Annotated in this window: 51 protein-coding genes and 1 pseudogene (2 of these 52 cut by a window edge); 29 read left to right on the top strand and 23 right to left on the bottom strand. The window is 72.1% G+C overall.

The features are described 5' to 3' along the window. A protein-coding gene (locus ACFFXY_RS22895; RefSeq protein WP_382356183.1) for a phytanoyl-CoA dioxygenase family protein crosses the window boundary here: on the bottom strand, positions 1–559 show its 5' portion. 254 nt of this gene lie to the left of the window's left edge; only the first 559 of its 813 coding nucleotides appear in the window; its start codon is at positions 557–559; its stop codon lies off the left edge, out of view. A gap of 367 nt (positions 560–926) precedes the next feature. Between ACFFXY_RS22895 and ACFFXY_RS22900 the strand changes: the two are divergent. From ACFFXY_RS22900 to ACFFXY_RS22910, 3 genes and pseudogenes are all read left to right on the top strand, one after another. Beyond that, positions 927–1,319 (top strand): annotated as a pseudogene (locus tag ACFFXY_RS22900) (helix-turn-helix domain-containing protein); the annotation flags it as partial. Positions 1,320–1,464: 145 nt separating this feature from the next. Further along, positions 1,465–2,811 carry a GH1 family beta-glucosidase gene (locus tag ACFFXY_RS22905; RefSeq protein WP_382356185.1) on the top strand — a complete coding sequence of 449 codons (1,347 nt, stop codon included), beginning with the start codon at positions 1,465–1,467 and terminating at the stop codon, positions 2,809–2,811. After that, the gene (locus ACFFXY_RS22910; RefSeq protein ID WP_382356712.1) at positions 2,808–4,079 is read left to right on the top strand and encodes an MFS transporter; all 1,272 of its coding nucleotides are present in this window, start codon (positions 2,808–2,810) and stop codon (positions 4,077–4,079) included. The genes ACFFXY_RS22905 and ACFFXY_RS22910 overlap by 4 nt, the downstream gene beginning before the upstream one ends. Here ACFFXY_RS22910 and ACFFXY_RS22915 read toward each other — a convergent pair. After that, positions 4,076–5,041 (bottom strand): GlxA family transcriptional regulator, encoded by a 966-nt coding sequence (locus ACFFXY_RS22915; RefSeq protein ID WP_382356187.1) that lies wholly within the window; start codon positions 5,039–5,041, stop codon positions 4,076–4,078. The two genes, ACFFXY_RS22910 and ACFFXY_RS22915, sit on opposite strands and share 4 nt — an antisense overlap. 149 nt (positions 5,042–5,190) lie before the next feature. On the opposite strand from ACFFXY_RS22915, the gene ACFFXY_RS22920 reads away from it, so the two are divergent. The 4 genes from ACFFXY_RS22920 (at position 5,191) to ACFFXY_RS22935 (ending at position 10,319) form a co-directional block, all read left to right on the top strand. Further along, positions 5,191–5,757, top strand: a complete 567-nt coding sequence (locus ACFFXY_RS22920; protein WP_382356189.1) for a hypothetical protein — start codon at positions 5,191–5,193, stop codon at positions 5,755–5,757. Positions 5,758–5,964: 207 nt separating this feature from the next. Next, the gene (locus ACFFXY_RS22925) at positions 5,965–7,446 is read left to right on the top strand and encodes a pectinesterase family protein (RefSeq protein ID WP_382356191.1); all 1,482 of its coding nucleotides are present in this window, start codon (positions 5,965–5,967) and stop codon (positions 7,444–7,446) included. Between the two features lie 63 nt (positions 7,447–7,509). Beyond that, on the top strand, positions 7,510–8,121 hold the full coding sequence (locus ACFFXY_RS22930) for a LysE/ArgO family amino acid transporter (protein ID WP_382356193.1): 612 nt from the start codon (positions 7,510–7,512) through the stop codon (positions 8,119–8,121). Positions 8,122–8,273: 152 nt separating this feature from the next. Continuing rightward, positions 8,274–10,319, top strand: coding sequence for a cellulase family glycosylhydrolase (locus tag ACFFXY_RS22935; protein ID WP_382356195.1), 2,046 nt, complete (start codon positions 8,274–8,276; stop codon positions 10,317–10,319). A gap of 55 nt (positions 10,320–10,374) precedes the next feature. On the opposite strand, the gene ACFFXY_RS22940 is transcribed toward ACFFXY_RS22935, so the two are convergent. Together ACFFXY_RS22940 and ACFFXY_RS22945 are read right to left on the bottom strand one after the other, a co-directional pair. Further along, on the bottom strand, positions 10,375–11,370 hold the full coding sequence (locus ACFFXY_RS22940) for a LacI family DNA-binding transcriptional regulator (protein WP_382356197.1): 996 nt from the start codon (positions 11,368–11,370) through the stop codon (positions 10,375–10,377). Positions 11,371–11,450: 80 nt separating this feature from the next. Then, on the bottom strand, positions 11,451–12,977 hold the full coding sequence (locus ACFFXY_RS22945) for an alpha-N-arabinofuranosidase (RefSeq protein WP_382356199.1): 1,527 nt from the start codon (positions 12,975–12,977) through the stop codon (positions 11,451–11,453). A gap of 177 nt (positions 12,978–13,154) precedes the next feature. Between ACFFXY_RS22945 and ACFFXY_RS22950 the strand changes: the two genes are divergently transcribed. From ACFFXY_RS22950 to ACFFXY_RS22990, 9 genes are all read left to right on the top strand, one after another. Continuing rightward, positions 13,155–13,928 carry a DUF1684 domain-containing protein gene (locus tag ACFFXY_RS22950; protein WP_382356201.1) on the top strand — a complete coding sequence of 258 codons (774 nt, stop codon included), beginning with the start codon at positions 13,155–13,157 and terminating at the stop codon, positions 13,926–13,928. Positions 13,929–14,042: 114 nt separating this feature from the next. Further along, positions 14,043–14,678 carry a nicotinamide riboside transporter PnuC gene (gene pnuC, locus ACFFXY_RS22955; RefSeq protein WP_382356203.1) on the top strand — a complete coding sequence of 212 codons (636 nt, stop codon included), beginning with the start codon at positions 14,043–14,045 and terminating at the stop codon, positions 14,676–14,678. Continuing rightward, positions 14,675–15,754 (top strand): AAA family ATPase, encoded by a 1,080-nt coding sequence (locus tag ACFFXY_RS22960; RefSeq protein WP_382356205.1) that lies wholly within the window; start codon positions 14,675–14,677, stop codon positions 15,752–15,754. The genes pnuC and ACFFXY_RS22960 overlap by 4 nt, the downstream gene beginning before the upstream one ends. A gap of 88 nt (positions 15,755–15,842) precedes the next feature. Then, positions 15,843–16,352: a GNAT family N-acetyltransferase gene (locus ACFFXY_RS22965; RefSeq protein WP_382356207.1), complete on the top strand. Its 510-nt coding sequence runs from the start codon at positions 15,843–15,845 to the stop codon at positions 16,350–16,352. Between the two features lie 107 nt (positions 16,353–16,459). Further along, positions 16,460–17,635 carry an LLM class flavin-dependent oxidoreductase gene (locus ACFFXY_RS22970; RefSeq protein ID WP_382356714.1) on the top strand — a complete coding sequence of 392 codons (1,176 nt, stop codon included), beginning with the start codon at positions 16,460–16,462 and terminating at the stop codon, positions 17,633–17,635. Positions 17,636–17,646: 11 nt separating this feature from the next. Next, positions 17,647–18,129 carry a MarR family winged helix-turn-helix transcriptional regulator gene (locus ACFFXY_RS22975; protein ID WP_382356209.1) on the top strand — a complete coding sequence of 161 codons (483 nt, stop codon included), beginning with the start codon at positions 17,647–17,649 and terminating at the stop codon, positions 18,127–18,129. Further along, the gene (locus ACFFXY_RS22980) at positions 18,126–18,818 is read left to right on the top strand and encodes a CE1759 family FMN reductase (RefSeq protein WP_382356211.1); all 693 of its coding nucleotides are present in this window, start codon (positions 18,126–18,128) and stop codon (positions 18,816–18,818) included. The genes ACFFXY_RS22975 and ACFFXY_RS22980 overlap by 4 nt, the downstream gene beginning before the upstream one ends. Before the next feature lie 91 nt (positions 18,819–18,909). Then, the gene (locus ACFFXY_RS22985; RefSeq protein ID WP_382356213.1) at positions 18,910–19,065 is read left to right on the top strand and encodes a hypothetical protein; all 156 of its coding nucleotides are present in this window, start codon (positions 18,910–18,912) and stop codon (positions 19,063–19,065) included. A 31-nt stretch (positions 19,066–19,096) separates the two neighbouring features. Continuing rightward, complete coding sequence (locus ACFFXY_RS22990; RefSeq protein ID WP_382356215.1) at positions 19,097–19,747, top strand: DUF4241 domain-containing protein; 651 nt, start codon at positions 19,097–19,099, stop codon at positions 19,745–19,747. Between the two features lie 64 nt (positions 19,748–19,811). On the opposite strand, the gene ACFFXY_RS22995 is transcribed toward ACFFXY_RS22990, so the two are convergent. Then, positions 19,812–20,756 (bottom strand): NAD(P)/FAD-dependent oxidoreductase, encoded by a 945-nt coding sequence (locus tag ACFFXY_RS22995; RefSeq protein WP_382356217.1) that lies wholly within the window; start codon positions 20,754–20,756, stop codon positions 19,812–19,814. An 81-nt stretch (positions 20,757–20,837) separates the two neighbouring features. Between ACFFXY_RS22995 and ACFFXY_RS23000 the strand changes: the two genes are divergently transcribed. Then, complete coding sequence (locus ACFFXY_RS23000; RefSeq protein WP_382356219.1) at positions 20,838–21,428, top strand: helix-turn-helix domain-containing protein; 591 nt, start codon at positions 20,838–20,840, stop codon at positions 21,426–21,428. Positions 21,429–21,437: 9 nt separating this feature from the next. Here the strand turns inward: ACFFXY_RS23000 and ACFFXY_RS23005 are convergent, their stop codons facing one another. From ACFFXY_RS23005 to ACFFXY_RS23055, 11 genes are all read right to left on the bottom strand, one after another. Further along, positions 21,438–22,193 (bottom strand): HAD family hydrolase, encoded by a 756-nt coding sequence (locus tag ACFFXY_RS23005; protein ID WP_382356221.1) that lies wholly within the window; start codon positions 22,191–22,193, stop codon positions 21,438–21,440. A 213-nt stretch (positions 22,194–22,406) separates the two neighbouring features. Then, a complete protein-coding gene (locus ACFFXY_RS23010; RefSeq protein ID WP_382356223.1) occupies positions 22,407–23,294 on the bottom strand; it encodes an ABC transporter permease in 888 nt (295 codons plus the stop codon). Beyond that, positions 23,284–24,078, bottom strand: coding sequence for an ABC transporter ATP-binding protein (locus ACFFXY_RS23015; RefSeq protein ID WP_382356225.1), 795 nt, complete (start codon positions 24,076–24,078; stop codon positions 23,284–23,286). Before ACFFXY_RS23015 ends, ACFFXY_RS23010 begins: the two co-directional genes overlap by 11 nt. After that, entirely contained in the window at positions 24,075–25,172 is a 1,098-nt protein-coding gene (locus ACFFXY_RS23020) for an ABC transporter substrate-binding protein (protein ID WP_382356227.1), read from the bottom strand. Before ACFFXY_RS23020 ends, ACFFXY_RS23015 begins: the two co-directional genes overlap by 4 nt. Positions 25,173–25,300: 128 nt before the next feature. Further along, positions 25,301–26,665, bottom strand: a complete 1,365-nt coding sequence (locus ACFFXY_RS23025) for an LLM class flavin-dependent oxidoreductase (protein WP_382356229.1) — start codon at positions 26,663–26,665, stop codon at positions 25,301–25,303. After that, positions 26,662–27,420, bottom strand: a complete 759-nt coding sequence (locus tag ACFFXY_RS23030; protein ID WP_382356231.1) for an ABC transporter ATP-binding protein — start codon at positions 27,418–27,420, stop codon at positions 26,662–26,664. The genes ACFFXY_RS23025 and ACFFXY_RS23030 overlap by 4 nt, the downstream gene beginning before the upstream one ends. After that, complete coding sequence (locus tag ACFFXY_RS23035) at positions 27,396–28,268, bottom strand: ABC transporter permease (protein WP_382356233.1); 873 nt, start codon at positions 28,266–28,268, stop codon at positions 27,396–27,398. Before ACFFXY_RS23035 ends, ACFFXY_RS23030 begins: the two co-directional genes overlap by 25 nt. After that, the gene (locus tag ACFFXY_RS23040; RefSeq protein ID WP_382356235.1) at positions 28,268–29,329 is read right to left on the bottom strand and encodes an ABC transporter substrate-binding protein; all 1,062 of its coding nucleotides are present in this window, start codon (positions 29,327–29,329) and stop codon (positions 28,268–28,270) included. Before ACFFXY_RS23040 ends, ACFFXY_RS23035 begins: the two co-directional genes overlap by 1 nt. A gap of 27 nt (positions 29,330–29,356) precedes the next feature. After that, a complete protein-coding gene (locus ACFFXY_RS23045; protein WP_382356237.1) occupies positions 29,357–29,857 on the bottom strand; it encodes a flavin reductase family protein in 501 nt (166 codons plus the stop codon). After that, complete coding sequence (locus tag ACFFXY_RS23050) at positions 29,854–30,393, bottom strand: NADPH-dependent FMN reductase (RefSeq protein ID WP_382356239.1); 540 nt, start codon at positions 30,391–30,393, stop codon at positions 29,854–29,856. The genes ACFFXY_RS23045 and ACFFXY_RS23050 overlap by 4 nt, the downstream gene beginning before the upstream one ends. Before the next feature lie 280 nt (positions 30,394–30,673). Continuing rightward, on the bottom strand, positions 30,674–31,231 hold the full coding sequence (locus ACFFXY_RS23055; RefSeq protein ID WP_382356241.1) for a winged helix-turn-helix domain-containing protein: 558 nt from the start codon (positions 31,229–31,231) through the stop codon (positions 30,674–30,676). 265 nt (positions 31,232–31,496) lie between these two features. Here ACFFXY_RS23055 and ACFFXY_RS23060 point away from each other — a divergent pair, with 265 nt between their 5' ends. From ACFFXY_RS23060 to ACFFXY_RS23070, 3 genes are all read left to right on the top strand, one after another. Then, the gene (locus ACFFXY_RS23060; RefSeq protein WP_359951887.1) at positions 31,497–31,952 is read left to right on the top strand and encodes an RrF2 family transcriptional regulator; all 456 of its coding nucleotides are present in this window, start codon (positions 31,497–31,499) and stop codon (positions 31,950–31,952) included. A gap of 120 nt (positions 31,953–32,072) precedes the next feature. After that, entirely contained in the window at positions 32,073–33,284 is a 1,212-nt protein-coding gene (gene egtA, locus ACFFXY_RS23065; protein ID WP_382356243.1) for an ergothioneine biosynthesis glutamate--cysteine ligase EgtA, read from the top strand. Between the two features lie 121 nt (positions 33,285–33,405). Continuing rightward, positions 33,406–35,862 (top strand): polysaccharide lyase 8 family protein, encoded by a 2,457-nt coding sequence (locus ACFFXY_RS23070; protein WP_382356245.1) that lies wholly within the window; start codon positions 33,406–33,408, stop codon positions 35,860–35,862. Here ACFFXY_RS23070 and ACFFXY_RS23075 read toward each other — a convergent pair. The 4 genes from ACFFXY_RS23075 to ACFFXY_RS23090 form a co-directional block, all read right to left on the bottom strand. Further along, positions 35,856–36,398 (bottom strand): hypothetical protein, encoded by a 543-nt coding sequence (locus ACFFXY_RS23075; protein ID WP_382356247.1) that lies wholly within the window; start codon positions 36,396–36,398, stop codon positions 35,856–35,858. The two genes, ACFFXY_RS23070 and ACFFXY_RS23075, sit on opposite strands and share 7 nt — an antisense overlap. 97 nt (positions 36,399–36,495) lie before the next feature. Continuing rightward, positions 36,496–37,170, bottom strand: coding sequence for a response regulator (locus ACFFXY_RS23080; RefSeq protein WP_382356249.1), 675 nt, complete (start codon positions 37,168–37,170; stop codon positions 36,496–36,498). Further along, entirely contained in the window at positions 37,167–39,713 is a 2,547-nt protein-coding gene (locus tag ACFFXY_RS23085; protein ID WP_382356251.1) for a sensor histidine kinase, read from the bottom strand. The genes ACFFXY_RS23080 and ACFFXY_RS23085 overlap by 4 nt, the downstream gene beginning before the upstream one ends. 68 nt (positions 39,714–39,781) lie before the next feature. Further along, positions 39,782–40,957, bottom strand: a complete 1,176-nt coding sequence (locus tag ACFFXY_RS23090) for an ROK family transcriptional regulator (RefSeq protein ID WP_382356253.1) — start codon at positions 40,955–40,957, stop codon at positions 39,782–39,784. Positions 40,958–41,171: 214 nt separating this feature from the next. On the opposite strand from ACFFXY_RS23090, the gene ACFFXY_RS23095 reads away from it, so the two are divergent. From ACFFXY_RS23095 to ACFFXY_RS23110, 4 genes are all read left to right on the top strand, one after another. Further along, positions 41,172–42,584 carry an ABC transporter substrate-binding protein gene (locus tag ACFFXY_RS23095; protein ID WP_382356255.1) on the top strand — a complete coding sequence of 471 codons (1,413 nt, stop codon included), beginning with the start codon at positions 41,172–41,174 and terminating at the stop codon, positions 42,582–42,584. A gap of 116 nt (positions 42,585–42,700) precedes the next feature. After that, a complete protein-coding gene (locus ACFFXY_RS23100; protein WP_382356257.1) occupies positions 42,701–43,681 on the top strand; it encodes a carbohydrate ABC transporter permease in 981 nt (326 codons plus the stop codon). Further along, the gene (locus tag ACFFXY_RS23105) at positions 43,678–44,748 is read left to right on the top strand and encodes a carbohydrate ABC transporter permease (protein ID WP_382356259.1); all 1,071 of its coding nucleotides are present in this window, start codon (positions 43,678–43,680) and stop codon (positions 44,746–44,748) included. The genes ACFFXY_RS23100 and ACFFXY_RS23105 overlap by 4 nt, the downstream gene beginning before the upstream one ends. A 55-nt stretch (positions 44,749–44,803) precedes the next feature. After that, on the top strand, positions 44,804–46,153 hold the full coding sequence (locus ACFFXY_RS23110) for a GH1 family beta-glucosidase (RefSeq protein ID WP_382356261.1): 1,350 nt from the start codon (positions 44,804–44,806) through the stop codon (positions 46,151–46,153). A gap of 53 nt (positions 46,154–46,206) precedes the next feature. Here ACFFXY_RS23110 and ACFFXY_RS23115 read toward each other — a convergent pair whose 3' ends face one another. Beyond that, entirely contained in the window at positions 46,207–47,226 is a 1,020-nt protein-coding gene (locus tag ACFFXY_RS23115; RefSeq protein WP_382356263.1) for a LacI family DNA-binding transcriptional regulator, read from the bottom strand. 194 nt (positions 47,227–47,420) lie between these two features. Between ACFFXY_RS23115 and ACFFXY_RS23120 the strand changes: the two genes are divergently transcribed. The 5 genes from ACFFXY_RS23120 to ACFFXY_RS23140 all read left to right on the top strand — a co-directional run bounded on the left by ACFFXY_RS23120 (position 47,421) and on the right by ACFFXY_RS23140 (position 53,759). Next, entirely contained in the window at positions 47,421–49,058 is a 1,638-nt protein-coding gene (locus ACFFXY_RS23120) for a glycoside hydrolase family 13 protein (RefSeq protein WP_382356265.1), read from the top strand. A 39-nt stretch (positions 49,059–49,097) separates the two neighbouring features. Then, positions 49,098–50,447 carry an ABC transporter substrate-binding protein gene (locus tag ACFFXY_RS23125; RefSeq protein ID WP_382356716.1) on the top strand — a complete coding sequence of 450 codons (1,350 nt, stop codon included), beginning with the start codon at positions 49,098–49,100 and terminating at the stop codon, positions 50,445–50,447. 18 nt (positions 50,448–50,465) lie between these two features. Further along, positions 50,466–51,434, top strand: a complete 969-nt coding sequence (locus ACFFXY_RS23130) for a carbohydrate ABC transporter permease (RefSeq protein ID WP_382356267.1) — start codon at positions 50,466–50,468, stop codon at positions 51,432–51,434. After that, complete coding sequence (locus tag ACFFXY_RS23135) at positions 51,434–52,321, top strand: carbohydrate ABC transporter permease (RefSeq protein WP_382356269.1); 888 nt, start codon at positions 51,434–51,436, stop codon at positions 52,319–52,321. The genes ACFFXY_RS23130 and ACFFXY_RS23135 overlap by 1 nt, the downstream gene beginning before the upstream one ends. 166 nt (positions 52,322–52,487) lie before the next feature. Next, positions 52,488–53,759, top strand: coding sequence for a ricin-type beta-trefoil lectin domain protein (locus ACFFXY_RS23140; RefSeq protein WP_382356271.1), 1,272 nt, complete (start codon positions 52,488–52,490; stop codon positions 53,757–53,759). Positions 53,760–53,820: 61 nt separating this feature from the next. Here ACFFXY_RS23140 and ACFFXY_RS23145 read toward each other — a convergent pair whose 3' ends face one another. Next, positions 53,821–54,744, bottom strand: coding sequence for a potassium-transporting ATPase subunit C (locus ACFFXY_RS23145; protein ID WP_382356273.1), 924 nt, complete (start codon positions 54,742–54,744; stop codon positions 53,821–53,823). Next, positions 54,745–56,356: the 3' portion of a potassium-transporting ATPase subunit KdpB gene (gene kdpB / locus ACFFXY_RS23150; RefSeq protein ID WP_382356275.1), read on the bottom strand. 527 nt of this gene lie beyond the right edge of the window; the window shows 1,612 of its 2,139 coding nt (coding positions 528–2,139); its start codon lies off the right edge, out of view; its stop codon occupies positions 54,745–54,747.

Consider the following 56,356-nt stretch of genomic DNA (forward strand, 5'->3'; position numbering starts at 1 on the left):
CGGAGTCGTTGCGCCGCCCCCCGTGCCAGATCCCGTGGTGCAGCAGCACCACCGTCCCGGCCGGGCACGTCAGCCGCGTCTGCCCGCGCAGGTTCTGGTAGCGGCCGGTGTCGGACTCGTTGGTGCGGCGCAGGTGCGAGCCGGGCACCGACAGGGTCCCGCCCATGGTCCCGGTGACCTCGTGCGGGTAGTACATGAGCTGGACGTCGAACGCGTCCGCGCGGGTGTCGATGATCGCGTCGCCGTGGAGCGGCTGCGCCGACCCCTCGTGCGGCTCGCGGACGTGGAGTGCCTGGTGGTCCACGAGCGGGTCGGGGCCGACGAGGCTGCGCAGCGCCCCGGCGACGGCGGGCACGTCGAGGAGGCGCCGCGTGAACGAGCCCTCCGCGAACACCTTCGGGACCGGCTCGCCGAGGTACTCCACGGGGACCCCGGCGTCGAAGACGCCGACGGCCTCGTCGTTGAGCTCTGGGGGGACGACGGCGTCCATGCGGTGGAAGCCGTTCGCGACGAAGCGCGCGACCTCGACCGAGGACAGCAGATGATCAGTGGTTGCCATGCACCTAACGTAGGGGCTAATCTCGGCCCTGTCGTTGGCCGTAATCACCGACTGGTGGTCGATTCTCCCCATGCAGCACGTCCGGCTCCACCTCGCCTCCCCGCCCGCCGTCGTCCAGGCCGGCGTCGGCCTCCACGGGCGCAACATCGACGAGGAGCACTTCCGCCTGCCCGACCTGTGGCAGCTCCACCTCTACGACTACGAGGCCGACCTCGCCGTGGACGGCACGCCCCACGAGATCCGGCCCGGCCGCGTCAGCCTCATCCCGCCCGGCGCCGAGGCCCGCTTCCGCTACCGCGGCGCCTCCGAGCACCTGTACGTCCACTTCAGACTCATCGAGGCCGGTGCGGCGCACGAGGTCCCCGTCATGCGCGACGCCGGACCCGCCCGCGCCCCCGTCGCCGAGGCCCTCCGCCGCGCCGTCGCCGCCCAGCCACAGACCCCCGCCCGCGCCGCCGCCGAGGTCTGGACCGTCCTGTGGCGGCTCACCGAGCTGCCCTCCGAACCCGCCGGGCACCCCGCCGTCGCCGCCGCCCTCGCCCACATCGAGGCGAACCTCCCGCGGCCCCTCACCGTCCCCGGCATCGCCGCCGCGGTCGGCCTGTCCCACAACCACCTCACGCGCCTCTTCGGCGCCGCCACCGGCACCACCGTCGTCGCCCACATCAGGCGCCGCCGCCTCGAACGCGCCGCGCACCTCCTGCGCGAGTCCACGCTCTCCATCGCGGCCGTCGCCGCCTCCGTCGGCCTCCCCGACCTCCAGGCGTTCAACAAGGCCTGCCGCCGCGAACTCGGCGCCTCCCCGCGCGCGATCCGCGCCGCCGGGCGCCCCCAAGCGGGGTTACCGGCCGGTTCACGACCTGGTATCTTCACGAACGTAACTCACGTCACGTTCGGAGGTGCCCGTGGCCGCCATACCGCGCCTGCCCGAGGGATTCGTCTGGGGGACCGCCACCTCGGCGTTCCAGATCGAAGGGGCCGTGGACGAGGACGGGCGCGGCCCCTCCGTGTGGGACGCGTTCACCGCGACGCCCGGCAAGGTCCGCGACGGCCACACCGCCGCCACCGCCTGCGACCACTACCACCGGTACGAAGAGGACGTCGCCCTCCTGCGCCGCCTCGGCGCCGACGCCTACCGCTTCTCCGTCGCCTGGCCCCGCGTCCAGCCCGACGGGACCGGACCGGTCAACGAACCCGGCCTCGCGTTCTACGACCGCCTCGTGGACGCCCTCCTCGACGCCGGCGTCACCCCCATGCCCACCCTCTTCCACTGGGACCTCCCGCAGGCCCTCGAAGACCGCGGCGGCTGGCTCGACCGCGACACCGCCCACCGCTTCGCCGCCTACGCCGCGGCCGTCGCCGACCGCCTCGGCGACCGCGTGCGCCACTGGATCACCCTCAACGAGCCCTTCGAGCACATGGCCCTCGGCTACGCCCTCGGCCAGCACGCCCCCGGCCACACCTACCTCCTCGACGCCCTCCCCGCCGCCCACCACCAGCTCCTCGGCCACGGCCTCGCCACCGCTGCCCTCCGCGCCGCCGGAGCCCCCCACGTCATGCTCACCAACTCCTACACCCCCGCGATCCCCTACAGCGGCAGCAAGGCCGACACCGAGGCCGCCCGCGCCTACGACACCCTCCACCGCCGCCTCTTCACCGACCCCGTCCTCCTCGGCGCCTACCCCGACCTCGACGGCTTCGGCCTCGCCGGGCCCCTCCCGTTCGTCAAGGACGGCGACCTCGACCGGATCAAGGCCCCCATCGACGGCCTCGGCGTCAACTACTACAACCCCACCCGCGTCACCGCCCCCGAACCCGGCACCACCCCGCTCCCCTTCGAACTCGCCGAGTTCGAGCACGTCAACACCACCGACTTCGGCTGGCCCGTCATCCCCTCCGGCCTCACCCAGACCCTCCTGGAGCTCACCGCCGACTACGGCCCCGCCCTCCCGCCCCTGTGGGTCACCGAGAACGGCTGCTCCTACGACACCGCCCCCGACGCCGACGGCCGCATCCGCGACCAGGCCCGCATCGACTACCTCGAAGCGCACGTCAAGGCCGTCGCCGCCGCCGTCGAGCAGGGCGCCGACGTCCGCGGCTACCTCGTGTGGAGCCTCCTCGACAACTTCGAGTGGGCCGAGGGCTACCACCAGCGCTTCGGCCTCGTCCACGTCGACTTCGCGACCCTGGAGCGCACCCCCAAGGACTCCTTCGACCGCTACGCGGCCCTCATCGCCGAGCAGCGGCGATGACCACCGCCCCGCCCGCCCCCGACGCCGAGACCGCCCCCGAAGCCGCGCTGGCCGAACCCGTCCGCAACGTCGGCCGCGTCTGGATCGGCGGCATCACCACCGCCATGCTCGGCCTGTACATGGCGTTCTTCACCCCGATCCAGGTGCTCCTGCCGCTCCAGCTCGAAGCGATCGACGAGGACGGGAAGGTCGCCGCGTTCGGCCTCGTCACCGGGATCGGCGCGCTCGTCGCCGTCGTCGCCAACCCCCTCGCCGGGGCCCTCTCCGACCGCACCGCCGGCCGCTTCGGCCGCCGCCACCCCTGGACCCTCGGCGGCGTCGCCGCCGGAGCGGCCGCCCTGTGCCTCCTGGGGTTCCAGACCTCCGTCCTCGGCGTCCTGGTGTGCTGGTGCCTCGCCCAGGCCGCCCTGAACGCCGGGTACGCCAGCCTCAACGCGGGCATCCCCGACCACGTGCCGGTGCGCCAGCGGGCCGTCGTCTCCGGCTGGATCGGGTTCCCCCAGGCCCTCGGGCTCGTCGTCGGCGCCGTCATCGTCACCATGCTCGTCACCGACCTCTCGGCCGGCTACATCGTCATCGGCCTCGCCGCCGCCGCGATGGCCCTGCCCTTCGTCATCGCCACCCCCGACCCGCCCCTCCCGCGCCGCGCCCGCCCGCCGTTCTCCTGGCGGGCCGTCCTCGACACGTTCTGGGTCTCCCCGAAGGCCCACCCCGACTTCGCGTGGGCCTGGTTCACCCGGTTCCTCGTCATGCTCGGCAACGCCACCGGCACGCTCTACCTGCTGTACTTCCTCGACGACGCCGTCGGATACCCCGACCCCGAGCAGGGCGTGCTCATCCTGACGCTCCTGTACACCGGCGGCGTCATCGCCACGGCCGTCGCCGGAGGCGTCGTCTCCGACCGGATCGGGCGCCGCAAGGCCCTCGTCACCGCGTCCTCGGTGGTCATCACCGCGGCCGCGCTCATCCTCGTCTTCTGGCACACCTGGCCCGCGGCGATCGTCGCCGCCGCCGTCATGGGCGCGGGGTTCGGCGTCTACCTCTCGGTCGACCAGGCCCTCATCACGCAGGTGCTCCCCGCCGCCACCGACCGCGCCAAGGACCTCGGCATCATCAACATCGCCTCCACGGTCCCGCAGGTCCTCGGCCCGGCCCTGGCCGCGCCGATCATCGCCGGGTTCGGCGGCTACGCCGGGCTGTACGCCGTCGCCGCGGGCGTCACGCTCCTCGGCGGCATCCTGGTGTGGCCCATCAAGTCCGTGCCCTAACCGGCATTCGCTGCGACGGTCCGGTACTGCGAGGGCGCGATCCCGTACTCCTTCGCGAACGCCTGCCGCAGCGCCTCCGCCGAGGCGAACCCGCAGCGCGCCGCGACCCGCGCCACCGGCAGGTCCGTGGAGGACAGGAGCTGCGCCGCGGAGGTGACGCGGGCCTTCCTGACGTACCGGCCCGGCGTCTGGCGCAGGTGGGCGCGAAACAGCCGCGTCAGGTGCCGCGGGCTCACCCGCGCGAGCCGCGCCAGCGCCTCGGTCGACAGGTCCCCGTCGAGCGAGGCGGCGATGTGGTCGGCGACCTTGCGGACCGTGTCGTGGTCGGCGGGCGGCGCGGCGGTGAACATGCTCATCTGCGCCTGGTTCCCGGGCCGGTGCAGGTAGGTGACCATGGCGCGGGAGACCCAGCGGGCCATGTCGGCCCCGAAGTCGGCCTCGATGAACGACAGCGCGAGGTCGAGCGCGCTGGTGACCCCCGCGGCGGTGTAGACGTTCCCGTCCTGGACCCAGATCGGGCGCGGGTCCACCTCGACCTGCGGGTACCGCGCGGCGAGCTCGTCGGCGAAGCGCCAGTGGGTGGTGGCGCGCCTCCCGTCGAGGAGGCCGGCGGCGGCGAGGACGCTCGCGCCGGTGCACAGGGACGCGACGCGCTCGCTCTCGCGGGCGAGGCGGCGCACGTGGCCGGTGAGCCGCTCGTCGTCGGCGGCGCCGGTGTGGCCGAGCCCGCCGGAGACGACGAGGGTGCCGACGGGGCCGCGGACGCGTTCGAGGACGGCCTGCCCGTTGAGGACGAGGCCGCTGGAGCAGGTGACGGGCCCGCCGCCGGGGGTGGCGAGGACGAGGTCGTAGCGGCAGGCGGGGTCGATGTGCCTGACGGCGTCGAGTGTGGTGGTGACGCAGGCGATGTCGAGGAGTTCGGCGTCGTCGTAGCCGACGACGACCACGCGGTGCGGGTCCATCCCCTCACTGTAGGCGCGATCAGGGGTTGTCCGGAAGACGAGGTTCCCAAGATTTCGGACACCGGCAGGTCGCGGGCTTGACCGGTGCGCGGGAGAGGCGGATCGTTGGGGGAGTCCGATACCCCCACCTGGTATACGAGGAGCCTCCAATGTCGACCGCCACCCCTGAGCTCGCCGGGAACCGCCTCCTGCGGCTGTGGCCCGCCGCCGCGGGCATCGCCTTCGGCGCGTTCATCGCGTACGACCTCGCCTCCGGCGCCGACCTGGCGCCCGTGCTGACCGCCTCCGGGCTGGTCTACCTCGGCGCGGCCGCGCTCAAGCGGCCCCGCGCCGCCTGGCCGGTGTTCTGGGTGGCCTTCGTGGTCATCGGCGCGGCCGGGTTCACGCCCTGGGAGGACGCCACCACCTGGGTCCTCCTCGGCTTCGCGGCCGCCTTCGCGCTGTACGGCCTGGTCCGCGGCGCGACCCGCCCGTTCGAGGAGTTCCCGCTCCAGTCCCTCGCCATGGTCGGGTTCGGCGCGGCCTCCGTCGCGGTGCTCCTGATCGGCGGCGCGGCGGCCGCCTACATCGTGGCCGCGGGCCTCCTGGCCCACGCCGCATGGGACCTCTGGCATCGGCGGAGCGGCCGCGTCGTGGTCCGCTCGATGACCGAGTTCTGCCTGTTCCTCGACGTGATCGCCGCGGTGGCGATGGTCGTGGTGGCCGTGAACGGCTGAATCCCGTCCGCCCGGGCTCTGCGGGCCCGGGCGGAGCCCGGCGGGGGCGCGGCGCGGTAGCGCCCTGAGACCGTTTGCCCTACAATCTGGATCGACAACTGTAAATGCCTGGATTGCTGAGGAGATTCTCCTCCCGGCATGCTCAGCGACCGGGCGCGTCCCAATGGAGTCGACATGCAATCGATTGCCCCAGCGCGCCTAGGAAGCGTGCGCCCGCGGCGCGTGCTCACCGCGGCGCTCGCGCTCCTCCTCGGCGCCGTCCTGGCCGCCACGACCGCCCTGTTCACCGCCTCCAGCGCGCAGGCCTTCGAGACCGGCGTCTGGTACAACGTCCAGTCCCGCCACTCCGGCCTCGTCCTCGGCATCCGCGCGGCCTCCACCGCCGCGGGCGCCGAACTCGTCCAGTGGTCCGGCAACGGATCGCAGGACCAGCAGTTCCGCTTCACCGACGTGGGCGGCGGCTACTACAAGATCCAGGTCCGCCACTCCGGGCAGGTCCTCGACGTCGAGTCGGGCTCCACCGCCGACGGCGCGAAGGTCCAGCAGTGGGGCGACGCGGGCTCGGCCAACCAGCAGTGGCGGATCACCGAGAGCGGCGGCTACGCCACCTTCGTCAACCGGGCCTCGGGCAAGGCCCTCGACGTGTGGGAGTGGTCGACCGCAAACGGCGGCAGGATCTCCCAGTACACGGCCACCGGCGGCGCCAACCAGCAGTGGCGGCTGATCCCCGCCGAAGGCGACATCGACGCCGACATCGTCGTGGCCGCCGACGGCTCGGGCGACTACACCGGCGTCCAGGCCGCCGTCAACGCCGCCGCCTCCGGCGCGACGATCCTCATCAAGGCCGGGAACTACAAGGGCGCGGTCACCGTGCCCTCCTCCAAGACCGGCCTGACCCTCATCGGCGCCACCGGGAACGCCGCCGACGTCGTCATCCACGAGAACCGCTGCGCCAGTTGCGACAACGGCTCGGGCGGCACGTGGGGGACCAGCGGCAGCGCCTCGGTCCTCCTCCAGGGCGCGAACTTCACCGCCGAGGACCTCACGTTCGCCAACACCTACGACGAGGCCGCGAACGGCAGCAGCCAGGCCGTGGCCGTCAAGGTCCAGGGCGACCGCATGGTCTTCGACAACGTGCGCTTCCTCGGCAACCAGGACACGCTCCTGACCGACTCGGCCAGCGCGACCACCGTGTCGCGCCAGTACTACCACGACTGCTACGTCGAAGGGGACGTGGACTTCATCTTCGGGCGCGGCACCGCCGTGTTCGACGGGTGCACCGTCAAGTCGCTCACCCGCGGCTCCACCACCAACAACGGGTACATTGTCGCGCCCAGCACCGAGATCGCCAACCCGTACGGGATGCTCTTCTACCGGTGCACCCTGACCGCCAACGCCCCCGACAACTCCGTGTACCTGGGCCGCCCGTGGCCCGCCGGGGGCTCCACCACCGCGCGCGGCCAGGTCCTCTACCGCGAGACCTACATCGGCGCGCACATCCGCACCAACGAGCCGTGGTCGGACATGTCCGGCCTGGCCTGGGAGGACGCGCGCCTGCGCGAGTACCAGAACACCGGGCCCGGCGCGACGGTGAACGCCAACCGGCCGCAGATGTCCGCCAGCGAGGCCGCGAACTACGAGATGGTCGACTACCTGCGCGGCTCCGACGGCTGGAACCCCATCCGCTGACCGCCGGTGCGCATCACCGGGCCACTACGATCCGGTGATGCGCACCGACCCCCGCCTCCTCCCGTGACCGCGCTCCTCGCCGGGCTCGCCCTCGGCCTCGCGCTCATCGTCCCGATCGGGGCCCAGAACGTCTTCGTGTTCGGCCAGGGCGTGTCCCTGGGGATGCCGCGGGCGCTGTGGGCCGTGGCCGGGGCGGGCCTGTGCGACACGCTCCTCATCGTCCTCGGCGCGACCGGGGCCTCCGCGCTCCTGGACTCCGTCCCGGGCCTGCGCCCGGCGATGCTCGCGGCCGGGGCCCTGTTCCTGACCTACCTCGGCGTGAAGTCCCTGCGCGCCAAGCCCGCCGAGATCGCCGACGAGACCGGGTCGTGGTCCCCGGCCCGCACGCTGCGCCGCACGGCCGCGGTGTCGCTGCTCAACCCGCACGCCGTCCTCGACACCGTCGGCGTCCTCGGCGCGGCCATCGCCGCGCAGGCCGCCGCCTCCCGCGCGGTCTTCGCGACCGGGGCCGTGGCCGCCTCCTGGGTCTGGTTCCTGCTCCTGGCCGGGGCCGCGACCGGCCTGCGGGGGTTCATGACCAAGGAGCGGCGCGTCTGGTTCGACCGGGCCTCGGGCGCGATCCTGCTCGTCTTCGCGGCCTGGCTCGCGTACGAGTTCGTCGTCGTCCTCAAGTGAGGCTTGGGAGCGATTGACAAAGTTTAGTCTCACAACTTAGTCTTGCATCGAGGACTCTCTATGGGTTCCCGCGGCCCCGCGCGTCCTCCCCGGCACACGACGCGGACAGAAGGAGCGCCATGCAAGGCTTGAAGCGACGAACCCGGACATGGATGGCCCTGGCAGTAGCCGCACTCGCCGTCTTCGCGGCGGGCCTGGGCATCCTCGCCCCCACCGCCGCCTACGCGGCCGAGGGCTGCAAGGTCGACTACAAGGTCAGCGCCCAGTGGGGCGGCGGCTTCACCGGCGACGTGAAGATCACCAACCTCGGCACCGCGGTCAGCTCGTGGAGCCTGGTGTGGACCTTCCCCAACGGGCAGCGCGTCACCAACGCCTGGAACGCCACCACCACCAACTCCGGCGACACCGTCACCGCCAAGAACATGAGCTACAACGGGTCCATCCCCACCAACGGCTCGGTCTCCTTCGGCTTCAACGGCTCCTGGTCCGGCGCCAACGGCGTCCCCGCCTCGTTCAGCCTCAACGGCGCCGTCTGCACCGGCGTCCCGACCAACCCCACCACCTCGCCCACCGACGGCCCCACCACCACCCCGCCGCCCACCGGCGGCGTCAGCGCCATGGAGACCGTCGCCGCCATGCAGCCGGGCTGGAACCTCGGCAACTCCCTCGACGCCGTCGGCGCCGACGAGACCGCCTGGGGCAACCCCCGCATCACCCAGTCGCTCATCCAGAACGTCGCCGCCCAGGGCTACAACAGCATCCGCATCCCCGTCACCTGGGACAACCACCAGTCCAAGTCCGCGCCCTACACCGTGGACACCGCCTACCTCGACCGCGTCGAAGAGGTCGTGGACTGGGCACTCGACGCCGACCTGTACGTCCTCATCAACATCCACCACGACTCGTGGATCTGGATGGCGGACATGAACACCAACCGCACCGTGGTCGAGGCCCGCTACGAGTCCATCTGGACCGCGCTGGCCGCCCGCTTCCGCGACGCCCCGCCCGAGCTGCTGTTCGAGAGCGTCAACGAGCCCCAGTTCAACAACGTGGACGACGCCACCGCCTACGCGCTCCTGGACGACCTGAACACCTCGTTCCACGAGATCGTCCGCGCCTCCGGCGGCGGCAACGCCGACCGCGTCCTGGTCCTGCCGACCCTCCACACCAACGCCGACCAGGGCCGCCTCGACGCGCTCAGCGACACCATCGCCGCCCTCGACGACCCGAACATCGCCGCGACCATCCACTACTACGGGTTCTGGCCCTTCAGCGTCAACATCGCCGGGTACACCAAGTTCAACGACGAGGTGAAGGCCGACCTCGAAGGCTACTTCGACCGCGCCTACAACGAGTTCGTCGCCAACGGCATCCCCGTCCTCATCGGCGAGTACGGCCTCCTCGGCTTCGACGCCCACACCGGCACCGTCGAGCAGGGCGAGAAGCTCAAGTTCTTCGAGTACGCCGGCTACTACGCGCGCCAAAAGAACATCACCCTCCAGCTCTGGGACAACGGCCAGCACTTCGACCGCACCGCCTTCCAGTGGAAGGACCCCGAGCTCTACACGATGATGAAGGCCGCCTGGACCACCCGCTCCGGCACCGCCTCCTCCGACCAGGTCTACGTGGCCCGCACCGCCACCGTCGCCGACGTCTCCCTCACCCTCAACCTCAACGGCACCACCTTCCAGGGCCTGCGCGTCGGCACCACCAACCTCGTCCAGGGCACCGACTACACGATCTCCGGCTCCACCCTGACCATCAAGGCCAGCCGCCTCACCACGCTCCTGGGCGACCGCTCCTACGGCGTCAGAGGCTCGGTCCAAGCCGTGTTCTCCCAGGGCGCGCCATGGCGCATCAGCGTCATCTCCTACGACCAGCCCACCATGTCCGCCGCCACCGGCGCCTCCGCGACCTTCGCCATCCCCACCCAGTTCAAGGGCGACCAGCTCGCCACCATGGAGGCCAAGTACGCCGACGGCACCCCCGCCGGCCCCCAGAACTGGACCTCCTACAAGGAATTCGCCCGCGCCTTCAGCCCCGACTACACCGCGGGCACCGTCGCGCTCCCCACCGCCTTCTGGTCCGAAGTCAACGACAACCAGAAGGTCACCCTCACCTTCCACTTCTGGAGCGGCAAGACCGTCACCTACTACGTCACCGAATCCGGCGGCAACGTCACCGGCTCCCTGACTTAACCCTCCGAAACACGGGACCGGCCCGGCGCAATCGCGCCGGGCCAGTCCCGCCTCGTCAGCGGGTCGACTCGCGGGTCTTCAGCTCGAAGGGGGCCGTGTGCTCTTCGGGGGGGCGGGACGGGTCCTCCATGCGGGCGGCGATCAGGTCCACGGCCTTCTCGGCCATCCAGCGGTGGTCGGGGGCGACCGAGGAGAGCGTGGGGGTGGTGTAGGCCGATTCGGGGATGTCGTCGAAGCCGATGACGCGGACGTCCTCGGGGACGCGCAGGCCCACGTCGGCGAGGCCGCGGACGACGCCCATCGCCACGGTGTCGGTGACCGCGACGACCCCGTCGAAGGGGACCCCGGAGTCGTGGAGGCGGCGCACGGCGCGGCGGCCGTCCTCCATCGACATGCCCGAGAGGGCGACCAGAGAGGTGTCGAGGCCGATGCCGTGCGCCGCAAGGCCGTCGAGGTACCCCTGGTAGCGGCGCGAGACCACGTGGACGCCTTCGAGCGTCCACCCCGTGATGTTCGCGATCCGCTTGCAGCCCTGCGCGATCAGGTGCTCGGTGGCCGCGCGCGTGCCCGCCTCGTTCGCCATGCCCACGTGGTCGATGCTCGCGCCGAAGTCCCGCTCGCCGAGCATGACGATCGGGAAGTCCCCCCACGGGTGCGCCTGCTCGCGCGGATCGAGCACCACCGCGCTGAGGATCAGGCCGTCGAACTGGAGCTTGTGCGACTGGACGACGGCCTCGGCCTCGCCCGAGTCGCTGCCGCCGGTCTGCTCGATCGCCACGTGGAAGCCGCGCGAGCGCGCCGCCTCGATCACCAGCGCCCCGAGCATCCCGAAATACGACTGGTCGACCCCCGGCACCGCGAGGCCGATCACCCCCGTGCGCCCCGCCTTCAGCGTGCGCGCGTTGACGTTCAGGCGGTACCCGGACTGCTGGATCGCATCGAGGACGCGCAGCCGGACTGTCTCGGAGACCCCGGCCCGGTTGTTGACCACGTTGGACACGGTCATCTTGGACACGCCCGCCAGGCGCGCCACGTCGCTCATCGTCACCATCTCGGGTACCGCCTTCCAGGCTCGACGACCCTCCTATGTTCTCACCCTAATGGGAGGGCTCGACTACGCCGTGTCCGCGCCTACGCGACGTCGCCCGCGACGGTCACGAACGAGTGCGCCGGAAGGTGCACCAGGAGCTTCCCGCCCTCGATCCGCACCCCGTCGTGCGCGCGCGGCGCGACGGCCTCGGGAGCCTCGGGGCTGTTGTGCGCGTTGGCCGCAGCGGCCGTGAGGATCTCCGACGCGAGGCCCGCGACCGAGCCGCCGCGCAGGTCCACCGCCACGTCAACGGCCTCGTCAGCGTCCAGGTTGGACAGCGAGATGAGCAGGCGGCCGTCCTTGCGGGAGGCCGAGACCGACACGGTCGACAGCTCCGCGCCGTCCACGTCCTTCACCGGCCGGTCCCCGACGACGTGCACCTGGAGGCTCGCGGCGTCCTGGTGCCCCTTGTTCATGCGGAACACGTGGTACGTCGGCGTGAGCACCAGAGCGCCCGAGTCGGGGTCGGTGAGGATCATCGCCTGGAGCACGTTCACCGTCTGCGCGATGTTCGCCATGACGAGGCGGTCGGCGTGCTTGTGGAAGACGTCGAAGCTGACGCTCGCCACGAGCGCGTCCCGCATCGTGTTCTGCTGGTACAGGAACCCGGGGTTCGTGCCCGGCTCCACGTCCCACCACGTGCCCCACTCGTCGAGCACGATCCCGATCTCCTTCTTCGGGTCGTACAGGTCCATCACGTTCGCGTGACCGGTGAGCAGCTCGTCGGTCCGCGCCGCCTTGTACAGCGTCGTGTAGTACTCCTCGGGCGTGAAGTCCGTCGCCGACCCCTTGTGGTCCCAGGTGCCCGCGATCGTGTAGTAGTGCACCGAGACCGCCTGGTACAGCGGGCGCTCCACGCGCTGGCAGCCCAGGTGGGAGAGCTGCTTCATGAGCGTCTCGGTCCACCCGTACGAGAAGTCCGAGGCGCCCGCGGCGATGCGGTACAGCTTGTTGTCGCCGTAGTCGCGGCAGTAGGTCGCGTAGCGGCGCGCTTCGAGCGCGTACTGCTCGGCGCTCATGTTGCCGCCGCAGCCCCAGGTCTCGTTGCCCAGGCCCCAGTACTTGACCTTCCAGGGCTCCTCGCGGCCGTTGGCCTTGCGCTCGCGCACCGCGGGGGAGTCGCCGTCGCGGGTGAGGTACTCGACCCACTCGCTCATCTCCTGGACGGTGCCGGAGCCGACGTTCCCGGAGATGTACGGCTCGGTCCCGAGCAGCTCGCACAGCGCCATGAACTCGTGGGTGCCGAAGTGGTTGTTCTCCTCGACCCCGCCCCAGTGGGTGTTCACCATGGCCGGGCGGTCGGCCTTGGGGCCGATGCCGTCCCGCCAGTGGTACTCGTCGGCGAAGCAGCCGCCGGGCCAGCGCAGGTTCGGGATGTCGAGGGCCCGCAGGGCCTCCACGACGTCGAGGCGGATGCCGCCCTCGTTGGGGATGTCGGAGTCCTCGCCCACGTAGAACCCGCCGTAGATGCACCGGCCCAGGTGCTCGGCGAAGTGGCCGTACACGTGGCGATTGATGACGGGGCCTTCGAGGTCGAGGTTGACGACGGCGTTGACGGTGCTGCTCATCGGTGCCTTCCAGAGAGGCGCGCCTCCCTGGGGAACGCGCTGCGGACGGGATGATTTATCGGTAAAGCGACCCCACTCTACCGGGTCTCTCGGCCCGCTTGTCAAGACTTCCCCGAAAGGGAATTTCCGGGGCCCGCGCGCCCTTGAACCCGGCAGGACCGACCCGAGGAGCACCACGTGACTGACGACTTCACCCGCGCCTGGAACGCCTGGCACGAGCGCCGCGAGGCCGCGCTGGCCGAGCCCCACGGCTGGCTCAGCCTGACCGCGTTCCACTGGCTCGACGAGGAGCCCGCGCCCCTCGACGGCCTGCCCGGCCTGTGGTCCTCCGACGGCGCCACGGTCACCGTCACCGCCGCCGCGAAGGACGGCCTCAGCTCATCCGGCCGCGCCGTGGACGGCACCGCCGAGTTCAAGGTCCCCGAGGGCGCCGGTCCGGCCTGGGTCGACTACGGCGACAAGCGCCTCGAAATCGCCCCGCGCGGCGGCCGCCACGCCGTGCGCGTGCGCGACCCCCTCGCCCCGACCCGCACCGGCTTCACCGGCGTCCCCGCCTTCGCTCCCGACCCCGCGTGGGTCGTGTCCGCGTCCTTCACGCCCGCGCCCGAACTCGTGGACGTCGGCTCGGTCCGCGAAGGCGTCGACCAGTCGCTCCACGCCGTCGGCACCGTCCGCTTCGACCTCGACGGCGCGGCCCAGGAGCTCGTCGCCACCGACGCGGGGGAGGGCCGCCTGTGGCTGCTGTTCCGCGACCCCACCAACGGCGACACCACGGCCTCGTTCCGCCAGCTCACGGCCCCCGCGCCCGGCCCGGACGGCCGCGTGGAACTCGATTTCAACCGCTCGCTCAACATGCCGTGCGCGTTCACCGACTACGGCACCTGTCCGCTCCCTCCGGGCCCGAACCGGCTGACTGCGGCCGTCACTGCGGGCGAGCGCAAACCGTCATAAAGAAGATATATCGCCACCGAGGCTGAGGGCCTCTCGTGGCGGGCCGGGACGCTCCCGGCCCGCACTGGCGCCGACGTAGAGTCGTGACCCGAAGCGCCCCTGAGAGGACCTCTCGTGTTCGATGCCGTGCCCAACCCCGTCCTGTTCGACGCGTTCGGCGTCCCGACCACCCTCATCGAGGTGCTCGGGTTCGTCTCCGGCGCCCTGTGCGTGTGGCTGGTCGCCCGCCAGCACATCGCGAACTGGGGCATCGGGATCTTCAACTGCCTCATGTTCATCGTGCTGTTCACGCAGTGGGGCCTGTACGCCGACGCGGGCCTCCAGCTCGTCTTCATCGCCCTCGGCGCGTACGGCTGGTGGAACTGGGTCCGCGGCGGCGGCCCCGCCGAAGACCGGCTCCCCGTCAGCCGCACCGGCCGCCGGGAGTGGGCCCTCCTCGTCAACGCCGGGTTCGCCGCCTTCTGCGCCGTCACCCTCCTGCTCCACCTCGCCACCGACTCGACGGTCGCGCTGTGGGACGCCCTCACCACGGTCCTGTCGCTCATGGCCACCTACGGCCAGACCCGCAAGCGCCTCGAATCGTGGTGGCTGTGGATCGCCGCCGACCTCGTCTACATCCCGCTGTACGCCTACAAGGGCCTGTACCTGACGTCCCTGCTCTACGTCGGGTTCCTCGCCCTGTGCGTCCTCGGCCTGCGCAGCTGGCAGAAGGACCTCCGCGCCTCCGAGCCCGCGGCGGCGACCGCATGAGCCTCCCCGAGCACGGCCTGGTCCTCGGCAAGTTCTACCCGCCGCACTCGGGACACTTCCACCTCGTCCGCCGGGCCCTCGCCGGGTGCGAGCGTCTGACCGTGCTGGTCAGCCACGCCGACGTCGAGTCGATCCCGCTCGCCGACCGCGTCGCCTGGATACAGGAGGCGTTCCCCGCGGCCCGCGTCGTCGGGACCGTCGACAACGTCCACATGGACCTCAACGACGAGGCGGTCTGGCAGGCCCACGTCGACATCTTCAAGGCCGCCGTCCCCGAGCGGATCGACGCGCTCTTCACCTCCGAGCCCTACGGCCCTGAACTGGCCCGGCGCCTCGGCGCCGCGCACGTCCTGGTCGACCTCGACCGCAGCGCATTCCCGGTGTCCGGCACGAAGATCCGCGCCGACCCCGCCGGGAACTGGGACTACCTCGAAGGGCCCGTCCGCGCCGGGCTCGCCCTGCGCGTGGTCGCCGTCGGGGCCGAGTCCACCGGGACGACCACGATCGCCGAGGACCTCGCCGCCGCCTACGCGGCCCGCGGCGGGGTCTGGGCCGCGACCCGGTGCGTGCCCGAGTACGGGCGGGTCTTCAGCGAGGAGAAGCTCGCCGCGCTGCGGGCAGTGCGGCCCGGTGCGACCTGGGCCGACGTCAGGTTCGACACCGCGGACTTCCCGCGCATCGCCGCCCGCCAGAACGAGCTCGAAGAGGCCGCCGCGCGCCTGGGCGGCCCGGTCCTGTTCTGCGACACCGACGCGTTCGCGACCGCGGTCTGGCACGAGCGCTACATCGGCGGCCGCAACCCCGCCGTCGACCCGCACGCCGACGCCCTGCGCCACCACCTGTACCTCCTCACCGACCACGAGGGCGTCCCCTTCGAGGACGACGGCCTGCGCGACGGCGAGCACCTGCGGCCCTGGATGACCGGGCGCTTCCGGGCCGAGCTGGAGCGCACCGGCCGCCGCCACGTGCGGCTCCGCGGCTCCCGCGAGGACCGCCTCGCCCAGGCCGTGCGCGAGGTGGACGCGCTCGTCGCCGAAGGCTGGGGGATCGCCGACCCGCTCCCGGAGTACCGGTGACGCGCCCCTGACGGGCCCGAACCCGACGCGGCGCGGGCTTGCGGCGATCCCGCTTGCCTGCGGGGCCGCGCGGGCGCACACTGGCCTCATGCGCATCCGGGCCGTGACCGCCGCCGACCTGCCCCTCCTCCAGGACATCGAGCGCGCCGCGGGCGAGTGCTTCCGCACCGTCGGCATGGCCGCCGTCGCCGACGACGAGCCCCTCACCCTCAAAGAGCTCGACGACTACCGCCGCACCGGCCTCGCCTGGGCCGCCGCCGAGCACGGCGCGCCCGTCGCGTACCTCATCGCCGAGCCCGTCGACGGCGCGCTGCACATCGAGCAGGTCTCGGTCCACCCCGACTGGGCCCGCCGCCGCATCGGCCGCGACCTCATCGACCACGCGGCGGCCCGCGCCGCCGCCGACGGCCTCGACGCGCTCACGCTCACCACCTTCGCCGACGTCCCCTGGAACGCCCCCTACTACGCCCGCCTCGGCTTCACGCCGCTCGCCGACGACGCCCTCACCCCGGGCCTGCGCGCGATCCGCGACCGCGAGTCGGCCCACGGCATCGACCGCTGGCCCCGCGTGTGCATGCGCCGCCCGCTGGCCCTGTGACGAGAGCCTCCCTCGCCTCACCGGAATACCCCGGGCCCCAGTGCGGTTAAGGTAGATGCAAACGCATGAACTTCGATCCCGCGGAGGCGGGGAGAGCAGGCAGTCCGATGCAGTTCGGGATCTTCTCAGTCAGTGACATCACGCGCGACCCCGTCTCGGGCGAGACCCCGAGCGAGGCCGAGCGGATCGAGGCGATCGTGAAGATCGCGGTCAAGGCCGAAGAGGTCGGCCTCGACGCCTTCGCGATCGGCGAGCACCACAACCCGCCGTTCTTCTCCTCCTCGCCGACGACGCTGCTCGCGCACATCGCCGCGCTCACCGAGCGGCTCGTCCTCACGACCGCGACCACCCTCATCACCACGAACGACCCGGTGCGCATCGCCGAGGAGTACGCGATGCTCCAGCACCTGTCCAAGGGCCGCATGGACCTCATGCTCGGCCGCGGCAACACCGCGCCCGTCTACCCCTGGTTCGGGCAGGACATCCGCCAGGGCCTGCCGCTCGCGCTGGAGAACTACAACCTCCTGCACAAGCTGTGGCGCGAGGACGTCGTGGACTGGGAGGGCCAGTTCCGCACGCCGCTCCAGGGCTTCACCTCGACGCCGCGCCCGCTCGACGACGTCCCGCCGTTCGTGTGGCACGGCTCGATCCGCACGCCCGAGATCGCCGAGCAGGCCGCGTTCTACGGCAACGGCTACTTCGCGAACCACATCTTCTGGCCCACCTCGCACTCCAAGCGCCTCATCGACTTCTACCGGCAGCGCTTCGAGCACTACGGGCACGGCACGCGCAAGCAGGCCATCGTCGGCGTCGGCGGCCAGGCCTACATCGCGAAGAAGAGCCAGGACGCCGTCAAGGAGTTCCGGCCCTACTTCGACGAGGCCCCCGTCTACGGCCACGGCCCGACCCTGGAGGAGTTCACCCAGGGCACGCCGCTCACCGTCGGCAGCCCGCAGGAGGTCATCGACAAGACCCTGACCTTCCACGACGCCTTCGGCGACTACCAGCGCCAGATGTTCCTCATCGACCACGCCGGCATGCCGCTGGGCATGGTCCTCGACCAGCTGGAGCTGCTCGGCGGCGAGGTCGTCCCGGTGCTGCGCAAGGAGCTCGCGTCCCGCAAGGACCCCGAGTCCGCCGAGGCGCCGACCCACGCCTCGCGCGTCGCGGCCAAGTACGGCGACGGCCCGGTCCGCCAGCCGCGCCCGAACGCCAACCGCGGCGACAACGTCACCGGCGACTCGCCCTACCAGGACAGCGCCGACCAGGACACGGAAGCGTAAGGAGCGCACCGATGACCCGCTCACGCAGCAGGCTCGCGAACGAGTCGTGGGAGTCGCTGCTGACCGCCCACGCGGCGCTGATGAAGCGGTTCGCGGCCGAGCCGATCTGGGACGAGGTGTCGATGCGCGAGTACGACGTGCTCTACACCCTGTCCAAGCACGAGGGGCCGATCCGCCTGTACGAGCTGGGCCGCGGCGTCCTACTCAGCCAGCCCGCGCTGTCGCGGCTGGTCGAGCGGCTCGCCGAGCGCGGCCTGGTCGAGCGGACGCCCGACCCCGAGGACGGGCGCGGCCTGCGCCTGGGGCTGACGCCCGCCGGGCGCGAGGCCCAGCGGCTCGTCGGCGGGCGCCACGCCGTGGACGTCGCGCGCGCCGTCGCCGCGGTCCTCACCGATGAGGAGATGCGCCAGCTCGAATCGATCGGCCGCAAACTCGCCGGGGCGCGGGCCCCGGCCCAGAAGACCGTCTCTACCAGTGAGGAGGCAGTGCTGTGAGCACGCCGAAGGAGCCCTACCGGCTCGCCGTCGTCAGCGCCGGCACCAGCGACCCGTCCTCGACGCGGATGCTCGCCGACCGGATCGCGTCCCGCGTGGGCGCGCTCGCGTCCGAGCGCGGCGCGTCGGTGACCGCGGACGTGATCGACCTGCGCGAGCTCGCCAGCGAGATCACCACCGCGATCGTCTCGCAGCTCATGGGCCCCAAGATGACCCGTGCGATCGAGGTCCTCGGCCGCGCGGACGGGATCGTCGCCAGCGCGCCGGTGTACAAGGCCGCGCCCAGCGGCCTGTTCTCGTCGTTCTTCCACGTCCTCGACAACGACCTGCTCATCGCGAAGCCGGTGGTGCTGGCGGCGACGGCGGGGACGGCGCGGCACGCGCTGGTCGTGGACGAGCAGATGCGGTCGCTGTTCGCGTACCTGCGGACGATGACGGTGCCGACGTCGGTGTTCGCGGCGACGGAGGACTGGAACTCCTCGGAGCTGGGGGAGCGGATCGGGCGGGCGGCGATCGAGCTGGTGCTGCTCATGGAGTCCGGGTTCGCCGAGCAGGTGCGGTCGGAGTCGTGGCGGTCGTACCAGCACGAGTTCGGTTCGGCGGGCGGCACGGAGCTGGACATCGATCTGGGTTCGGATCTGATGCGCCTGGCGACGGGCGGTGCGGCGAAGCCGCCGCGGCAGAAGTAGACACTGGCGAGGGCCCCGGTGCGGAAGCGCCGGGGCCCTCGCGTGCTCCGGATACATTGGAGGAGGACCCCCGCTACCGGAAGGCGCCGCCATGAGCGATCGAGACCTCCTCAACACTCCCGACTACCCGATCTTCCCGCCCGAGGAGCACGTCGAGGTCATCGAGACCGTGCAGGTGGTCGCGGAGGACCCGACGGGCGGGTCGTTCGCGCTGGGCGAGGACGGTCCGGAGTCCGAAGGGGCGTAGGGGCGCCGGGCCCTGCCGCTACGATCGGGCGATGGCGTACTCCCCGGACTTCGCGGTCCTGCTGGCTCCCGGCGCGGTGTTCGACGCGGGCTGGAACGACGGCACCACGGGCCGGATCGGCCCGCTGGACCTCGGTGCGGCGGTGCTGCCGACGGGCCGGGTCGTGGGGTGCGATCCGCTGGTGTTCCCCGAGAACGCGCCGTATCTGGTCGCGGTGGAGCCGGGTTCGTATCCGCTCGTGGCGTGGGTCGCGGTGTTCTCGCGCGAGGGCAAGGAGACCGACCGCCGCAATGCGGCGTTGGAGCTGCGGGTGAGCGAGGCGCCCACGGTCGCTTGGGAGATGGCGCTGACGTCGGCCGATGCGGACGTGGCGGGCCTGAGCGAGGACGGGTTCTTCGGGTACGGCGTGGACGCCGGCTGCGGGACGCTCGCGGACGAGGCGGCGGTGCGGGTGCTGAAGGGCTGGGACTACGAGCGGACCGAGGACGTGTTCATCGGCGAGATGGACTGGGAGGGCCCGGTGACGGGCCTGGCGTCGGCGGTGACCGATCCGGCGACGGGTGCGAACGTGGTCCTGGTGGGTTCGGGTTTCGGCGACGGGGCGTATCCGACGTTCATCGGCCGCGATGCGGACGGGGGCGTGACGCGGTTCGTGACGGACTTTTTGGTCCTGCCCGACTGACCTGCCTGACCTTCCCGAGCGATGGGCCGCGCGGCGGCCCGGTCGGGCCGCCGCGCCGGCGGTGTCAGGCGCCGAGGCGGTGGAGTGCGAGGGCTTCGGCGGTCTCCTCTTCGATGAGGTCGTAGTTGATGAGGGCCCCGGCCTGGGCGCCCGCGGCGGCGGCGGGGCCGACCTGGGCCATGAGGTCGGTGACGTTTCCGGCGGCCCATACGCCGTCGATGCTCGTGCGGCCCATGGGGTCGGCGGGGACGTGCTGTCCGGCGCCGGAGGGGTGCTCGGCGGGTTCGAGGCCGAGTCCGGCGAGGAATCCGGCGCGGGCCTCCATGCGGGTCGCGATTGCGTACGCCTCGCGTTCGATGAGCCTGCCGTCTTTCATGCGGGCGCCGTCGGGTTCGATCGCGGCGATCTCGCCTTCGACGACGCGCACGCCGCGGGCGGCGAAGCGCTCGCGTTCGTCGGCGGTGAGTTCGGGCGCGGTGTGGGCGAAGAACACGAGGTCGTCGGTCCACTGGCGGAACAGGGTCGCCTGGTGGACGGCGTTCGGTCCGGTGGCGATGACGCCGATGGCCTGGTTGCGGTGCTCCCAGCCGTGGCAGTAGGGGCAGTGCATGACGGTGGTGCCCCAGCGTTCGGCCAGGCCAGGAAGGTCGGGCAGGCGGTCGGTGAGGCCGGTGGTGACGAGGACGCGCCGGGCGGCGACCTCGCGGCCGTCTTCGAGGGCGACGGTGAACCCGTCGTTGTGCTTGCGGGCCTTGGCGACGCGGCCGTCCACGACGTGGCCGCCGTAGCCGCGGACCTCCTCGCGTCCCTTGGCGAGCAGTTCGCGCGGGGGCGTGCCCTCGCGGCCGAGCAGGCCGTGGACGCCGTCGGCGGGGGCGTTGCGGGGTTCGCCGGCGTCGATCACGGCCACGGTGCGGCGGGCGCGCGCGAGGACGAGCGCCCCGTTCAGCCCGGCGGCGCCGCCGCCGATCACCACGACGTCGTACCGGTCCCTCAGTTCATCGGTCATCTCGACCACCTCCTGCGAGAACGGTAGAACGGCCTTCGCGAAACCGGCAAACATTCTTGCCGTTATGGCAAACTCGGAGGCATGGATGCGAACGACTCCCTCGACAAGGCCCTCGACGCGGTCGGCCCGCGCCTGCGGGCCCTCCGCAAGCAGCGGGAGGCGACGCTCGCCGACCTCGCGGCGCAGACGGGCATCTCGGTGAGCACCCTCTCGCGCCTGGAATCGGGGGCGCGGCGCCCGACCCTGGAGCTGCTGCTGCCCTTGGCGAAAGCGCACGGGGTGACGCTCGACGAGCTGGTGGACGCCCCGCCGACGGGCGACCCGCGCATCCACCTGCGCCCGGTCGTGCGCCACGGCATGGTCCACCTGCCGCTGACGCGGCGGCCCGGCGGCATCCAGGCGTACAAGCTCATCATCCCGGCCGGGACGCAGACCGAGCCGGACCCGCAGGTCCACGAGGGGTATGAGTGGATGTACGTCCTCAACGGGCGGCTGCGGGTGGTGCTCGGGGAGCACGACTTCGTGATGAAGCCCGGCGAGGCCGCGGAGTTCGACACGCGGACGCCGCACTGGTTCGGGCGGGCGGGGGAGGAGTCGGTGGAGTTCCTGAGCCTGTTCGGGTCCCAGGGCGAGCGCGCGCACCTGCGGGCCAAGCCCAAGGGCCGGAACTGAACCGGGCGTCTAGTCCAGGAAGCCGAGGACGTGCGCCAGGCCCCGCTCGCCGGTGCGGGCCTCGCCCGGCAGGATGTACGCCCGCAGCCCGGACGCGGCGGCCCCGCCGTCCTTCGCCGGGTTGTCGCCGACCATGAGCGCCGCCCGCGGGTCCACTCCGAGCCGCTCGCACGCGGCCCGGAACAGCACCGGGTCGGGCTTCTCGGTCCCGAACTGGTACGATACGACCCGCACGTCGACGAGGTCTTCGAGCCCGAAGTGCTCCATGTGGACGCCCACGTCCCACGGGAAGTCCGACACGATCCCGGTCTTGATCCCGCGGCGGCGCAGCTCCCGCAGCAGCGGCTCGGTGTCGGGGTAGGGCACCCACGCGTCGGGGGCGGCGATGAGCTCGTACGCCGTCGCCTCGATCCCCTGGAGGTAGTCCACGCGCTCGAACCACGCGAACAGCGCCGCCCGGTGCTGCGCGGCCGACTCGTCCCGCCCGACCTGCGCGGTGGCGACCTCGGGTATCCGGTACGTCTCGTACAGCTGCCCGGCGGTCTTCTCGATCCCCGCGCCGTCGATGGGCCTCCCGGCCGCCTCGGCGGTCCTGCGCAGCCACGTCGGGATGTCGATGAGCTTGAAGATCGTGTTGCTGAAGTCGAACAGCACCGCCTCGATCGGCGGCACCGCCCCGGCCTGCTCGGCCTCGGTCGGCCGGTAGGCGGCGGCGGAGTCGAAGAGGTTGTAGATCACGGGCGGCCCTTCCCTGCACACGGACATCGCCGCAACCGTAACCGCCCCCAACCCCCCGAACCCACCCCCGAGGCCCCACCTCACACAACCGTCCCGGCGTCTTCGACCCCCGTTCACCTCGCGGGCCGGTCCCGGGTTCCCGCGAGCTGATCGGGGACCCGGGACCGGAGTCTGGGGGAAAAGGGTTCCCCCGCATCGGAAGCAGGTGCGGGCGCCGGTGCGGGGGAGGCTGGGGTGGGGTTACTCCTGGTCGAGGCCCCAGGACTTGCGGATGCGGTTGTCGGCGGCTTTGAAGAGGGTGTCGACGATGATGCCGATGACCAGGACGGTGATGATCCAGGTGAGGACGCGGGGGGCGTCGTTGAACTCGCGCGCGCCCTGCATGAGGGCGCCGATGGAGCCCTGCCCGGCCACGATGACGAGGAGCTCGCCGGCCATGAGGGAGCGCCACGCGAACGCCCAGCCCTGCTTCAGGCCCGACACGAACGAGGGGAGCGTCGCGGGCATGATGACGTGCCGGTACAGCTGGAAGCCCTTCATGCCCAGGACCGCCCCGACCCGCTTCCAGGCGGGCGGCACGTAGTCGATGCCGGAGATGATGCCGTTGGCGATCGACGGGACCGCGCCCAGGAGCACCACGAACATGATCGTGGACTCCGAGATCTGGAACAGCAGGATCGCCAGGGGGAACCAGATGATCGAGGGCATCGTCTGGAGCCCGGTGATCGCCGACCCGATCGCCGCGCGCAGCGGCTTGAACCGCGCCACCGCGATCCCCAGGAGCGACCCGACCAGCACCGACAGCGCGAACCCGGTCAGGGCCCGCTGCATGGTGATGCCGATGGCCGTCCAGTAGTCCGGGGTCGGCACGTACGCCGCCAGCTCCTCCCACACCATCAGCGGCGAGGGGAGCGCCCACGGGTCCTTCCACCCCGACAGGAACAGGATCTGCCACAGCCCGATGACGATGACCAGCGCGAGCGCCTTCGGCCACGTCCCGGCCCACAGGCGCGAGGCGAACCGGCCCCAGCGGGTCTCGGTGATCGGGGTCTTCTCCAGCTCGTCCAGGCCCGACACCCAGTCGCGGGAGGTGTCCTCCACCTTGGACTTCACGGTCTCAGTTGGCATGGCGGCCCACCTCCTCGCGGAGCGCGTCGGTGATCTCGGCGGCCAGCGCCGCGACCGGCGCGGAGTCGATGCGGCGGGGCCGGTCCATGGCCACGTCGTACACGTTGAGGACGCGGCCGGGCCGGGAGCTGAGGAGCACGACCTGGTCGCCCAGGCGCACCGCCTCGCGGACGTTGTGGGTGACGAACAGGACGGTGAGGTGCTGCTCGCGCCAGATCCGCTCCAGCTCGTCGTGGAGAATGTCGCGGGTCATGGCGTCGAGCGCGCCGAACGGCTCGTCCATGAGCAGGACCGAGGCGTCCTGCGCGAGGGCCCGCGCGAGCGCGACCCTTTGGCGCATGCCGCCGGACAGCTCGTGGGGCCGCTTGTGGGCGAACCCGGTGAGGCGGACGGTCTCCAGGAGTTCGAGGGCGCGGTTGCGTCGTTCAGCCCGACCGACGCCGCGCACCCGGAGCGCGATCTCGACGTTGCCCAGGACCGTCAGCCACGGGAACAGCGCCGATTCCTGGAACATCATGGCGACCGGCTGGTCGACGTGTTCGATGGCGCCGCCGGAGACGTCGTCGAGTCCGGCGACGAGCGAGAGCAGGGTGCTCTTGCCGCAGCCGGAGGCGCCGAGCAGGCAGGTGAAGCTGCCGGGCGCGACGGTGAGGGAGACGCCGTCGAGGGCGGTGACGGCGCCCGGGCCGCGGCCGTAGCGCTTGACCACGTCGGTCAGCACCACGGCGCCTGCGGCCCGGGCGGTGTCGTCATCGGCCCGCGTCTGGATGCGGGTCTGGGTCATGCCAGGTCACCGGCCGAGACTTCGGCGTCGCCGCGGTCGGCGAGGACCTGGTTGAGGGCGTCGAGGGCGTAGATGCCGGTGAGGTCGACCTCTTCGAGGAGGCCGATCTCCACGGCGTGGTCCTTGCTGCCCTGGAGGGAGTCCGCGATCGGGTCGGCGGTGAAGGAGAGGTTCTCGAAGGCGGCGGCGATGACGGCGTCGTCGAGGCGCTTGTCGGTGAGGGCCTCGATGCGGTCGTTGGACTTGACCTGGGCGTCGTCGGGGTTGTCGGCGATGTAGTCGAGGGCGGCGAGGTGGCCTTCGAGGAACGCCTTGACCAGGGCGGGCTGGGCGTCGAGGAACTTCTTGGAGACGATGATGTGGGTGGTGACGAACTCGCCGCCGTCCCACAGCTCGCGCTCGTTGAGGAACTCGACCGCGCCGTGCTTGAGCAGCAGGTCGGAGTAGCGCGGTTCGACGGCCCAGGCGGCCTGGACGGTGCCGTCGTCGAACGCGGCGGCGACCTCGGCGTTGTCGATGGGGGTGACGGAGACGTCGCCGCCGCCGTTCTCGTCGGTGGCGAAGCCCTGCTCCTTGAGCCAGTAGCGGGCCGCCACGTCCTGGGTGTTGCCCAGCTGCGGGGTGGCGAGGGCCTTGCCGCGCAGGTCCTCGACGGTGGTGATCTCGGGCTTGACGACGAGTCCGGCGCCGCCGGAGGTGGACCCGGCGATGATGTGGAGGGCCTGGCCCGAGGACTGGGCCCAGCCGTTGATGGCGGGGTTCGGGCCGATGTAGGAGATGTCGATGGCGTCGGCGAAGAGGGCCTCGATCGCGGAGGGCCCGGCGTTGAAGACGGTCTCCTCGATGGTGACGGCCTCGGGGAGGGTGTCGGCGAAGACGCCGGCTTCGAGGCCGACGAGGGCGGGGGCGTGGGTGACGTTCCCGAAGTAGCCCAGGCGGATCGTGCCCGAGGCGGTGGAGGCGTCGGCGTCGGCCGCGGCCTCCGAGGAGTCGTCGTCGTCGCCGCAGGCCGCGAGCGCTGTGACGGCGGGCAGGGCGGCCGCGGCCGCGATGACGCTGCGGCGCTTGAGGGGGCGCGGGCTGGCAGAGCTCATGGGGATTGCCTTCTGTATCGTGAGGAAAGTATTCCTAGTAGTCCGATTATTCAGACTAATCTAGTGGGAATTGTAGAGTCGCCCCGCATCGCGGGGCAACCCCGGTCCCGTCATGTGGTCGCGGCGTCTCAGCGCGAGTGCGCCAGGACGCCCCGGACCGCCGACTCGACCGCGGCGATGCGCCGCGGGTTCGCCGGGCGTTCGAGCCCGTAGTGGCCCCGCAGGGTGGTCGCCTCGTACTCGGTGCGGAAGCGGCCCTTGGCCTGGAGGATCGGCACGACGTGGTCGACGAACGCCTCCAGGCCCGAGGGCAGCACCGCGGGCATGATGTTGAACCCGTCGGCGGCGCCGTTGTCGGCCCAGTCGAGGATCGCGTCGGCGACCTGCTCGGGCGTGCCGGTGAAGGTCCGGTGCCCGCGCCCGCCGCCGAGGCGCCCGATGAGCTGGCGCACCGTCAGGCGCTCGCGCCGGGCCAGGTCCACGATGAGCGTGAAGCGGCTCTTGGCGCCCTCGATCTCGTCCTCGGTCGGCAGCACCGCGGGCAGCTCCCTGTCGAGGTCCAGTTCGGACGGGTCGAGCTTGAGCTGCTTGGCGAGGTTCCCCAGCGCGTACTCGGGGACGATGAGCCGGTCCAGCTCCTCCTCCAGCAGCCTGGCCTCGGCCTCCGTCGAGCCCAGGACCGGGACGATCCCGGGCAGGACCAGCACCTTGTCGGGGTCCCTCCCGGCGTCCTTGGCGCGGCGCTTGATGTCGGCGTAGAACGCCTGCGCCTCCTCGATGGTCTGCCACGCGGTGAAGATCGCCTCGGCGTGGCCCGCCGCGAACGACCGCCCGTCCTCGGAGGACCCGGCCTGCACCAGCAGCGGGTGCCCCTGCGGGGACCTGGGGACGTTGAGCGCCCCGGCGACCTGGAAGTGCTCGCCCTCGTGCGCCGCGGGGTACAGCAGCCGGTCGTCGCCCCACAGTCCCGCCTCCTTGTCGGCGAGGACCGCCGCGTCGTCCCAGGAGTCCCACAGCTTCTTCGCGACCTGGAGGAACTCCTCCGCGCGGGCGTAGCGCGCCGCGTGGGACGGCAGCTCGTCGAGGTTGAAGTTCCGGGCCGCGTCCAGCGTGGCGGTGGTGACGATGTTCCACCCCACGCGCCCGCCGGAGATGTGGTCGATCGAGGCGAAGCGCCGCGCCAGGTTGTACGGCTCGTTGTACGTCGTGGAGGCGGTCGCGATCAGCCCGATGTGCGTCGTCAGGGCCGCGATGGCCGCGAGGACCACCGTCGGCTCCAGCGAACCCGAAGGGCGCCTGCCGATCGTGCCCCACAGGGACGGCGAGTCGGCGAAGAAGATCGAGTCGAGCCGACCGCGCTCGGCGGTCTGCGCGAGCGCCGCGTAGTGGCCGATCGAGGTGGTCGAGTACGGGTCGGACTCCGGGAGCCGCCAGGACGCCTCGTGGTGCCCGGTGCTCATCAGGAACGCGTTGAGGTGCAGCTGCCTGCTCATGATTCCTCCTGCTTGATCTCGGCGCCGCCGGCCAGGCCGAGCGCGGCGAGCAGTTCGGTGCGGACGGCCGCGAAGCGCGGGTCCGAGGGGTCGCGGGTGCCGTCGAGATCGATGCGCCGCTCGGTCTTGACCACGCCGTGGTCGAGCACGAGCACCCGGTCGGCGAGGACGATCGCCTCGTCCACGTCGTGCGTCACCAGCAGCACCGCGGGCCGGTGCCGCTCGTACAGGGCCCGGAGCAGCCCGTGCATCTTGATGCGCGTCAACGCGTCCAGCGCCCCGAAGGGCTCGTCGGCGAGCAGCAGTTCGGGTTCGCGCACCAGGGACCTCGCCAGGGCCACGCGCTGCTGCTCGCCGCCCGAGAGCTCCCGGGGCCAGGCCCGCTCGCGCCCGGCCAGCCCGACCTCCGCGAGCGCCTCCCGGCCGCGTTCGAGCGCGCCGGGGCCCTTGAGACCGAGGACGACGTTGCGCAGGACCCGCTGCCACGGCAGGAGCCGCGAGTCCTGGAACACCACCGAGACCTGCTCGGGCACCTCGATGTCGCCGGTGCCCGTCGCGTCCTGGTCGAGCCCGGCGAGGGCCCGCAGGAGCGTCGACTTCCCCGACCCCGAGCGGCCCAGCAGCGCGACGAACTCGCCGGCGCCGATCTGGAGCTCCAGGCCCGACAGGACCGGCCGGTCGTCGGTGAAGGAACGGTGGAGGCCGCTGATGCGCACGGCCGCACCGGTGGTCAGTCCTCCAGTGTGCGGCGCCATGACAGGGCCCTCCTCTGGATCAGTCGGACGACGGTGTCGGAGACGAGCCCCAGGAGCGCGTACAGGACCAGGCCGACGATGATCACGTCAGTCTGCCCGTACGTCCCGGCCAGCAGCATCATGTACCCGATGCCGCTGGTGGCGTTCACCTGCTCGACCACCACCAGGGACAGCCAGGACGAGGTCACGGCGAACCGCATGCCCAGCAGGAAGCCCGGGAGCGCCCCGGGCAGGACCACCCGGCCCACGAACGACGCCGGCCCCAGCCGCAGCGTCTCGGCCAGCTCGGCGTAGCGCCCGTCGATCGAGCGCAGCCCGTTGTGGGTGTGGATGTAGATCGGGATGAGCACCCCGAGCGCGATCGTGATGATCTTCATCCGCTCGTCGATGCCGAACCACAGGAGCAGGAGCGGCAGCAGCGCGAGGTTGGGGATCGACCGCTTGATCTGCACGGGGCCGTCCACGACGGCCTCGCCCCACCGGCTCAGCCCCGACACCAGCGCCAGCACCAGACCGGCGAGGACCCCGAACACGAGCCCGAGCGCGAAGCGCCGGGCCGAGACCAGCAGGTCCGGGCCCAGGCGCCCGGACTCCCACAGGTCCCACGCGGTGGTCACCACCGTCCACGGGGCCGTGAGCACCCGCGGGTCGATCCACCCCTGCGCCGAGCCCCAGATCCACACGCCCAGCAGCAGGAGCGGGCCGATGAGGTAGCCGAGCCTGATGGGCTTGCCGGGCCCGAGGCGGCGCTTGCCCCTCGGGCGCGAGGCGCGGCCCGCGGCCAGCTCCTCGTCGTCGACCGGCGGTACGGCGGCCTTGCGGGCCGTCTCGGCCCTGACGGCGGTCATCACGCGCCGCCGTCGCCGTACTCGGCGATGCCCTCGGCCACGAGCGGCTCGAAGCGCCGGTCGTACAGGTCCTCGGCGTCGAGCACCTCGTTGCCGGTGCCCTCGGCCACGATCTCGATGGTCTCCTGGTGCCGCGCGATCGTCTCGTCCCACGTCTCGGGGAAGTCCGGCTCGCCCTCGCGGTCGTGCAGGTACTCCCCGTCCTCGACCGACAGGCCCTCGTGCTCGACGTACCAGGCGTTGATCCACTCGTCGCGGTTGGCGCGGGTCCACAGCTTCGCCGCGCCCCACAGCCGCACGTACTCGGCGATGGCGGCCGCCTTGTCGGCGTCCTCCAGGACCTCCACGGGCGCGTACAGCACCCACGGGTCGTCGCGCAGCCCGTGCGGGATCGTCGTCGCCCCGTCCGCACCGTACTTGTTCACATAGGACTTGACCTGGGTGCCGCCGATCGGCGCGACGTCGACCTCCCCGCCGGCGAGGGCGTTCGAGTACGTGTCGGCCGTGGACGGCAGCTCCACCAGCTCCACGTCGTCCTGGCCCAGCCCCGCCGCGTCCAGCACCCGCAGGATCAAGGCGCCCTGCGCCTGCCCGGGGGAGTACGCGATCCGCTTGCCCGCCAGGTCCTGGATGGACGCGACGTCGGCCCCGGGGGCCACCCCGAGGTCGTAGATCGGGTGGTCGAGCGGGTCGATGCGCCCGGCCGCGGCCACGATCCGCGTCGGCAGGCCCGTCCAGTTGGTGTGGATCGGCGGGATGTCGGCCACCGAGGAGATGTCGAGGGACTTGGCGCGGAACGCCTCCGCGGACTTGGGCCCGCCGGAGATGTTCGCCCACTCCACGTCGAAGGTGAGCAGCGAGGCCAGCCCCGACAGCTCGAACGCGAGCTGCTGGGACGGGTCGCCGATGACGAGCTTGGTGCCCTCGGGCACGGCCGTCGGCAGGTCCGCGTCGGCCGCCAGCAGCGGCCCCGCGTCCTCGTCGGAGCAGGCCGCCAATGCCAGCGCGGCCACGGCGGGCACGCCCGCCAGGAGGGTTCGTCGGGTGGTCTCGGATCGCACGGAAGCGCCTTTCAAGGAGAGGTGGGGTCAGTCGAGGGGAGCGGCGGCGCAGTAGCCGCCCGCGTGGTAGACGAGGGGGTCGTGGTCGCCGCCCGCGGCGGCGTCGACGACCAGGGCCAGCACGATGTGGTGGTCCCCGGCCTCGATCCGGTCGGTGACGACCGCCCGCAGGTGCGCGGGCGCGTCGGCCAGGACCGGCTCGCCGGTCTCCAGGCGCGACCAGGAGGTGCCCTGGAACCGGTCGATGCCGCTGGTGGCGAAGCGGGTCGCCACCGCGTGCTGGTCGGCGGCCAGGAAGTTCACGGTCAGGCTCGCGCTCTCGCGGACCGCCGGCCACGCCGAGGAGGTGTTCGCGATCGCGAACGACACCAGCGGCGGGTCGAGCGAGACCGACGTCAGGGACGTCGCGGTGAACCCGGCCGGGCCGGTGCCCGGGTCGGCGCAGACCACGGTCACCCCGGCGGGGTGGGCGCGGAACAGGGACCGGAACACGCCCGGCTCGACCCCCGCCTGGACCTGGGTGCTCATGCCGGCACCCCCGCGGATTGGCGGCCTACGGCGGCGGCGAGCGCGGGCAGGTTGGCCCCGGCCCACGATGCGAGGATCGCGTCGAGGTCCCCGAGCTCCTGCTCCCGCAGCGTCAGCGAGGGCACCGGCAGGCTCGCGCCGAGCTCGGCCAGGATCGGGCGCAGCTGGAGGTCGGCGAGGAGCCGGTGCTCCGCGGAGGCCGCGACCGTGACCGGGACGGCCACGGTCCCCCCCAGGGCCCCCGGCGGGAGCTGGTCGAGGAAGAGCTTCAGCAGGCCCGTGTAGGAGGCCTTGTAGACGGGCGTGCCCACGACCAGGACCGGGGCGGTCCTGATCCGGTCGAGGGCGTGCTCGAAGCCGTCGTGCGGCGGCTCGATCCCGTCGCGGTACAGTTCGGCGAGGTCGGTGGAGGAGGTGCGCGGCTCGGACCCGATCCCCGCCGCGATGGCGGCGGCGAGAGCCTCGGCGGTGGTCAGGGTGCGCGAGAGGCGCTTGGGGTTGCCGACGACGGCGGTCACGGCGAAGCTGTCGGTCACAGTGGACTCCTTACGGTGGGGAGCGTGCGAGGGCGCCGCCCGGAGGAGGGCGTGCGGGAGGAACCGGGATGGGAACCGGGAGCGGGGGATGCGATGAATCGCAGAGGTTGTGGAGTGCGGAGTCGGGCGGCGCGGGGCGCGCGGGCCCGACTAGCGCATTCGGGGTCGACAGAGGGCGCTGGCGGCGCGCATCTGGTCGATCTCGCGCCGCCGCGTCAGAAGGCTGGCGGACGTCATGCCGACAACACTAGCAGTATTCCTATAGAATTACTAGGAGTTCTTAGATGATGGGAACCCGGTCCCCGTCGTACCCCTCGGCGCTGGTCCGGTACTCCACGTCGCGGCTGCGGGTGAACCGGTAGCCGACCCCCCGCACGGTCGAGACGAGCGCGTCGAACTCGGCGAGCTTGGCGCGCAGGCGCCGCACGTGGACGTCCACCGTGCGTCCGGGCAGGCCCGTGTCCGGTGTCTCCCAGACGTACTGGAGCAGCTCGGATCTGGTGTGGACCATCCCGGGGTGGCGGGCGAGGAACGCCAGGAGCTCGAACTCCAGGCGGGTGAGCGCGACCTCCTGCCCGTGGATGGTCACCTCGCGGCCCGGGACGTCGATCACCAGCGCCGGGCGCGGCGCGGGCTCGGCCGGCGCCGGATCGGCCGGGAGCGCTTGGGCCCCTTCGACGGCGACGCGGCCGCCGCCCTGCGCGAGGACCCCGAGCGCGGCGGTCAGGCGCCGCGCGAGCCTCGGGTCGTCGGCGGGGATCTCGACGGTGACGGTGATGGTGGCGGTGCCCGAGCGGCGGTGGGCCGGGGGTCGGGTGCGGGTCTGGACGGGAGTCATGGCGGCGCCTTCGTTCGTGCTCGACGGGAGTCCGGGAAGGGCGGCGGGCGCGCGGGTCGTTCGCGGTGTCAGCGAACCGGTCCGGCGGCGCCGCCCCGGCGACACAGGGCGGAATCCGAACGCGCGAAGTCGATGTGGCGGCGCTTGGTCGGCCACTGCTCCGCGGGTCCACTGGGGCGGTTCACTCCGACAGCATATCCTATCTATCAAGTAGGATTCAAGTACACGTTCCGGTTTGCCCCAGATCACGAAGGGAGCCCGCGCCATGCAGGTCTCCGCACGAGGCGAGTACGCCGTCCGCATCGCCGTCACGCTCGCCACCGGCCATCCGCGCACCATCTCCGCCAGCTCCCTCGCCGCCGCGCAGGCGCTGCCGCGCAAGTTCGCCGAGGTCATCCTCGGCGACCTGCGCCGGGCCCACCTCGTGGACTCCGTCCGCGGCGTCGAGGGCGGCTACCGGCTCGCCCGCGACCCCGGCGACGTCTCGGTGGGGGAGGTGCTGCGCGCCGTGGACGGGCCGCTCTCGGAGGTCCGCGGGAGACGCCCCGAGGAGACCAGTTACGAAGGGGCCGCGGTGAACCTGCCGCGGCTGTGGGTCGCCGCGCGGGCGGCGGTGCGCTCGGTCTTCGACGAGGTCTCGCTCGCGCAGGCGGCGACGGGGGAGTTCCCGGTGCGCATCGCCGAGCTGACCGCGGCCGACGACGCGTGGATGCCGCGCTGACCCTGCTTCCGGTTGCGCGGCAGGGCGGCGGGCCGTACCATGCTTATATCCTATTGTTCCGATAGGAATACTCGACGCGGGCCCGGCGGCCCGCGGCCTCCTCCGAGAACGGGAGACAGCATGTCCGAAGCCACGCTCCAAGGCCGCACCGCCGCGCCCCTCACCGAGGACGCCGCCTTCGAGCACATCGCGGCCGCGGGATTCCGGCCCGGCGGCCCCGGCCTGGTCGGAGCGGAGGTGGAGTGGCACCTCACCAGCGCCGCCGACCGGCGCCGCCGCATCGACGACGAGACCGTCAAAGCGGTCCTGGGCGTGCGGGACGCCCTGCCGCGATGTACCCGGCTCAGCTTCGAGCCCGGCGGCGCCCTCGAACTGAGCACCCGGCCCGCCTCCGTGCGCGAGTGCTTCGACGACCTCGAAGCCGACCGCGCCCGCCTCGCCGCCGCCCTCGCCGACGAGGGCCTCGAACTGCTCGGCCTGGGCCTGGACCCGGTCCGCCTGCCCCGCAGGGTGGTCCGCTCCGCGCGCTACCAGGCCATGGAGGAGCTGTTCGACCAGGACGGCCGCGCGGGCCGGTGGATGATGGCGAACACCGCGTCGGTCCAGGTCTGCCTCGACACCGGCGCCGAAGCCGACCTCGCCGCCCGCTGGGACCTGGCCCACCGCCTCGGCCCGGTCCTGGTCGCCGCGTTCGCGAACTCCCCGCTGCGCCGCGGCGAGCCGAGCCTATGGCGCTCCACCCGCCAGCACGTGTGGACCGCGATCGACCCGTCCCGCTCGCGCCCCGTCCCCCAGGGGGACCCGCGCGAGTCCTGGGCCCGCTACGCCCTCGACGCCCGCGTCATGGCCGTGCGCGGCCCCGGCCGCTGGACCGTCCCGCGCGGCCTCACCTTCCGCGACTGGCTGCGCGACCCCGGCCTGCGCCCGCCCACCGGCGACGACCTCGACTTCCACCTGACGACCCTGTTCCCGCCGGTGCGCCCCCGCGGCCGCTACCTCGAACTGCGCATGATCGACGCCCAGCCCGGCCCCGACTGGATCGTGCCCGTCGCCGTCGCCGCGGCCCTCCTCGACGACCCCGCCGCGCACCAGGCCGCGGCCGAGGCCCTCGAACCCCTCTGGCACGGCGCCACCGCGGCCGACCTCTACCTCCGCGCCGCCACCGCCGCCCTCCACGACCCCGCCCTCGCCGCGGCCGCCCGCGCCTGCTTCACCGCCGCCCTCGCGGCCCAGCCCGACCCCGTCGTCGCCGCCGCCGTCCAGACCTTCACCGACGCCTACGTCGCCCAAGGCAGAACCCGCGCCGACGACCTCGTGCCCGGAACGCGGTGATTCGTACACTGTGGCGCGTGCCTCACCGAAGGGGCGCAGGTCAACCGGGGGACCGGGCCGCCGCGGCGCGGCCGCTACTATGGGGGCGACCTCCTCCCCGCCGCCTCGACTTGGACGCCGCATGCCTGCATCGCCCTCCCCGCTCAACCGCCGGACGCTGCTGCTGGGAGGGGCCCTGGGCCTCGCGGGCGTCGGCGCCGGCGTCGGGATCGCCGCCTACGTCTCCGGCCGCGGCGACGACGCGCGCATCACCGCCGAGGAGGGCCCCCTGAACCCACTCGACTTCGACCGGCTCCGCCTGCGCGCCGCCGAACTGTTCGTCGGCGGCGAGATCCACCCCGACGACCCCGAGTACGCCCCGGCGATCAGCCGCATCAGCTCCGAGTCCGCGGTCCTGTGGGAGACCATGGACCGCAGCGAGGGCCGCACCGCCGCCTGGCCCGACCTCGCGCCGGTCTCCTCGGCCTCGAACTTCAACAACTCCTACCGCCAGCTCTACCGCCTCGCCACCGCCTGGGCCACCCCCGGCACCGAGCAGTACGGCAGCGACGAGATCGCCGACGCGATCGTGGACGCGCTCGCCCTGCTCCACGACGGCGGCTACAACAAGGACGCCGAGGAGGTCGACAACTGGTACTGGTGGGAGATCGGCACCCCCTCGGCGCTGCTGAAGACCTACGTCCTCCTCTACGACCGCATCCCCGCCGAACGGCTCGCGGACTACCTCGCCGCCGTCGGGCGCTGGTGCCCCGACGCCGACATGCGCGTGGTCAACCCGAACATCCACGAGACCGGCGCCAACCGCGCCGACAAGGCCGTCATCGTCGCCCTCCACGGCATCCTCGCCCGCGACGAGGACAAGCTCCGCCGCGCCCGCGACGACCTCTCGGGTACCGTGGACGAGGGCCGCCACTCCCTGTTCCAGTACGTCACCGAAGGCGACGGGTTCTACCGCGACGGCTCCCTCATCCAGCACGACGACGTCCCCTACGCCGCCGCCTACGGCACCACGCTCCTGTCCTCCACCAGCATGGCCGTGTCGCTCCTGGCCGGGTCCGCCGGCGAGGTCGTCGACGAGGACGTGCCGGTCCTCTACGACGCCGTCGAGGCGAGCTTCGCGCCGTTCATGGAGGACGGCCTGTTCATGGACTGCGTGTACGGGCGCGGCGTCTCCCGCCCCCTGCAGCGCGACTTCCACAACGGCACCGGGTTCGTCACCGCCGCGACCCTCCTCGCCGTCGGCGCGCCCGCCGCCTACCGCGACCGCTGGAACGCCCTCGTCAAAGGCTGGGTCCAGCGCTCGCACGAGACCCTCCCGTTCGCCGCCGAGGCCGGCATCCCCGGGATCAGCCGCGTCAAGGCGATCCTCGCCGACGACGCCGTCGAGCCCGCCCCCCGCGCCGTGTCCACGCACGTGTTCGCCGACATGGACCGCGCCGTCGCCCGCCGCGAAGGCTGGTCCTGGGCCCTGTCCATGTCCTCGAACCGCGTGGCCGCCTACGAGATGGGCAACTGGGAGAACCTCCGCGGCTGGTACCTCGGCGACGGCATGACCTACCTGTACCTGCCCGGCGACCCCGTCCACTACAGTGACGAGTTCTGGCCCACCGCCGACCCCTACCGACTCCCCGGCACCACCGTGGACACCCGCGAGCGGGAGGTCACCGCCGACGAGGAGGGCATGGTCAAGCTCCTGCCCGAGAACGCCGTCGCCGGAGGCGCCGTCCTCGACGACATGCACGCGGCCGCCGCCATGGACCTCGTCGCCGACGGCTCCACCCTGCGCGCCAAGAAGTCCTGGTTCACCCTCCACGACGCGGTCGTCGCCCTCGGCGCGGGCGTCACCGCCGCCGACGGCCGCACCGTCGAGACCACCGTGGAGCACCGCAACCTCGGCGAGGACGGCGACGCGATCCTGTCCGTCAACGGCGACGAGCAGCCCGCCGAACCCGGCTGGTCCGCCGACCTCGACGACGCCCGCTGGATCCACCTCGACGGCGTCGGCGGCTACGTCTTCCCCCAGGGCGCCACCGGACTGCGCGGCCTGCGCGAGACCCGCGAGGGCGCCTGGAACGACATCGAGCAGGGCCCCACCACCGGCGGCGGCGACACCACCGTCCACACCCGCCGCTACGCCACCCTCTGGTTCGACCACGGCGCCTCGCCGACCGGCGCGACCTACGCCTACATCCTCGTCCCCGGCGCCGACGCGGCCGCCACCGCGACCCTCGCCGGAGGCGACCGCATCAAGATCCTCGCCAACACCCCGACCGTCCAGGCCGTCGAGGACACCGACGCGGGGATCACCGCCGCCCACTTCTGGGAGGCCGGCGACGCGGGCGGCCTCACCTGCGACGCGCCCGCCACCGTCCTGGTCCGCCAAGGCGAGGACACCGCAGTGGTCGCCGTCGCCGACCCCGGCCGCAGCACCGGGACCGCCGTCATCGAACTGCCCTTCGCCGCGAGCGAGGTCCTCGAAGGCGACGGCTTCGAACTCGAACCCGGCGACCGGCCCCGCCTCACCGTCGACCTCGCCGACACCGGCGGCCAGACCCTGACCGCGACGCTCGGCTACTGAGCGGACGCCCTGCGGCGCAGCAGGACCGTTGCCGCGATCGCGCAGAGCGCCGCGATGACGAGGGCGGTGGCCTCGGCGGGGCCATACCAGGTGGGGGCGTGGTCGCGGACGTATTCGGCGACCCACTTGTCGCCCTCGGTGGAGGTGGCGACGGCGAAGCGCCAGCCCAGGTCCAGGATGCCCGGGAGGACGGCGAGGACGATCGCGGTGATCGTGGTGACCAGCGTGAAGGCGGCGGCGGCCGGGCGGGCGCGGGCGGTCAGGACCGCGGCGGCCGCGAAGAGGGCCGCGAAGACCGCGTAGGCGACGATCGACAGCAGGTACGGGGCGAACCACGAGGCCGGCGCGAGCTGCTCGCACGCGGTGACGAACTGCGGGTTCTGCTCCGTGAAGCACCCGTCCGAGGAGTCGGACCGGAAGTCGGCGAACAGCCCGATCTTCACGACGACCAGGGCCGCGAACAGCAGCGCCGCCGCGCACAGCGCGATGACCGCGCCCGGCTTCGACGTGCCCCCAGTGGTGTCCGACGCGCTCATGTCCCGCTCCCCGCTCCTCGTTGACTGCACGACCACTGTAGGAGCACGGAGCGTGCCCGGGGGAGCGCGGCGCGCGACCTGGCACGAACCCGGGGCGTCAGGGGCGGAACCGGTACCCCATGCCGGGCTCTGTCAGCAGGTGCACCGGGCGGGCCGGGTCGGCCTCCAGTTTGCGGCGCAGCTGCGCCATGTACTGGCGCAGGTAGTTCGTCTCGCGGTCGTAGTTGGGGCCCCAGACGCGGTGGAGGAGCTCGCGCTGGCTCACCAGCTTCCCCGGGTTGCGCAGGAGCACTTCCAGAAGCTGCCACTCGGTCGGCGTCAGGCGCACCTCGTCGCCGTCCCTGCGGACCTCGCGGGCCGCCAGGTCCACCGTGACCGGCCCGATCGCCGTCACCGGCGACTCGGCGCCCGGCCCCGACCGGCGCGTCGCCGCGCGCACCCGCGCCAAGAGCTCCCCGATGTCGAACGGCTTCGTCACGTAGTCGTCGGCGCCCGCGTCCAGCGCGGCGATCTTCTCCGCGCTCGCCGCCCGCCCCGACAGGACCAGGATCGGGGCCTTCGACCAGCCGCGCAGGCCCTCGATGACCTCCGCGCCGTCCATGTCCGGCAGGCCCAGGTCGAGCACCACCAGATCCGGGACGACCGCCGCGGCCGCGCGCAGCGCCTGCGCGCCGTCGGCCGCGGTCGTCACCTCGTACCCGTGCGCCGACAGGTTGATCCGCAGCGCGCGTGCGATCTGCGGCTCGTCGTCGACTACCAGGACCTTGATCACCCTGCACCCTCTCCATCGGTCGCCGCGATCCGCAGCGCCAGCACCATCGTCAGTCCGCCGCCGGGGGTCGCCTCCGGGCCCAGCGTCCCGCCCATCGCCTCGGCCAGGCCCCGCGAGAGCGCCAGGCCCAGGCCGACGCCGGTCGTGTTGTCGCGGTCGCCGAGCCGCTGGAACGGCCGGAACATCGTCTCCCGGTCCTCGTCCGGCACGCCCGGGCCGCGGTCGACCACCCGCAGCTCCACCGTCCCGCCGTGGATGCCCGCCGTCAGCCGCGGCGGCACCCCCGCGGGGCTGTAGCGCAGCGCGTTCGCGATGACGTTCACCAGGATGCGCTGGAGCAGCCCCGGGTCGGCCATCACCTCCGGCAGATCCGCGGGCACGTCGAGCCGCACGTCCGCGGCGGCTTCCCCGATCTCGTCGAGCGCCCACGGCACCGCCTCGTCCAAGGCGATCGGCACCGGGTCGGCCCCGAGCACCCCCGCCTGCAACCGGCTCATGTCCAGCAGGTTGTCCACCAGGCCCGTCAACCGGCTCAGGGAGAGCTCCGCGGAGTCGAGCAGCTCCTCGCGCTCCCCGGGCGTGAACAGCTCCCCAGTGGACTTCAGACTCGACACGGCGACCCGCGCCGAAGCCAGCGGCGTGCGCAGGTCGTGCGAGACGGCCGCCAGCAGCGCCGTCCGCAACTTGTCCGCGTCCGTCAGCCGCTCCACCGCCTCCGCTTGGCGCTCAAGGCGCTCGCGCTCCAGCGCGGCGGCGGCGTGCATCGCGAACGCCTGCGCGATCCGCCGGTCCGCCGCCTCCAGGGTGTGCCCGCGCAGTGCCAGCGCCAGGTCGTCGCGGATCGGCAGGTCGTTCTCGGCCGCGCCGGGGCTGCCGCACGCGGCGCCCGCGTGCGCCACGACCCGCCACGCCTTCGCGTCGTGCCGCTCGGCCGGGCCCGCGCCGGGCGCGGTGCGCTCCAGCAGGGTCACCGACGTGAGCGTGAACGTCTCGCGCAACTGCTCCAGCAGGTCGTCCAGTCCGGACCCGCCGCGCAGCACGTTCCCGGCGAGGGTGGCGAGGGTCTGCGCCTCGGCGCTGGCGCGCGCCGCGAGGCGCGCCCGCGCGGCCGAGAGGTTGACGACCGCCGCGCCGCCGAGCGCGAGGGCCACGAACACGACGAGGGCCACCACCTGCTCCTGGTCGTGGATCTTGAACTGGTAGTAGGGGGTCGCGAAGAAGTAGTTGAGGAGGAGGAACCCGATGAGCGCGCCCAGGAGCGCGGGCCACATGCCGCCGGTGAGGGTCAGGGCCATGACGGCGGTGAGGACGATGAGGATCATCGTCGTCAGCGACAGGTCCTCGTGCAGGGGGATGAGGATGGTGACCAGGGCCGGGATGCCGAGGAACGCGAGGGCGATCCCGAAGCGGCGGCGGGCGGCGTCCACGATGCCGGGTCCGGAGCGGGCCCGCTTGACGGACCTGACGCGCTCGTGGCTGACCAGGTGCACGTCGATCTTCCCCGACCGGGCGGTGGTGGTGACGCCGACGCCGCGCGAGAGGGCCTGCGCGAACCGGCCGCGCCGCGAGGCCCCCAGCACCAGTTGCGTGGCGTTGGCACCGCGCGCGAACTCCAGGAGCGCGTCGGGGATCGAGTCGCCCACGACCTGGTGGTAGGTGCCGCCGAGGTCTTCGACGAGGGTCCGCTGCCGGGCGAGGTTGCGGGCCGAGCGCGCGGAGGTGAGGCCGTCGCCGGAGGCCACGTACACGGCCTTGAGGTCGGCGTTGCCGGACCTGGCGGCGATGCGCGCGGCCCGGCGGATGAGCGTGTCGCCCTCGTCGCCGCCCGACAGGGCCACGACGACGCGCTCCCTGGACTCCCACACGGCGGTGATGTGCTGGTCCTCGCGGTACTTCTCCAGCTGGTCCTCGACCTTGTCCGCCAGCCACAGCAGCGCGATCTCGCGCAGCGCGGTGAGGTTCCCGACCCGGAAGTAGTTGGAGAGGGCCGCGTCCACTTTCTCCGGCGGGTAGACGTTGCCGTGGACCATGCGCCGCCGCAGGGCCTCGGGGGTGATGTCGGCGAGTTCGACCTGGTCGGCGCGGCGCACGACCTCGTCGGGGACGGTCTCGCGCTGGGGCACGCCGGTGATCTGGGCGACCACGTCGTTGAGCGATTCGAGGTGCTGCACGTTCACCGTCGAGATGACGTCGATCCCGGCGTCCAGCAGCTCGTCGATGTCCTGCCAGCGCTTCTCGTTGCGGGAGCCGGGGACGTTGGTGTGCGCGAGCTCGTCCACGAGGGCGACGGCGGGGGAGCGGCGCAGGACGGCGTCGGTGTCGAACTCCTCGAACGCGGAGCCGCGGTACTCGACGGCGCGGCGGGGCACGACCTCCAGGCCCTCGACGAGGTCGGCGGTCGCGGTGCGGCCGTGGGTCTCGACGTAGCCGATGACGACGTCGGTCCCGCGGTCGGCGCGGCGGCGGGCCTCTTCGAGCGCGGCGTAGGTCTTGCCGACGCCGGGGGCCGCGCCCAGGTAGATCCGGAGCTGTCCTCGTGGCACCAGCTAATCATTCCCGCGTTTTGCCACAGCGGCCGTCAAGAACGCGTCAAAGGTGTCAGGACGCGTGTTCAGGCGCCGCCGAGGAACTGCGCGATGACGGGGGTGGCGGCGCCTTTGGCGACGGCGTCGGGGCCGAGGAGCCCGGGGGCGATGCGGGCGGTCGCGAAGGGCTGCTTGAGGGCGTATTCGCCGGTGGCGGCGGTGATGTCGGCGAGGCGGCGGGCGGCGAGGAGGTGCCCGGCCCAGCCGCCGATGACGACGAGTTCGGGGTTGAAGAGGTTGAGGAGGTCGGCGAGCCCGGCCCCGAGGTAGCGGACGGTCTCGTCGATCACGTCGGCCGCGGCGGGGTCGTCGAGGAGCCGCTCCAGTGCGGCCTCCTCGCCGCCGCCGAGGTCCACGGCCCCGGTGGCGGCGAGGAACCGGTCGAGGACGCCCTCGGCGCCGACGTACGCCTCCAGGCAGCCGCGGGAGCCGCACCGGCAGCGGCGCCCGTCCACGCGCATCGTGGTGTGGCCCCACTCCCCGGCGCTGGACCCGGCGCCGCGGTAGAGGGCGCCGTCGGCGACGACGCAGGAGCCGACGCCGGAGCCGATGAGCGCGATGATCGCGTTCGAGGCGCCCTTCCCGGCCCCGAACCACAACTCGGCCTGGCCCATGGTCATCGCGCCGTTCTCGACGTGCACCGGGAGGGGGCCGAGGCGCTCGGCCAGCAGCCGCCCCAAGGGGACCGCGTCCCACCCGAACGCCTGGGCGTGGACGATCCCGTCGGGCCCGTACTCGACGATGCCGGGCATGCCGACGCCGACGCCGAGCACCGGGACGCCCCCGGCGGCGGCGAGGACCTCCTCCACGCCGGCGGCGATCCGGTCGATGACGGTGGCCGGGTCGTGGCGGCCCGCTTCGAGCTCGTACTTGGCGGCGGCCCGGGGGTCGAGCTTGAGGTCGAGGAGCTCGACCTGCACGTGGGTCTCGCCGACGTCGACGCCGACGACGAGCGCGTGCCCGGGGTCCACTTCGAGCAGGATGTGGGGCCTGCCGCCGTCGGAGTCGACCTTCCCGGCCTCGCGCACGATCCCCTCGCTGATGAGCTCGGTGGTGACGTTGGAGACGGTGGCGGTGCTCAGGTCGGTGGCGGGGGCGAGGTCCCGGCGGGTGAGCGGCCCCTCGAAGTACAGCGTCCGCAGCAGGCGCATCCGGTTGCCGAGCTTGAGGTCGCGGGTCGTCATCCGCTTGGGGCGTTCCATCTGTCCACCAGTCCGTGTCGTTACCCGTCCGGGACCATGCCGTTATTGCGGGGAGATTGACGGCACGGGTCGTTCTACTTAATCTAAGTCTTAACAGTAAGTCGTAGACCTACTGGTCCAGCCTACATCCGGGCCCCAGCCCAGCGTTGCAAGGACCGTTTCATCATCCCCTCCCGGCCGCCGGCGTCCCCCGCGGCCGCAGCAAGGAGCACCCATGAGGACCACACCTCCCCACCGCCGACGCGGCGCGGCGGTCGCCAAGGCCGCCGCCCTGGGCGGCACCGCACTCCTCCTCGCCTCCGCATGCCTCGACGGCGGCGGCTCCAGCGCCTCCGACAAAGTCGAGATCCGCTGGTTCGTCGGCATGGGTGCGGGCTCGGACGCCCCGACCATCCCCGCCCAGGAGGCGATCGTCGAGGAGTTCAACGCCTCCCAGGACGACATCGAACTCGTCCTGGAGATCGTCGACGCCGACCAGGCCCCCAACATCCTCTCCACCCAGATCGCCACCGGCGACGCCCCCGACATCGTCGGCCCCATGGGCATCCGCGGCCGCTCCACCTTCCCCGGCGCCTGGCTCGACCTCACCCCGTACATCGAGGAGGCCGACTACGACCTCACCGACTTCGACCCCGCCCTGGTCGACTTCTACCGCATCGAGGAGGAGGGCCAGATCGGCCTGCCCTTCGCGGTCTTCCCCTCGTTCCTCTACATCAACCTCGACCTGTTCGACGAGGCCGGACTGCCCTACCCGCCCCAGGAGTACGGCGCCCCCTACATCGACGCCGACGGCGCCGAGCACGTCTGGGACATCGCCACGATGACCGAGCTCGCCAAGCAGCTCACCGTCGACGCCGAGGGCAACGACGCCACCAGCCCCGACTTCGACCCCGCCAACATCGTCCAGTTCGGCTTCGGCAACATCTTCGCCGACATCCGCGCCCAGTCCACCCTCTTCGGCGCCGGGTCCCTCGTGGACGCCGACGGCAACGCCCAGATCCCGCCGAACTGGGCCGAGGCCCAGCAGTGGTACTACGACGGCATGTGGACCGACCACTTCATCCCCAACGGCCCCTACGGCGACTCCGACATGCTCAACGCCGGGTCCTGGTTCGAGTCCGGCAACCTCGCCATGGGCAACACCCACCTGTGGTACGCCACCTGCTGCATGGCCGGGTTCGAGGGCACCTGGGACACCGCCGCCGTCCCCTCCTACGACGGCGCCACCACCGCGAAGCTCCACGCCGACACGTTCTCCATCACCAAGAACACCGACCACCCCGACGAGGCGTTCGACGTCCTCACCTACCTCATCGGCGACGCCGCCGAGGACCTCACCCAGACCTACGGCGGCATGCCCGCCCGCATCAGCCTCCAGGACGGCTACTTCGAGCGCGTCGGCGCCGCCAACTTCGAAGGCCAGGACATCAACTGGGACACCGCCGTCGAAGGCATGACCTACGTCGACAACCCCTCCCACGAGGGCGGCATGCCGAACTTCCTCGAATCCGAGGCGGTCCTCGCCGAGTACGCCACCAGGTTCAACCAGGAGGACGGCCTCGACATCCCCACCGAGCTCGCCGCCCTCCAAGCCGACCTGCAAGCGGTCTTCGACGCCGCCGAGTAGCCCTATCCCGGGCCCGGTCCAGACCCCCGGGCCCCCTCCCCGCCGGGCGGGCGGCACCCGCCCGCCCGGCACCCCCCGACCGCACTCTTCAACCCCGCCTTCCGAAAGGCCCACCCATGTCCGGTCTCACCGACGCGGCCCCCGCCGCGCGGCGGCGCGGCGCCCGCCCCAAACGGCCCGCCGGGCCCATGCAGCGCCGCGAAGCACGCTGGGGCTACTTCTTCATCAGCCCCTGGATCATCGGCTTCCTGCTGTTCTCGGCCGTCCCCATCGGCGCCTCGCTCGTCTTCTCCACCCTCGACTTCCAGCTCACCGACCCCGGCGCCACCAGCTTCGCGGGCACCTCCAACTGGGAACGCGCCCTCGCCGACCCCGACACCTGGACCTCCCTGGCCGCCACGTTCCGCTTCACGGTCCTGTTCCTGCCCCTGAGCATGGTCGTGGCCCTCGGCCTGGCGCTCCTGCTCAACTCCAAGCACCTGCGCGCCACCGCGTTCTTCCGCCTGCTGTTCTACGCGCCCTCGATGATCCCGCTCGTCGCCGGCGTCCTCATCTGGCAGCAGGTCCTCAACCCCCAGACCGGCTGGGTCAACCGGATCATCGGCCTCACCGGCGTCCACGCCACCGGCACCGACGGCATCCGCTGGTTCGACAACCCGGTCCTGGTCCTCTTCGCGTTCAGCTTCATCGGCCTGTGGGGCATCGGCAAGTCCATGGTCGTCAACCTCGCCGGACTCCAGGGCATCCCCACCGAGCTGTACGAGGCCGCCGAGATCGACGGGGCCGGATGGTGGCGGCGCCTGCGCAGCGTCACCCTCCCGCTGCTGTCGCCGATCATCTTCTTCAACCTCGTCATCGACTCGGTCGCGATCCTCCAGTACTTCGTCGTCCCCTGGGTCCTCTTCGGCGCCACCGGCCGCCCCGACGGCGCCAGCCGCTTCCTGCTCGTGAACTTCTACCAGCAGGCGTTCGTCTTCGGCGACATGGGCTACGGCGCCGCCCTGGCCTGGATCATCTTCATCGTCGTCGCCGTCCTCACGGGCGTGCTCTTCGGCACCTCCCGCTACTGGGTCCACTACGGAACGGAGCGCTCGTGACCACCGAGGCCAAGCAGCCCACCGAGAACGCCCTGCTCCGCAGGCGCCGCGGCACCCTCCTCACCCTCTGCACCACCCTCGGCGCGCTCCTGCTCGCCGCGGTGTTCCTCATGCCCCTGGGATACGGCGTCGCCACCTCCCTCAAGGACAAGGACGGCGTCTCCGACCCCAACACCGGGGTCCTCCCCGTCTCCGCGCTCACCTTCGAGTACGAAGGCGAGGAGCACGACGTCTACGCCGTCCCCATGCCCGACGGCACCACCCGCGACCTCGCCCTCATCGAGCCCGGCCGCGAGTCCAGCGTCTTCGTCGACCCCGACGACCCCGGCGCCGGCCCCATCGAATGGGAGGGCCGCTGGCGCACCCTCGACGCCGTCTCCGGCCTCGACCCCCAGTGGGGCAACTACACCGAGGCCTGGAACACCATCTCGTTCCTGCGCCTGACCGGCTGGACCCTCATGTACGCGCTGGTGAGCATGGCCTTCACCGTGGCCTCCTCCGCATGGGTCGCCTACGGCTTCGCCCGGTTCCGCTTCCCCGGCCGCGGCGTCCTCTTCGGCCTCCTCATGGCCACGATCCTCCTGCCCCCGGCGGTCACCCTCGTCCCCAAGTACGCGGTGTTCCTCCAGATGGGCTGGGTCGGCACCTACCTGCCGCTCATCGTCCCGCAGCTGTTCGCCAACGCCTTCAACGTGTTCCTGCTGCGCCAGTACTTCCTGACGATCCCCAGAGAGCTCGAAGAGGCCGCCCGCATCGACGGCGCCGGACCGATCCGCACGTTCCTGCGCGTCATCGTCCCGCAGTCGATCCCCGCCCTGACGGCCGTGAGCCTCTTCCACTTCTTCTACGCCTGGAACGACTTCTTCGAGCCGCTGCTCTACCTCGCCGGGAACCGCGACATCGTCCCCATCGGCGTGGGCCTGAGCTACTTCAGCGGCGTCTACAACTCCGAGCCCCACCTCATCCTCGCCGCCTCGCTCCTGGCGCTGGCCCTGCCCGTCGCGATCTTCCTCGCGGCGCAGAAGGTCTTCGTGCAGGGGATCGTCGTCACCGGAGTCGACAAGTGAGCGGTCGACAAGTGAGGCACCGCGCGGCAACGCACCGACACCCAAGGAGCAGCACATGACCAGTCCCTTCCCCGACGGCTTCCTGTGGGGCGCCTCGACCGCGGCCTACCAGATCGAGGGCGCCGCCGCCGAGGGCGGCCGCGGGCCGTCCATCTGGGACACCTTCGCCGCGACCCCCGGCAAGGTGAAGAACGGCGACACCGGCGAGACCGCCTGCGACCACTACCACCGCTGGCGCGAGGACTTCGCGATCGCCGCCGACCTCGGCCTCAAGGCGTACCGCCTCTCGGTCTCGTGGTCCCGCCTCCAGCCGACCGGGCGCGGCGACCTCAACCCCGAGGCCGTCGCGTTCTACCGGGAGCTCCTGGCCGACCTGCGCGCCAAGGGCATCCGCTCGGCGGTCACCCTCTACCACTGGGACCTCCCGCAGGTCCTCGAAGACGAGGGCGGGTGGCCCGAGCGCTCCACCGCCGAGTGCTTCGGCGACTACGCGGCCCGCACCGCGCGGGCCCTGGGCGACCTCGTGGACGAGTGGATCCCGATCAACGAGGCGTGGTGCGCGGCCTTCCTGGGCTACCACGCGGGCGTCCACGCCCCCGGCCGCCAGGACCGGACCGCGGCCCTGCGCGCGGCCCACCACCTCAACGTCGCCCACGGCCTCGCCGTGGCGGCCCTGCGCGAGCACGCCCCCGCGGGCAAGGTCGGCTCGGCGGTCATCCTCACCGACATCGAGGCCGCCTCCGACCGGCCCGAGGACGTGGAGGCCGCGCGGCTGTCCGACGGCGGCGGCAACCGGCTCTTCCTCGACCCGCTGTTCCGCGGCGCCTACCCCGAGGACATGCTCGCCCACTTCGCGCCCACCGGCGCGTTCGACGCGGTCCTGCCCGGCGACATGGAGTCGATCAGCGCGCCCCTGGACTTCGTGGGCGTCAACCACTACCACCGGTTCGTCGTGGAGGCCGACCCCTCGGACACGCACCTGGGCAACCGGTCCCTGCCCCCGGCGAACCCGGTCACCGGGTTCGGCTGGGAGATCCACCCCGAGAGCCTGCGCCGGGTCCTCACCCGCCTGTCCGACGAGTACACGGGCCTGCCGGTGTACATCACCGAGTCGGGCGCGTCCTTCGAGGACGCGGTGGCCGCGGACGGCACGGTGGACGACGCCGACCGCGTCGCCTACCTCGACGGTTACATGAGCGCCGCGGGGCGGGCGATCGAGCAGGGCGTCAACCTCCGGGGGTACTTCGTGTGGTCCCTGCTCGACAACTTCGAGTGGGGCGAGGGCTACTCCAAGCGCTTCGGCCTCGTGCGCGTGGACTACGACACGCAGCAGCGCACCCCCAAGCGCAGCGCCGAGTGGTACCGGGGCGTCATCGCCTCCAACGGCGCGTCCCTGGGCGGCTGACCCGCCGAGTCTCCCGGCCCGCGGCCCTTGCCGGGCGCCGCGGGCCGGGCACGTCAGGGCGGGGGACCGGCGGTGCCCCGCTCGATCAGGGCCACGTCCAATGAGACGGCCTGCGCGGGCCGCGGGCCGCCCGCGAGGCGGTCCATCATGAGCCGGACCGCCTCGGCGGCCTTCCCCGGGAGGTCCTGCGCCACGGTCGTCAGCTTCGGGGTCACGAGCGCGGCGAGGTCGGCGTTGTCGTAGCCGACGACCGAGACGTCCCCGGGCACCGAGCGGCCCTCGGCCGCGAGCCCCTCGATGAGCCCGATCGCGAGGATGTCGGCGGTGGTGAACACCGCGGTCACCTCCGGGTGGTCGGCGGCCAGGCGCCGCCCGTACGCGAACCCGCCCGCATGCGTGGTCTCCACTTCGGACACCAGCGCCGGGTCGAGCGCGATCCCGTGCTCCTCCAGGACCTGCCGGTACCCCTCGAAGCGCTGGTGGACCACGCCGGTGTCGGCGAAGGCGGGCCCGGCGAAGGCGATGCGCCGGTGCCCCAGGCCCGCCAGGTGGCGGGTGGCCAGGACCGCGCCGCCGAAGTCGTCGGAGCGGACCTCCATGGCCAGGGGGTTGGCCGAGTAGGAGTCCATGGCGACCAGGGCCACGTCCCCGACGTCGGCGGCGTCGAGCCGGTCGATCTCGATGTCGTTGAAGCCCAGCAGGACCGCGCCGTCCAGGTGCCAGGACCGCAGGGCCTCGGTGATCTCGCCGCGGCGGGAGATCCCGCGCAGCATCAGGTGGTAGTCGAGGCGGCGCAGCTCGCGCTCCAGCATGCCGACGACCTCGACGGTGTGCGGGTCGATCGTCAGGCTCGACTCGCCCACGGCGGGCACGAGCAGCCCCACCAGGCGCGAGGAGCGGGCCGCGAGGCTGCGCGCCGAGGCGCTGGGGACGTACCCGCGGTCCTTGACGATCCGCATGATCCGCTCGCGCGTGGCCGCCGAGACCCTCGCCTGCTTCCCGTTGACCACGTTGGACACGGTCATGAGGCTGACGCCTGCCTCCGCCGCGATGTCCTTCAGCGTGACGCCCAAGGGGGCTCCTCTCCATCAGGCGAGCGGTTACCGGACACCCGCCGTTGACAAGTCTGACACCCGTCGTCTACGCTACCGACCAAGGTATAGCGCTAAACCTAGCATGTGCTGGGCTTCCACCGCGTACTGACCCCTGCCTTCGGCGCGCCCGCGCGCGCCCCGACCGCGCCCCCGACCCACGGAACGGACCCACCTTGCACGAGCGACAGCAGCCCGCCCCCGCCCCCGAGTGGTGGCGCAACGCGGTGATCTACCAGGTCTACCCGCGCAGCTTCGCGGACGCCGACGGCGACGGCACCGGCGACCTCGCCGGGGTCCGCGACCGCCTGCCCTACCTCGCCGCCCTCGGCGTCGACGCGCTGTGGTTCACCCCCTGGTACCGCTCGCCGCAGGCCGACGGCGGCTACGACGTGGCCGACTACCGCCAGATCGACCCCGCGTTCGGGACCCTCGCCGACGCCGAGGTCCTCATCCAGGACGCCCTCGCGCTCGGCATCCGCACCATCGTGGACGTCGTCCCCAACCACATCTCCTCAGAGCACCCCTGGTTCCAGGAGGCCCTCGCCGCGGCCCCCGGCGACCCGGCCCGCGACCGCTTCTGGTTCCGCGACGGCAAGGGCGAGCACGGCGAGGAACTGCCCACGAACTGGGTCTCCAGCTTCGCGGGCGAGACCTGGACCCGCACCACCGGCCCCGACGGGGAGCCCGGCCAGTGGTACCTGCACCTGTTCACCCCCGAGCAGCCCGACCTCAACTGGAACCACCCCGACGTCGCCGCCGAGCACGAGGCGGTCCTGCGGTTCTGGTACGACCGCGGCGTCGCGGGCGTGCGCATCGACTCGGCCGCCATGCTCGCCAAGGACCCCGAGCTGCCCGACCTCCCCGAGCGCCACGGCCCCGGCGGGCACCCGCACAACGACCGCGACGAGGTCCACGACGTCTACCGCCGCTGGCGCAAGATCGCCGACTCCTACGACGAGCCCCGGCTCCTCGTCGGCGAGGTCTGGCTGGAGGACACCGAGCGGTTCGTCCGCTACCTGCGCGACGACGAGATGCACACCGCCTTCAACTTCGACTTCATGTCCCGCCCCTGGGACGAGTCGGCCATCCGCGACTCGATCGAGGCCACTTTCGCCGCTCACGCCGCGGTCACCGCGCCCGCCACCTGGGTCCTGTCCAACCACGACGTCACCCGGCCCGTCACCCGCTACGGCCGCGAGGACTCCTCGTTCTCCTTCGCCGCCAAGCGGTTCGGCATCCCCGTGGACCTGGAGCTGGGCGCCCGCCGCGCCCGCGCCGCCGCCCTCCTCACCGCCGCCCTCCCCGGCGTCCTCTACATCTACCAGGGCGACGAACTGGGCCTGCCCGAAGTCGAGGACCTCCCCGAGGGCGCCCGCGAGGACCCCATGCACTTCCGCTCCGGCGGCACCGACCCCGGCCGCGACGGCTGCCGCGTCCCCCTCCCGTGGACCCCCGAGGCCCCCGCCTTCGGCTTCAACACCACCGGGACCACCGCGTGGATGCCCCAGCCCCCGTGGTGGGGCGCGCACGCCGCCGCCCTCCAGGAGACCGACCCGGACTCCTTCCTCGCCCTCTACCGCGCCGCGATCCGCCTGCGCCGCACCGAGCCCGCCCTCCAGGGCCCCGACTTCGCCTGGGACGACACCCCGCCCGGCACCCTCGCCTTCACCAGAGGCGCCGACGTCCGCTGCGTCGTCAACTTCGGCGCCGACCCCGTCGACCTGCCCGCCGACACCGGGGTGCTGCTCGCCAGCGCCCCGCTCGAAGACGGCCGCCTCCCCGGCGACGCCGCCGCTTGGCTGCGGGCCTGACAACCCCTCCGCAACAACAGGAACCAACTAGGAGCAATGATGCAGACCTCTCGCACCGCAGCCGCCGTGGCGGCCGCCGCCCTCACCGTCGCGGGCCTCGCCGCCTGCTCGGACGACGGCCCCGACGACGGCAAGACCCACATCACCGTCACCATCGACGCCGGGCTGGAGCAGCCCGCCATCGACGCGTTCAACGCCCGCGTCGAGCAGTTCGAGGACGCCAACCCCGACATCGACGTGGAGACCCAGGAGTACACCTGGACCGCCGGGACCTTCACCGCCCAGCTCGCGGGCGGCACCCTCCCCGACGTGTTCGTCATCCCCTTCACCGACGGGCGCGGCCTCATCGAGCGCGGCCAGATCGCCGACATCTCCGCCTACACCGCCGAACTGCCCTACCGCGACGCGTTCAACCCGAACATCGCCGCCGCCGGGGAGGACGCCGACGGGAACCTGTGGGCCGTCCCGATCGCCGCCTACGGCCAAGGGCTCCACTACAACCGCACCCTCTTCGCCGCGGCCGGGCTCGACCCCGACGCCCCGCCGACCACATGGGCCGAGATCCAGACCGCCGCGAAGGCCATCAGCGAGGCCACCGGCGAGGCCGGGTACTCGGTGATGACCAACGGCAACACCGGCGGGTGGATCCTCACCACCGTCGTCGACGCCCTCGGCGGGCGCACCGAGGACGCCGGGACCGCCACCATCGACACCCCGCAGATGCGCGAGGCCCTCGCCCAGCTCCAGGCCATGCGCTGGGACGACGACTCCATGGGCGACACCCTCCAGTACGACTGGGCGGGCATCAACCAGGACTTCGCCGCGGGCCGCATCGGCATGTACGTCTCCGGCGGCGGCAACTACGGGAACCTGTTCACCCAGAACGGCCTCAACCCCGACGACTACGGCCTCACCGTCCTCCCGCTCGCCGACTCGCCCGACGCCGGGGTCCTCGGCGGCGGCACCCTCGCCGCCGTCAGCCCGAACGCCGAGGCCGCCGAGCAGGAGGCCGCGGTCGCCTGGATCGACTTCTACTACATGGAGAAGCTCACCGACCAGGACGCGGCCGTCGCCGACGCCGAGGTGAAAGCCGAGACCGGCCAGCCCGTCGGCGCCCCCGAACTGCCCGTGTTCGACCAGGCCACCTACGACGAGCAGCAGTCCTGGATCGCCGAGTACGTCAACGTCCCCGTCGAGCAGATGGCCCCCTACACCTCCCAGGTGTTCGCCCAGCCGCTCGTCAACGAGCCCGTCACCGCCACCCAGGAGGTCTACGCCGTCCTCGACACCGTCGTCCAGTCCATCCTCACCGACGAGAACGCCGACGTCGACGCGCTCCTGGAGACGGCCCAGGCCGACGCCCAGGCCGCCATGGACGCCGCCGCGTAACCCGGAAGCACCCGACACATGACCACCACCGACACCCGCGCCGCCGGTGTCGCGGACACCCAGGCCGGGCCGCCTCGCGCGGCCCGGCCGGGCCGACCGCGCGCCCGCCTCGCCCGCGCCCGCTCCGGACTCCACACGCTCGTGTTCCTGGCGCCCATGCTCGTCGTCTTCGGCGCGTTCTCCTGGCTCCCCATCGGACGCGCCGTCGTCATGAGCTTCCAGCGCACCAACCTCGTCACCGACCCCGTGTTCGTCGGCTTCGCGAACTTCCAGCAGGTCTTCGCCGACCCGCAGCTGTGGACCGCCGTCCAGAACACCGGGTACTTCGCGCTCCTGGCCCTGGTCTTCGGCTACCCCGTGCCCCTGGTCGCCGCGATCCTCATGAGCGAGGTCCGCAAGGCCCGCGGCCTGTTCTCCGCGCTCGCCTACCTGCCCGTGGTCGTCCCGCCCGTCGTGGCCGTCCTGCTGTGGAAGCTGTTCTACGACGCCGGCGAGGACGGCGTGTTCAACACCGTCCTGTCCTGGTTCGGCATCGGCCCGGTCGCCTGGCTCCAGGACGCCCAGATCGTCATGCCCTCCCTGGTCCTCGAAGCCACGTGGGCCGCCGCGGGCGGCACCGTCATCATCTACCTCGCCGCCCTCGTCGGCGTCGACCCCAGCCTCTACGAGGCCGCCGAGATCGACGGCGCGGGCGTGTGGCGCAAGCTCTGGCACATCACCCTCCCGCAGCTGCGCGGCGTCCTGCTCATCACCTTCATCCTCCAGATCATCGGCACCGCCCAGGTGTTCCTGGAGCCGTTCCTGTTCACCGACGGCGGCCCCGCCAACCGGACCCTGACGCTGCTGCTGCTCATCTACCGGTACGCGTTCACCAACTCCCTCGGCGGCGACTACGGCGCCGCGGCCGCCCTGAGCCTCATGCTCGCCGTGCTCCTCGCCGGGTTCTCCATGCTGTACTTCCGCCTCACCAGGAAATGGAGCAGCTGATGGCAGGCACCACCGACCGGGGCCTCCTCGCCCCCACCGACTGGAAGCGCCCCGGCGTCCGCTGGTCCGCGCGCCTCCTCCACGGCGCCCTCCTCGCCGGCCTCGCCGTCGCCGGGCTCGGCCCGATGCTGTGGCTCGCCAAGGCCGCCGTCACCCCCACGCAGGACACCCTGCGCCACCCGATGTCCCTGTGGCCCAACGGCATCGACCTCGCCAATTTGACCGAGGCGTGGACCCGCGTCGAGATCGACAAGTACTTCTTCAACACGATCGCGCTCGCCGCCGGGTCCTGGGCCGTGCAGCTCCTGGTCGCCGCCACCGGCGGCTACGCCCTCGCCGTCCTGCGCCCCCGCCTGGGCCGCTACATATCCGGCGCGGTCCTGGCGACCCTGTTCGTCCCCAGCGTCGTCCTCCTCGTCCCACTGTACCTGACGATCCTCGACCCGCCCGTGGTCGGCGCCTCCATGCTGAACACGTTCTGGGCCGTGTGGCTCCCCGCCGGGGCCAACGCCTTCAACGTCCTGCTCATGCAAAGGTTCTTCGCGAACCTCCCCAGGGAGATCTTCGAGGCCGCCCGCGTGGACGGGGCCGGGCCCTACCGCCTGTTCTGGTCGATCGTGCTGCCCATGTCCCGCCCGGTCATCGGCGTCGTCTCGGTCTTCGCGGTCATCGCGTCCTGGAAGGACTTCCTGTGGCCGATGCTGGTCCTGCCGGACCCGGCCCTCCAGCCCCTGTCGGTGCGCCTGCCCGCGCTCCAGCAGTTCGTGGAGCTCGACGTGTTCCTCGCGGCGCTGGCGATCTCCTCGCTGATCCCGATCGCGCTGTTCCTGGTGTTCCAGCGCCTGTTCCTCTCCAGCGCCGGGCTCGGCGGCGCCGTCAAGGGCTGAGTCGAGGGCGGGGGAGCACCTCCCCGCCCTCACTCTGCGTGTCCCGCTTGCCCTATTGACAATGGTCTATCCCGATGTTAAAAAGATAGGACTATTTAGAGAGAGCGCTCTCTCAGTGTAGTCCCGCTGTGACGCGCGCTCCTCCACGGAACGAGAGGACGCCTCCGTGAGACCACCCCGAGTCCGCAGACCCATCCGCAGGGCCCTCGCGATCGCCACCGCCGTCGTCGCGGCGGCCACCGCGACGACGATCGGCGTCGTCGCCGCGGGCGCCTCCGAGCCCTACGAGCCGCAGATCCAAGAGCAGGTCTCCGCCCAGGCGCTGACCTGGAGCGACGAGTTCAACGCCGCCGCCGGGACCGCGCCGAACTCCGCGAAGTGGAACTTCGACACCGGCGGCGGGGGCTGGGGCAACAACGAGCACCAGTACTACACCAACTCCACGTCGAACGCCGCCCACGACGGCAACGGCAACATGGTCATCACCGCCCGCAAGGAGAACCCGGCCAACTACCAGTGCTGGTACGGGACCTGCCAGTACACTTCGGCGCGGCTGCTCACCCAGGGCAAGTTCACGCAGGCGTACGGCACGTTCGAGGCGCGCATCCAGATCCCGCGGGGCCAGGGCATCTGGCCCGCGTTCTGGATGCTCGGCGACGACATCGGCTCGGTCGGGTGGCCGCAGTCCGGCGAGATCGACATCATGGAGAACGTCGGCTTCGAGCCGAACTCGGTGCACGGCACCCTCCACGGCCCCGGCTACTCCGGCGGCGCCGGCCCCAGCGGCACCTACACGATCGGCGAGCCGTTCGCGAACGGCTTCCACACCTTCGCCGTGAACTGGTCCCCGAACTCCATCTCGTGGTCGGTCGACGGCGTCACCTACCAGACCAAGACCACCGCGGACATCGGCGGCAACGAGTGGGTGTTCGACCACCCGTTCTTCATGATCCTGAACGTCGCGGTGGGCGGCAACTGGCCGGGCTACCCCGACGGTTCGACGCAGTTCCCGCAGACGATGAAGATCGACTACGTGCGCGTCTACTCCGGGTCGGCCTCCTCGGGCGGGGCGATCACCGGCCTGGCCGGGAAGTGCCTCGACGTGGAGGCCTCGGGGACCGCCGACGGCACCCCGGTGCAGCTCTACACCTGCAACGGCACCAACGCCCAGAAGTGGACCACGCCCGGCGACGGGACGCTCCGCGCGCTCGGCAAGTGCCTGGACGTCAAGGGCGGCGGCACCGCGGACGGGACGGTGGTGCAACTGTGGACCTGCAACGGCACGGCCGCCCAGCAGTGGGCGTTCTCATCGGCGAACGACATCGTCAATCCACAGGCGAACAAGTGCCTGGACGTGCCGTGGGCGAACTCCGCGGACGGCACGAACCTCCAGATCGTGACGTGCAGCGGCAACGCGGCCCAGAAGTGGTTCCGCTGACCTGACGCACGATGAAGGGCCGGAGGGGATCCGCGTTCCCTCCGGCCCTTCCCCTGTCCCGCTAGGAGACCGGGTACCGCTCGTCGAGCGCGAGGTTGAGCTCGACGACGTTCACCGCCGGGTCGCCCATGAACCCGAGGAACCGCCCGGTCGTGTGCTCCTCGACCAGGGCCGCCACGTCCGCCTCGCTCGCGCCGCGCTCGGCCGCGACGCGCGCGGTCTGGAGCTCGGCGTAGGCGGGGGAGATGTGCGGGTCGAGCCCGGAGCCCGAGGCGGTGACCGCGTCGGCGGGGACGGCCGGGTCGGCCGGGGCGCCGCCCTCGACGGGCGTGACGACCGCCGAGGCGTAGTCCGCGCCGTACTCGGCGCACTCGACCTGCACGCCTTCGTACTCGGCCAGGAACGGGGCCGCGACGGCGCCGCACTCCTCGTTCAGGCTCACGACCCGGACCACCTCGCCCGCGGTGCCCCCGGAGTAGAACACCCCCAGGACCGCGCCGACCGCCGAGTCCCCGGAGTCGGCGCAGTAGGGCCGCGAGCCGTCCACGCCCTCACGGGCGCCGACCTCGAAGGACCGCTCGCACACCTGCGTCAGGAGGCTCTTGGACGCGTTCGCGTCGCCGTCCCACCCGAGTGCGGGGTCCGGCAGCGAGTCCACGACGTCCTCGGGCCCCAGGTTCGAGGCGCCGGAGACCAGCGGGTCGTAGTCGCCGGCCTCCCCGGCGGCCATCGACGGGCGCGACTGGAAGTACTCCAGGAGCGCGGCCCCGTCCTCGCCGGTGAAGGACTGCCCGATGAGGGAGGAGCCGACGACGTTCCCGGCCTCGTCGTAGATGAGCGACCCCTCGGCCTTGTCGTCCAGGCCGGGGAGCTGCGCCACCGCGAGGACGGTGAGCGGGTAGAGGACGCCGGTGATCGCCGTGAGCACCAGCAGCGCGCGGAGCGCGGCGAGGTGGTGTGCGAGCCAGCGGGGAAGGCGTGCCATTTATGCCACTCCGGGAATCAGTGCGACCGCGAGGTCGATGAGTTTGATGCCGATGAACGGCGAGACGATGCCCCCGAGCCCGTAGACCCACAGGTTCCGGCGCAGCAGCGCCGAAGCGGACCCGGGCTTGTAGCCGACGCCCTTGAGCGCCAGGGGGACCAGCGCGATGATGACCAGCGCGTTGAACACCACCGCCGAGATGATCGCCGACTCCGGGCTGGCCAGGCGCATGATGTTGAGCGCGTCCAGGCCCGGGTAGATCACGGCGAAGATCGCCGGGATGATCGCGAAGTACTTCGCGATGTCGTTGGCGATCGAGAACGTCGTCAACGCCCCGCGCGTCATCAAGAGCTGCTTGCCGATCGCGACGATCTCGATGAGCTTGGTCGGGTCCGAGTCGAGGTCGACCATGTTCCCGGCCTCTTTGGCCGCCGAGGTGCCGGTGTTCATCGCCACGCCCACGTCGGCCGCGGCGAGCGCGGGCGCGTCGTTGGTGCCGTCGCCGGTCATGGCGACCATGCGCCCGGCCTCCTGCTCGCCCTTGATGAGCGCCATCTTGTCCTCGGGCTTGGCCTCGGCGAGGAAGTCGTCCACGCCCGCCTCGGCCGCGATGGCCCGCGCGGTGCGCGGGTTGTCTCCGGTGACCATGACGGTGCGGATGCCCATGGCGCGCAGCCGTGCGAAGCGCTCGGCCATGCCCTCCTTGACGACGTCCTTGAGGTAGACCACCCCGAGGACCCGCGCGGCCTCGCCGTCGCGGTGCTCGGCGACCACGAGCGGCGTGCCGCCCTCGCCGGACACCCGGTCCACCAGCTCCCCGACCCGCGGGTCGGGGTCCCCGCCGGAGGCGCGGACCCAGTCCACGACCTGCGCGGCCGCGCCCTTGCGGATGCGGTGCACTCCGGCCTCCTCGGCCAGGTCCACACCCGACATGCGGGTCTGCGCGGTGAACTCGATCCACTCGGCGTGCGACAGCTCCCCGGTGGTGCGCTCGCGCAGCCCGTGGGCCTCCTTGGCGTACACCACGATCGAGCGCCCCTCAGGGGTCTCGTCGGCGAGACTCGACAACTGCGCGGCGTCGGTGAGCCGCTTGTCCGCCACACCGGGCACCGCAAGGAACTCGGAGGCGCGCCGGTTGCCGTACGTGATCGTGCCGGTCTTGTCCAGCAGCAGCGTGTCCACGTCGCCCGCGGCCTCCACGGCCCGCCCGGACATCGCGAGCACGTTGCGCTGCACCAGCCGGTCCATCCCTGCGATCCCGATGGCGCTCAGCAGCGCCCCGATCGTGGTCGGGATGAGGCACACCAGGAGCGACACCAGGACGATCCCGGTGACGCCGTTCCCGTCGAGCACCGCGCTGTCGGGCGCGGCGGCCATGTAGTCCTTGGAGAAGACCGCGACCGGCTGCATCGTCACCACCGCCAGCACGAAGATGATCGTCATCGCCGACAGCAGGATGTTCAGGGCGATCTCGTTCGGCGTCTTGCGCCGCTCCGAGCCCTCCACGAGCGCGATCATGCGGTCCAGGAACGACCGGCCCGGCTCAGCGGTGATCTTCACGACGACCCAGTCCGACAGGACCTTCGTGCCGCCCATGACCGCGCACCGGTCC

Origin of the sequence: Glycomyces mayteni (genome assembly GCF_042428885.1) — a bacterium.
GTDB classification, from domain to species: Bacteria; Actinomycetota; Actinomycetes; order Mycobacteriales; family Micromonosporaceae; genus Glycomyces; species Glycomyces mayteni.

Excerpts from the sequence above, each read along its gene's own strand:
- ACFFXY_RS22965 (WP_382356207.1), top strand. The coding sequence starts at position 15,843 with ATGCGCATCCGGGCCGTGACCGCCGCCGACCTGCCCCTCCTCCAGGAC.
- ACFFXY_RS23025 (WP_382356229.1), bottom strand. The coding sequence starts at position 26,665 with ATGAGCAGGCAGCTGCACCTCAACGCGTTCCTGATGAGCACCGGGCAC.
- ACFFXY_RS23100 (WP_382356257.1), top strand. The coding sequence starts at position 42,701 with ATGTCCGGTCTCACCGACGCGGCCCCCGCCGCGCGGCGGCGCGGCGCC.
- ACFFXY_RS22990 (WP_382356215.1), top strand. The coding sequence starts at position 19,097 with ATGGCGTACTCCCCGGACTTCGCGGTCCTGCTGGCTCCCGGCGCGGTG.
- ACFFXY_RS22970 (WP_382356714.1), top strand. The coding sequence starts at position 16,460 with ATGCAGTTCGGGATCTTCTCAGTCAGTGACATCACGCGCGACCCCGTC.
- ACFFXY_RS23035 (WP_382356233.1), bottom strand. The coding sequence starts at position 28,268 with ATGACCGCCGTCAGGGCCGAGACGGCCCGCAAGGCCGCCGTACCGCCG.
- ACFFXY_RS22940 (WP_382356197.1), bottom strand. The coding sequence starts at position 11,370 with ATGGTGACGATGAGCGACGTGGCGCGCCTGGCGGGCGTGTCCAAGATG.
- egtA (WP_382356243.1), top strand. The coding sequence starts at position 32,073 with ATGTCCGAAGCCACGCTCCAAGGCCGCACCGCCGCGCCCCTCACCGAG.
- ACFFXY_RS23000 (WP_382356219.1), top strand. The coding sequence starts at position 20,838 with ATGGATGCGAACGACTCCCTCGACAAGGCCCTCGACGCGGTCGGCCCG.
- ACFFXY_RS23070 (WP_382356245.1), top strand. The coding sequence starts at position 33,406 with ATGCCTGCATCGCCCTCCCCGCTCAACCGCCGGACGCTGCTGCTGGGA.
- ACFFXY_RS23005 (WP_382356221.1), bottom strand. The coding sequence starts at position 22,193 with ATGTCCGTGTGCAGGGAAGGGCCGCCCGTGATCTACAACCTCTTCGAC.
- ACFFXY_RS22945 (WP_382356199.1), bottom strand. The coding sequence starts at position 12,977 with ATGAGCAGCACCGTCAACGCCGTCGTCAACCTCGACCTCGAAGGCCCC.
- ACFFXY_RS22920 (WP_382356189.1), top strand. The coding sequence starts at position 5,191 with ATGTCGACCGCCACCCCTGAGCTCGCCGGGAACCGCCTCCTGCGGCTG.
- ACFFXY_RS23135 (WP_382356269.1), top strand. The coding sequence starts at position 51,434 with ATGGCAGGCACCACCGACCGGGGCCTCCTCGCCCCCACCGACTGGAAG.
- ACFFXY_RS23110 (WP_382356261.1), top strand. The coding sequence starts at position 44,804 with ATGACCAGTCCCTTCCCCGACGGCTTCCTGTGGGGCGCCTCGACCGCG.
- ACFFXY_RS23015 (WP_382356225.1), bottom strand. The coding sequence starts at position 24,078 with ATGACCCAGACCCGCATCCAGACGCGGGCCGATGACGACACCGCCCGG.
- ACFFXY_RS23130 (WP_382356267.1), top strand. The coding sequence starts at position 50,466 with ATGACCACCACCGACACCCGCGCCGCCGGTGTCGCGGACACCCAGGCC.
- ACFFXY_RS23125 (WP_382356716.1), top strand. The coding sequence starts at position 49,098 with ATGCAGACCTCTCGCACCGCAGCCGCCGTGGCGGCCGCCGCCCTCACC.
- ACFFXY_RS22935 (WP_382356195.1), top strand. The coding sequence starts at position 8,274 with ATGGCCCTGGCAGTAGCCGCACTCGCCGTCTTCGCGGCGGGCCTGGGC.
- ACFFXY_RS23075 (WP_382356247.1), bottom strand. The coding sequence starts at position 36,398 with ATGAGCGCGTCGGACACCACTGGGGGCACGTCGAAGCCGGGCGCGGTC.
- ACFFXY_RS23055 (WP_382356241.1), bottom strand. The coding sequence starts at position 31,231 with ATGACTCCCGTCCAGACCCGCACCCGACCCCCGGCCCACCGCCGCTCG.
- ACFFXY_RS23045 (WP_382356237.1), bottom strand. The coding sequence starts at position 29,857 with ATGAGCACCCAGGTCCAGGCGGGGGTCGAGCCGGGCGTGTTCCGGTCC.
- ACFFXY_RS22995 (WP_382356217.1), bottom strand. The coding sequence starts at position 20,756 with ATGACCGATGAACTGAGGGACCGGTACGACGTCGTGGTGATCGGCGGC.
- ACFFXY_RS22960 (WP_382356205.1), top strand. The coding sequence starts at position 14,675 with ATGAGCCTCCCCGAGCACGGCCTGGTCCTCGGCAAGTTCTACCCGCCG.
- ACFFXY_RS22915 (WP_382356187.1), bottom strand. The coding sequence starts at position 5,041 with ATGGACCCGCACCGCGTGGTCGTCGTCGGCTACGACGACGCCGAACTC.
- ACFFXY_RS22985 (WP_382356213.1), top strand. The coding sequence starts at position 18,910 with ATGAGCGATCGAGACCTCCTCAACACTCCCGACTACCCGATCTTCCCG.
- ACFFXY_RS23030 (WP_382356231.1), bottom strand. The coding sequence starts at position 27,420 with ATGGCGCCGCACACTGGAGGACTGACCACCGGTGCGGCCGTGCGCATC.
- ACFFXY_RS22975 (WP_382356209.1), top strand. The coding sequence starts at position 17,647 with ATGACCCGCTCACGCAGCAGGCTCGCGAACGAGTCGTGGGAGTCGCTG.
- ACFFXY_RS23145 (WP_382356273.1), bottom strand. The coding sequence starts at position 54,744 with ATGGCACGCCTTCCCCGCTGGCTCGCACACCACCTCGCCGCGCTCCGC.
- ACFFXY_RS22910 (WP_382356712.1), top strand. The coding sequence starts at position 2,808 with ATGACCACCGCCCCGCCCGCCCCCGACGCCGAGACCGCCCCCGAAGCC.
- ACFFXY_RS23095 (WP_382356255.1), top strand. The coding sequence starts at position 41,172 with ATGAGGACCACACCTCCCCACCGCCGACGCGGCGCGGCGGTCGCCAAG.
- ACFFXY_RS23060 (WP_359951887.1), top strand. The coding sequence starts at position 31,497 with ATGCAGGTCTCCGCACGAGGCGAGTACGCCGTCCGCATCGCCGTCACG.
- ACFFXY_RS23090 (WP_382356253.1), bottom strand. The coding sequence starts at position 40,957 with ATGGAACGCCCCAAGCGGATGACGACCCGCGACCTCAAGCTCGGCAAC.
- ACFFXY_RS23010 (WP_382356223.1), bottom strand. The coding sequence starts at position 23,294 with ATGCCAACTGAGACCGTGAAGTCCAAGGTGGAGGACACCTCCCGCGAC.
- ACFFXY_RS23020 (WP_382356227.1), bottom strand. The coding sequence starts at position 25,172 with ATGAGCTCTGCCAGCCCGCGCCCCCTCAAGCGCCGCAGCGTCATCGCG.